Source organism: Sphingomonas sp. FW306-05-A, from assembly GCF_058782275.1.
On record NZ_JBYSXN010000002.1, the window covers coordinates 283,058 to 340,728 of the forward strand.

The following is a 57,671-nucleotide window of genomic DNA, read 5'->3' on the forward strand; positions in this document are numbered from 1 at the left end:
GGGGCTGTGGCGCACAGCGCCGGTATCGAACGGCACGTTCGCTTAGAACAGCTCGCCTTGCGGGCCGGCTGGTGGCTGGAACAGGTCGCATCGCAGCCCCAGCACCCGCCGGCCACTCGGGAAACCGTGGCGGGACTTGGCGATCCGGAACCGGGTGCGGAGCAAGTCCGCCCAGGGTCCCTCCCCGCGCATACGGGAAAAGAAGTTCGGATCATTGTCGCGGCCGCCGCGCAGCGACTGGATGATCGCCATCACCTTGGCCGCACGGTCAGGAAAATGGGTGTCGAGCCACGCGCGAAACAGCGGTGCGACCTCCAGCGGCAGCCGAACGGGGATGTAGGACACGTTCGATGCACCAGCTTCGGCGGCCCGCGCCACGATCGCCTCGATCTCGTCGTCCGTGATCGCGGGGATCACCGGGGCCATGTTGACGTAGGCGGGGATGCCCGCATCGGCCAGTTGCCTGACGGCCTGCAATCGTTTCAGCGGATGCGGCGCGCGCGGTTCGATCGTCATCGCGATCTGCGGAACCAGCGACGTCACCGACACCGCAACCGCCACCAGCCCCTTCTCCGCCATCGGTGCAAGCAGATCGATGTCCCGCACCACGCGATCCGACTTGGTCGTGATCGTCACCGGATGATTGGTCTTTGCCAGCACTTCCAGAATGGCGCGCGTGACCCGGTAGTCGCGTTCGATCGGCTGATACGGGTCGGTGTTCGCCCCGAGCGCGATCGGTTTGGGGTCATAACCTTTCCGCCGGAGCTCGCCTTCGAGGATCTGCGCGGCGTCACGCTTCACGAACAGCTTGGTTTCGAAATCCAATCCGGGGGACAGGTCGTGATACGCATGCGTCGGTCGCGCAAAACAATAGATGCACCCGTGTTCGCACCCGACGAACGGGTTTATGCTGCGATCGAACGGGACGTCGGGCGAGCTGTTGTAGCTCAGGATCGTCCTCGACCGGATATCCTGCACTGACGTCCTGATCGCGGAGGCAGGACCATCGATCGCGTCGCGCGCGTCGAGCCAATCGCCGTCGGCAACCGTATTCGGAAGCCCGAAGCGCGTACTGAACCCATTTCTGGTCGCGCCGCGCATGGCGCGCTTTATAGAGTCGATCGCCATGACCGGTCACTATCACGACGAGAACAAAGTGTGAACCTCTAGCGAGACGCCAGGTTGCCCCGGTTCACCCATACTGCAACCTGATCGCCCGCGCCGACGCGCACGAAGCAATTGCCGCCTTTCGCACGGTAGGTCCGGCACAGGGCGAGCGCCTCGGTCTTCGCAAAGGCACCGATCGACAAACGATAGAAATTTGCCCCGCGGGTTGCGACACCCATCCCCTGCGGAACATGCTTCGACAACGCAGCGAACCTTTGCTCCGCACGGATCCACGCGTCGCGCGCTATTGCGGGCGTATCGTAGGCACCGAGCTGGACGTAGTAATTGCCCTTTGCCGTCCCGTATTGGCGGTGGATGGCAGCAACCGGCTGGATCGTCGCGTGGCGGGACGCGAGCGTGACGGGAAGCGGCTGCACGACTTCCTTGCGCTGCCCAAAGACAACAGCGCCGATCGTCGGGCCGACCACAGGCTGCACATCGGAGACCGCAACGGCTACGCGCTGCTCGGCCACAGTCTGCGACGCATTGCCTGACTCGGGCAGGTCGACACTGGCGCCCCCGGCAACGGCAACCCTGGTCGCGCGGTCGTCACTCAGCGCAAGCGCCCGCGGTTGGCCCGCATCGACCACGGGAACGACCCCCAGCAGCGCCGCGATCTGGTCCGACGCAGACGTCGGGCGCGCGAACGTCGACCACTGCAGCAAGCGCCGCGCGGCATCCACCGGGGCAAGGTCGAATTCGACAACGCTTTGTGCATCGCGCCAGCGCCCAGCGAGCGCGAGGCTCAGCGCGAAATTCTGCCGGATCCTCGCGTCCGCACCGGCAGCGCGGGCCGCCGGATCGAGCAACGCGACCGCTGCCACCGGATCCCCGGCCAGCGCAATGCCAAGGCCGCGATCGCCGACGGGGATCGTGGCGGCATGCGCGTCCAGCGTCTCGCGCGCACCGGCCCAGTCGCCGGTGCCGATCTGCATCAGCGCGAACTGCAACGCGGCCTCGCCGTTCGCCGGGTCGAGCGAGAGCGCATCGCCGAACGCGTCCCGTGCCGAGGCGAACCGCCCCGCCCTGAGGTAGCTCTGACCAAGCGTCATGCGATAGCCCATCGCCGCAGGCTGCAATGCCACCGCCGCTTCGGCATGGGTGATCGCTGCGGGCAAGTTCTTCTTGTTGAGCGCGGCGCGCGCCTTTGCGATCTCCTTGCGCGCGATTCGTTCGGCGCGCGATTGCGCACGCGAGATCGCCTCTGTGTTCGACGTGGTCGCCACCGCAGCGGCCGATCCGCCGAGAAGGAGGACGGACAGACCCAGGGTCATGGGGTAGTAAATGGTTGCCGAACGATGCTTCATGACGTTCTCAACCCTTGGCTGCGGTCGGCTACGGGGGAACCAGCGCGCCGATTTCGGGCACGAGCGCCCCGTTACCTCCGCCTGTTCGGCAGAGGAGTGCCAGTGCTCGATCAACAAACGGTTAACGGGTGCGCCGCCGATCGCCCCGCGGTGGGTTCAGCGCGTCCGATCGCGGCGGCGGCGATACGTCAGACCGTGACCCACTCCGCGCGCGGGATGCCTTGCGCGTAGAGCAAGGCGGTCAGATCGCCGTGGTCGATCCGCGCGCCTGCCGCCGCAGCGACGATCGGTTTGGCCTTGTACGCAACGCCCAGCCCCGCCGCCTCGATCATCCGTAGGTCGTTCGCGCCGTCGCCGATCGCCAGCGTGACTTCGGGCGGCAAGCCGAGATCGGCCGCCGCCGCGCGCAGCGTCTCGAGCTTGGTATGTGCGCCGACGATCGGGCGTTCGACGCGCCCGGTGAGCGCACCTTCGGCGATCTCCAGCCGGTTGGCGATCGCATAGTGGAAACCGATCCGCTCGGCGACCGGCTCGGCGAAGCGCGTGAACCCGCCCGACACGAGGATCGCGGTCGCTCCGCGCGATCGCATCGTGCGGACCAGCGTCGCTGCGCCCGGCGTATCGACGACACGGTCGGCGAGGCATTGCGCGATCACGCGCTCGTCCAGGCCCGCCAGCAACGCAACGCGCGCATCCAGCGCCGCCTCGAAATCGAGTTCGCCGCGCATCGCGGCTTCGGTGATCTCGGCGATCTGTGGCTTGATCCCGGCGTAATCGGCGAGCTCGTCGATGCATTCGACGGTGATCATGGTCGAATCCATGTCCGCGATCAGCAACCGCTTCTCGCGCCCCTCGGCCTGTTGCACGACGACATCGACGCCTGCGAACGCATCCTCCAGTGCCGCCCGCGCGGCATCGGGTGCGGACGCGAACATCACGTCCGCGGCGACCCCCTCGTCGATCCAGCCGTCGGCGACCGCGGAACAGCCCGCGGCGTCGAGCCGGTCCCGCGCGGTCGAAATATCCCCCGCGGCGAGCCGCCCGGATGCTATCAGCGTGGCAATGAACACAAACAATCTCCCGATGCTGGCGCTCATCGCAGGGCCGACCGCCAGCGGCAAGTCCGCGCTCGCGATGGCGGTGGCGGAGCGGCACGACGGAATCGTCATCAACGCCGATTCGGCACAGGTTTACCGCGATCTCCGCGTGCTGACCGCACGCCCCTCCCCCGCCGACGAGGCGCGGGTGCCGCATCGGCTGTTCGGCTATATTGATGGCGCGGAAAGCTGCTCCGCCGCGCGCTGGGCGCAGGATGCGACGCGGGAGATCGCGGCGAGCCACGCGGCGGGGAAGCTGCCGGTGCTGGTCGGCGGGACCGGGCTGTATCTGCGCACCTTGCTCGACGGGATCGCGCCGGTGCCTGAGATCGATCCCGCGATCCGCGCCGAGGTGCGGGCGCTGCCGGTGGCGGCGGCGCATGCGGCGTTGGGCGCGCTCGATCCGGCGGCGGCGGGGCGGCTGGCGGCGGCGGATACGACGCGGGTGGCGCGGGCGCTGGAGGTGGTGCGATCGACCGGGCGGCCGCTGGCGGCGTGGCAGGCGGAGCGGACCGGGGGAATCGCAGCGAAGGTTGCACAGGCGGCGGTCGTGCTGCTGCCGGACAGGGAGTGGCTTTTACAAAGATGCGATGCGCGCGCGACTGCGATGTTTGAGGAGGGCGCGGTCGAGGAGGTGCGGACGCTGCTCGCCCGCGACGACCTGCCCGCCGATGCGACGATCCGCCGGGCGATCGGCGTGCCCGAAGTGGCGGCGTTGCTGGCGGGTAAAATCACGCGGCAACAGGCACTGGACGCCTTGCGGCTGGCGACGCGGCAATATGCGAAGCGGCAATTTACCTGGTTCCGCAACCAGCCTCCGCCAAGCTGGACGCGAATTGTCGAGTCACAAAAGATTGACGTAGGACCTATAATCGACAGATTATTGCTACGATAATGGTTGACGCGCATGTTTTATGCCTTTAGCCGCCCCTTTCCCATTGCTGCCGTGCAGCATCCCCAAGGAGAACGACCGTGACCGAGAAGAGTGGAGCCGACATCCTGATCGAGGCGCTGTGCGATCTCGGCGTGGAGGTCGTGTTCGGCTACCCCGGTGGTGCGGTGTTGCCGATCTACGACGCGCTGTTCCGCTCAGGCCGGATCAAGCACATTCTGGTGCGCCACGAACAGGCTGCGACGCATGCCGCGGAGGGCTATGCCCGCTCGACCGGCAAGCCCGGCGTGGTGCTCGTTACCTCGGGCCCCGGCGCGACCAATGCGATCACCGGGATCACCGATGCGCTGATGGATTCGATCCCGATGGTGGTGATCACCGGACAGGTGCCGACCGCGCTGATCGGGACCGATGCGTTCCAGGAGGCCGACACCGTTGGAATCACGCGGCATTGTTCGAAGCATAACTATCTGGTGAAGGACCCCGCCAAGCTCGGCGCGACGATTCACGAGGCCTTTTATATCGCGACCTCGGGGCGTCCCGGCCCGGTGGTGGTCGACATTCCCAAGGACGTGCAGGTCGCCACCGCGCGTTACGCCAAGCCCGGTCCGATCCGCCACAAGACCTATCGCCCGCAGGTGAAGGCCGACCAGCCGAGCATCGAAGCGGCGATGGACATGCTTGCCGCGGCCGAACGTCCGGTGCTCTATACCGGTGGCGGGATCATCAACGCGGGTCCGGCGGCAAGCCAGTTGCTGTGCGAACTCGCGCGGATCAGCGGTGCGCCGGTGACGTCGACGCTGATGGGTCTGGGCGCTTATCCGGCGACCGGCTCGCAGTGGCTCGGGATGCTGGGGATGCACGGCACCTACGAAGCCAATATGGCGATGAACAAGGCCGACCTGGTTGTGTGCCTCGGAGCGCGGTTTGATGACCGGGTTACAGGCCGTTTGGACGCGTTCAGTCCCCATTCGCGTAAGATTCACGTCGATATTGACCGGTCTTCGATCAATAAAAACGTGCGCGTGGATTTGCCGATCGTCGCCGACGTCGGCCATGCGCTCGAGGACATGGTCCGCGTGTTCAAGGCACGGCGTCATCCCAAGCCCGATCTGACCGAATGGTGGCAGATGATCGAGGAATGGCGCGACAAGCAGAGCCTCGCCTTCACCGATCTGGAAAGCGACATCATGCCGCAGCGCGCGATCCGTGCGCTCTGGCAGGCGACGCACAAGCGCAATCCGATCATCACGACCGAAGTCGGCCAGCATCAGATGTGGGCGGCGCAGCACTTCGGGTTCGAGGCACCCAACAAGTGGCTGACCTCGGGCGGTCTCGGCACGATGGGCTATGGCCTGCCCGCAGCGATCGGCGCGCAGATCGGCAATCCCAAGGCGCTGGTGATCGACATCGCGGGCGAAGCGTCGATCCAGATGAACATCCAGGAGCTGGGGACCGCCGCGCAATATCGCCTGCCGGTCAAGATCTTCATCCTCAACAACGAATATATGGGGATGGTCCGCCAGTGGCAGGAGCTGACCTATTCGAGCCGCTATTCGGAAAGCTACAGCGATGCGCTGCCCGATTTCGTGAAACTCGGCGAAGCCTATGGCTGGAAGGGGATCCGGATCGAGACGATGGGCGAACTCGACGACGGGATCGCGGCGATGCTCGATTATGACGGGCCGGTGATCGTCGATTGCCGGGTGGCCAAGCTGGCGAACTGCTTCCCGATGATTCCGAGCGGGGCCGCGCATACCGAGATGCTGTTGCAGGCGAGCGAAGTCTCGGGCGAGATGGACGACGAAGCGAAGGCGCTGGTGTGATGGATAGTCTTCTGCCTCCCCTCCCGCTTGCGGGAGGGGACCGAGGGGTGGGCGCGCGCTTTCTGCGAACGTACCGTTTGCGGAGGTCGGGAGCCCACCCCCAGCCCCTCCCGCAAGCGGGAGGGGAGAAATAATGCACATCACCCAGCAAAAAGAGTCCCGCCACACGCTCGCCGTGATGGTCGACAACGAGCCCGGCATCCTCGCGCGGATCGCGGGGCTGTTCACCGCGCGCGGTTATAATATCGAGAGCCTGACCGTGTCCGACGTCACCGCGGACAAGGCGGTCAGCCGGATCACGATCGTCACCTCGGCGAGCGATGCGACGATGGAGCAGATCCTCGCGCAGCTCGACCGGCTGATCCCGGTGCATTCGGTGACCGACCTCACCGCGCTCGGGCCGCACGTCGAACGCGAACTAGCGTTGCTCAAGGTCTCGGGCGTGGGGGATCACCGGATCGAGGCGCTCCGCCTCGCCGACGTCTACCGCGCGCGCGTGGTCGATGCGACAACCACCAGCTTCGTGTTCGAAGTGACCGGCGGGCGCGAGAAGATCGACACGTTCGTGACGCTGATGCGCGAAGTCGGGCTGTGCGAAGTCGCGCGGACCGGGATCGTCGCAATGGCCCGCGGCGCCAAGCCGGTTTAAGCTTTACCCATAGGGCCGTCATCCCGCGCAAGCGGGGATCCATTATCACGAGCGTCAGCGGCGAAGGTTTCCCGCCGGCGCGACACTGACCAAAAAGGGAAATACCATGCGCGTTTATTATGATGCCGATGCCGACCTGAACCTGATCACGTCCAAGAAGATCGCGATCGTCGGCTATGGCAGCCAGGGCCACGCGCATGCGCAGAATTTGCGCGATTCGGGTGTCACCGACATCGCGATCGCGCTCCGCGCTGGCTCCGCCACCGCCAAGAAGGCGACCGAGGCGGGCTTCAATGTGATGACCAACGCCGAAGCCGCTGCCTGGGCCGACATCACGATGATCCTCGCGCCCGACGAGCATCAGGCCGCGATCTATGCCGACGATCTCCACGCGAACCTGAAGCAGGGCGCGACGATCGCGTTCGCCCACGGCCTCAACGTGCATTTCGGGCTGATCGAGCCGCGCGCCGATCTCGACGTCATCATGATCGCGCCCAAGGGCCCGGGCCACACCGTCCGCAGCGAATACGTCAAGGGCGGCGGCGTGCCGTGCCTGATCGCGATCCACCAGGACAAGAGCGGCAACGCGCATGACATCGGGCTCGCCTATGCCAGCGGCGTCGGCGGCGGGCGTTCGGGGATCATCGAGACCAACTTCAAGGAAGAGTGCGAGACCGATCTGTTCGGCGAGCAGGCCGTGCTGTGCGGCGGGATCACGCATCTGATCCAGGCCGGGTTCGAGACGCTGGTCGAGGCGGGCTACGCGCCCGAGATGGCGTATTTCGAGTGCCTTCACGAGACCAAGCTGATCGTCGACCTGCTGTATGAGGGCGGGATCGCCAACATGCGCTATTCGATCAGCAACACCGCGGAATATGGCGACATCACCACGGGTCCGCGGATCATCACCGACGAGACCAAGGCCGAGATGAAGCGCGTGCTCGCGGACATCCAGGGCGGGCGGTTCGTGAAGAACTTCGTGCTCGACAACCGCGCCGGGCAGCCCGAGCTGAAGGCGGCGCGCAAGGCGGCTGCTGCGCATCCGATCGAGAAGGTTGGTGCGGAATTGCGCGCGATGATGCCTTGGATTGGCGCGAACAAGCTGGTGGATAAGGACAAGAACTGAGGATTGGGTGGGGGGCTCTGCGAGGCTCCCCCCACCCCAACCCCTCCCCTGAAGGGGAGGGGCTAAGAAGAAGAAGAAGAAGAAGCGCGCCCTAAAAGCCCCTCCCCTTCAGGGGAGACGACGGATCATCAAAAGCCCCTCCCCTTCAGGGGAGGGGTTGGGGTGGGGAAGTCCAGCAGCACCAACCCAACGACAGCACATCCCCCCACGAAACCGTATGTTGCCAAATCGTTGCTTGTCGCTCCCGCGCGATTTGCCGCAAAGCGATGCTCCAACAGGAGTATCCCCATGCAGCGTACCCCCCTCTTCCTCGCCGCCATCGCAGCGATCGCCGCAGCCCCGCTCGTCGCACAGATGCCGACCACGCCCCCCGGCACGCGCAGCGTCGCCAAGGTCGCCGCCGGCACGTACAAGGTCGACACCGGCCACACGCAGGTCGTCTTCTCGCTCAACCACCTCGGCTTCAGCGAATATACCGGCCAGTTCACCCAGCCGACCGGATCGATGACGATCGACCCCAAGAACCCCGCCGCGGCGAAGGTCGAGATCGCCTTCCCGATCGCCAAGGTGTCGACCACGGTCGCGGCACTCGACGAGCATCTCCAGAAGCCCGAGTTCTTCGACGCCGCTAAATTCCCCGAGGCGCGCTTCGTCTCGACCAAGGTTGCGGTCAACGGCATGAACGCGACGATCACGGGCAATCTGACGCTGCACGGCGTGACCAAGCCGGTCGTGCTCAACGCGAAGTTCATCGGTGCCGGTCCGTCGCTGTTCGGCGCGCACAAGACCAACGTCGGCTTTGCGGCAACCACGTCGATCAAGCGCAGCGATTTCGGCGTGAACGGCTACCTGCCGCTCGTCGGTGACAAGGTCGACCTGACGATCAACGCCGCGTTCGAAGCGGAGTAAGCCGTTCCCCTCGCCGGGCCCGGGCATCCCCCCGGGCTCGGCTAGACCGGCACGTGCCGTCAGGCGTTCTCGAGCGCGCGGAAATACGCTGCGGTCTGCGGCGAAACCCCGAGCAGGATCCGTCGCAATCGCCGGTCGAAATCATCCGCGGTTTCCCGGCGCGCGCGGTGGACCATCGTCCAATCGCCGAACTCGCGTTCGGGAACGTCGCGGTCGACCAGGATTTCGAGGTCGCGATGCCGTGCATCGTCGCGCAGGCTGATGAGCAGATCCTCGACGCTTTCGTCGGGCCCCTCGATCACCTGAAGGAACGCGGCTTCCTCGGTGTACAACAGGCCGGTGATGCCATCGAGACCGTTACGCGCCGCGGCCACCCGCAGGATTGCATCGCAATCGTCCGCTGCGCGACCACTCAACGCCGCCGAGACACTGGTGTAGATGATCTGACGCATTGCCTGCTGCCTACCATAGCGCATGCACGCCGACATTGATGTGGATTAGGGATGTGCATCAGGATCGCTTCGCGCTGGACAGGCGGGCCATCCCCGCGCTATCGAAAGCGCGATATGGCGATCGTGCACGGTCTTCCCCTGCTTCGACTTACGCGCCCTTAGGCGCGGACTTCTCGCGTGCGCGCTGCGCACGACGCGCCTGAGGGCCTGATCTAATCCCGTCCCCCTTGTTCGACGAGACTCATCATGCTGCGCGATCCTTCGACCAAATACCGACCTTTCCCGCAAATCGCCTTGCCCGACCGGCAATGGCCGTCGCGGATCATCGACACCGCGCCGCGCTGGCTGTCGACCGATCTGCGCGACGGCAATCAGGCGCTGATCGACCCGATGGACGCCGAGAAGAAGACCCGGCTGTTCGACCTGATCGTCAAGGTGGGGATCAAGGAAATCGAAGTCGGCTTCCCCGCCGCGGGCGCGACCGAGTTCGACTTCATTTCCGGGCTGGTCCAGTCGGGCCGGGTCCCCGACGACACGCTGATTCAGGTGCTGACGCAGTCGCGGCGCGACCTGATCGAGCGGAGTTTCGAATCGCTGCGCGGGGCGCCGCGGGCGATCGTCCATCTGTACAATGCGGTGAGCCCGGCGTGGCGCAAGATCGTGTTCGGGATGACGCGCGAGGAGGTCAAGAAGATCGCGATCGACGGCGCGATGATCCTGCGCGATCAGGCCGCGGCGCAGCCCGACACCGACTGGTTCTTTGAATATAGCCCCGAGACCTTCTCGACCGCGGAGCTCGATTTCTCGCTGGAAGTTTGCGAGGCGGTGATGGACGTGCTGCGGCCTACGCCCGACCACAAACTGATCCTCAACCTGCCCGCGACGGTCGAATGCGCGACGCCCAACGTCTATGCCGACCAGATCGAATGGTTCGGGCGCAATATCCGGAATCGGGACTGCGTCGCGTTGAGCCTGCACCCGCATAACGACCGCGGCACCGGCGTCGCCGCCGCCGAGCTCGGGCTGATGGCGGGCGCGGACCGGGTCGAGGGGTGCCTGCTGGGGAATGGCGAGCGCACCGGCAATTGCGACCTCGTGACGGTTGCGCTCAACATGTACACGCAAGGTGTCGATCCGAAGCTCGACTTCTCGGACATCGACGCGATCGTGAGCACGGTGAATTATTGCACGCAATTGCCGGTGCATCCGCGCACGCCTTATGCCGGCGATCTGGTGTTTACGGCGTTCTCGGGCAGCCATCAGGACGCGATCAAGAAGGGCTTCGCGGCGCAGGACGCGAAGAACGATCCGCTGTGGGAAGTGCCGTATCTGCCGATCGATCCGGCTGATCTGGGACGCAGCTACGAGGCGGTGATCCGCGTCAATTCGCAGAGCGGCAAGGGCGGCGTTGCCTGGGTGATCGAGCAGGACAAGGGGTTGAAGCTCCCCAAGCGGTTGCAGGCGGACTTCAGCCGCCACGTTCAGCGGCTTGCGGACGAGACCAGCCGCGAATTGAACGCGAGCGACATCTGGGGGCAGTTCGAGGCGACCTATCTGGCGCGCGATGCGGACCGGTTCCGGCTGGTCGATTATCAGGAAAGCGGGAGCGTCGGGGACCGGTTGTTCGTCGGGCATGTCGCGGTGGACGGGACCGAGCAGTCGATCTCGGGGCGTGGCAACGGGTTGATCTCAGGCGTGATCGCCGCGCTGGAGGGCTCGACCGGGCCGACGCTCGACGTGGTGGATTATAACGAGCACGCGATCGGTCATGGGGCGAATGCGCAAGCGGCGGCCTATGTCGAGTGCCGTACGGCGGATGGACGGACGGTGTTTGGTGTCGGGATCGATGCCGACGTCGCCACCGCAAGCGTGCGCGCGGTGTTGAGCGCGGCGAACCGGGCTTAGCTGTCTCGCGCACCTTCCTGGCGCACTTCTTCCCCGGCGGAGGCCGGGGCCCAGGAGTGATGGCGGTGGTAACTGGCGATGGCGCTTCGTTACCGCCGACATCGCTCCTGGGCCCCGGCCTTCGCCGGGGAAGCAGAAGCAGAAGCGAAAGCGGGAGCGGTGGTGGCTGCTCCTGCTACCGTTCGCGTTCGATCTCGCAGCCGACCGCGGCGTCGGGATAAATATCCGGCTTGCTCGTCCGCACCGTCACCCGCTCGACACGAGGATCGGTAAAGCAGAGCGCCGCGATCGCCTCGCACAATGTTTCCTGTAAATCGAAATGCCGATCCGCGACCAGCGCGCGGATCCCGCTGCGGACGAAATCATAATTCAGCACCTGGTCGATCCGGTCGTCGGCGGGAGGCGCGGGATAGGCGACCTGCATCCGCACCGACACGATCACGCGTTGCGGCGCGGCGCGTTCGTCGGGGTGGATGCCCAACCCCATCGTCAGCTCCAGCCCCTCGAGGACCGTCGTGAACCGTACCGGCGAGATCATACCCGACCTTCGAACATCACATCGCGCGCAAGCGGCAAAAAATGCTGGCCGCAATCGACGAAAAGATTTTGCCCCGAGATGCCCTGCGCGTCGAGCAGGAAGGCGACGGCGCGCGCGACGTCCTCGGGATCGACCGGGCGGCGCAGCACGTTGCGCGATGCGACTGCAGCAAATTCGGCCTCGGTCTGGTCCGCGCTGGGAAGCGTGAGACCCGGCGACACTGCGTTGACCCGGATCCGTGGACCGAGCGCCTGCGCGAGCATCGTGGTCGCGCCGGTCAGCGCAACCTTGGCGCAGCTATAGGCGAAGAAATCGGGGTTCAGATTGGCGACCTTCTGGTCGAGCACATCGACCACCGCGCCGTCAGCCAGATCGTCCTGCGCCGCAAGCGCGCAGGCAAGGAGCACCGGAGCATCGAGATTGACCCGGGCATGACGCTGCAAAGATTCCGCGGAAACCATTGGCGGCGTGTCATAATCGAACAACGATGCGCTGTTGACGACCGCCATCAACGGCGCCCCGAACCCCGCGCGCGCTGCGTCCAGCAGCGCATCCGGCGTCGCCGGATCGGCGAGATCCCCGGTCAGCACGATCGATCCCGGCAGCGCCCGCGACAGCGTCTCCGCTTCCTCCGCGGAATGGTGGTGATGGATCGCGACCCGCCAGCCCTGCCCCGCCAGATGTCGCGCAATCGTCGCCCCCAGCCGGCGCGCCGCACCCGTGACCAGAACCGTCCGTTCCGCCTGCATCAGCACCCCATCAGCGCGAGGATTTCCTTCCGGCTGCGTTCGTCGTCGCGAAATACCCCCATCATCCGGCTGGTTACCATCGATACGCCCGGCGTCCGCACGCCACGCGCGGTCATGCACGCGTGGCTCGCTTCGATCACCACCGCGACGCCCAGAGGCTTCAGATTATCCCAGATGCAATTGGCGACTTCGGCGGTCAGCCGTTCCTGCACCTGCAAGCGACGCGAATAGGCATGCAGCACGCGCGCCAGCTTGGAGATGCCGACGACCCAGTCGGACGGCAGATAAGCGATGTGCGCCTTGCCGATGATCGGCGCCATGTGATGTTCGCAATGCGACTGGAACGGAATGTCCTTGAGCAGCACGATCTCGTCATAGCCGCCGACTTCCTCGAACACGCGCTTCAGATGAATCGCGGGATCGTCCTGATATCCGCTGCAATATTCCTTCCACGCGCGCGCGACTCGCTGCGGCGTCTCGATCAGTCCTTCGCGTGTCGGGTCGTCGCCGGTCCAGCGGATCAGCGTGCGAACCGCCTCGGCGACGTCGTCCGGCACGAAAAGCTTTGCGGGTGCTGCGACCAGATCGCCTTCACTCAACAGTGCCCCGTCGTCATCCATCATCGCTCTTTCGGTTACCGGAACGGCTTTGACGCTACGGCAATCGTCGCGTCATGCCTCGTGCTGTTCAAGGAGCCGAATTGGTCCTGCTTTGCAACTGTATCCTTTCGGTAACGCTGCGGCACAGCTTCCGTAACTACGTATCATTATGCGATTGACGCAGGATTCAACCGCACGCTAATTCACAAACCCTAAATTCGAAAACGCGGAACCGGCGTCAAGACTGGCAACTGCGGCAGCGAGAGGATGACAGATGAGGAAGTCGGACCTGCTTGGTGCGTCGGCAATCGCATTGCTGTGCGCGGTTCCCGCCTTTGCGCAGGATGCCCCCCCTACTACCCAGGCACAGGGTGCCCCCGCGGCGACCTCCGCCGCCCCGCAGGTCGATCGCAGTGCGACCGATACCGATGACATCATCGTCACCGCCACCAAGCGCGAGCAGACGTTGCAGGACGTCCCCGTCTCGGTCGCCGTCACCAGCGACGACACGATCAAGAAGGCCAAGATCCACGACCTGATCGATCTCCAGGCGAGCGTCCCCTCGCTCAAGGTCACCCAGTTCCAGAGCGCGGGGCAGACCAACTTCACGATCCGCGGCTTCGGCAACGGCAATGGCAACATCGGGATCGAGAGTTCGGTCGGCGTCTTCATCGACGGTGTCTATCGCTCGCGCTCGGCATCCTCGATCTCGGATCTTCCCGAACTCGAGCGCATCGAAGTCCTGCGCGGGCCGCAATCGACGCTGTTCGGCAAGAACGTCGCAGCGGGTGCGATCTCGATCGTCACCAAGCGTCCGCAATTCACTTGGGGCGGCACGGCCGAGGCGACCGCGGGCAACCTCGGCAATATCGAGGCACGCGCGTCGATCACCGGGCCGATCAGCGAGACGATCGCCTTCCGCCTGTTCGGCAGCGTCAACCAGCGCGAGGGTTTCTACACCAACCGCCTGACCGGCGGGAAGGTCAACGGGCGCGACCGCCAGTCACTGCGCGCCGACGTGCTGTTCGAGCCATCGTCCAACTTCTCGGTCCGGATCATCGGCGACCTCAACAACATCAACGAAGTCTGCTGTGGCGCGGTGACGATCACCAACGGCCCGCTAACCCAGCTGATCGGCTTGCCACGGTCGATCGGCGGAGTCGGCGGGCTCGTCGGCAACGCCGCGACCCCGTTCAACCGCGAAGTCGTCTATAACACCGCGCCGAACAACCGCCTCAACGGCAAGGGCATATCCGGCCAGATCGACTGGAACCTCAGCTTTGCCAAGCTGACCTCGATCACCGCCTATCGCCGCCAGACCAACCGCACTGATCTCGACGTGGATTTCACCGGCGGCGATATCTCCAACCAGACCACCGACGACACGATCAAGACCTTCACGCAGGAAATCCGGCTCGCGTCGGATTATGCGGGGCCGTTCAACTGGCTGCTCGGTGGCTTCTATTCGGACGAGCGGATCAAGACCGGGCGCAACATCCTGTACGGTGCGGACGGTCGTCGCTTCGCCAACGCCGCCGCGCTTGCTGCAACGGGCGGGGCACTGACCGGCACGTCGCCCATTACCCAACTCGAATCGCTCCAGCGCGGCGCGGGCAACACCAGCGTGATCCCGGGCCAGACCTATTTCGCGCAAGGGACCGGGATTCTCGACAATTACCGGCTCAACGACATCTCCTACTCGATCTTCGGGCAGGCGGATTACAAGCTGTTTGAGCGCCTCACGCTGACCGTCGGCGGGGCGTATCTCAACGACAAGAAGTCGGCCTTCTCGAACGTCGTGCTGACCGATCGCTTCTCGCAGTTGAACTTGCGGAACGTCCCCGAGCTTGGTCTTCTGCCGTTGCAGTTGCTCAACCCGCTCGCCCCTGCCGGAGCGCGCATCCCGACCAACCTGTTTGCCGGGCTCAACGCGCTCCAGTTCTTCTATCCCGACACCGCCAACCACGGTCCGGTCAACTTCCCCAACGCGAGCGAAGACGGCATCCTGAAGGGCGACAAGTTCACCTATCTGGCGCGCGCCAAGTTCGATTTTTCGCGCAACGTCAACGTCTACGGAAGCTATTCGACCGGCTGGAAGGCGGGCGCGTACAATCTGTCGTCGGACAGCCGCCCCGCCAACAACGGCGTCGGTCGCACCGCCGCGCCGGAAAACGTCGAGGTTTGGGAAATCGGCGGCAAGGCGCGGTTCAACGGTGGCTATTTCAACGTCGCGCTGTTCGACGAGAAGATCAAAGGCTTCCAGTCGAACGGCTTCACCGGCACCGGCTTCGCGCTGGTCAACGCCGGCAGCCAGTCGGTTCGCGGCGTAGAAGTCGAAGCGTCGTACAAGCCGTTCCGCGCCTTGCTGCTCAACGCATCGGGCACCTATCTCGATGCCAAATACGACAGCTTCACCCGTGCACCGTGCTTCGCGTTCGATCCGCGCTGCCAGGTTCCGGCGGGGTCGCCCGCGGGCACCCTCCCGCCGCAGTTCCGCGACCTGACCGGCGCGCGCCCGGGCGGCGTCCCCGAATTCTCGGGCAACGTCAACGCCACCTATACGCAGCAAATTACCGATCGGATCAGCGGCTTCGTTCGTGGCGAATTCGTCTACAGCAGCAAGACCGCGCTGACCGACACGGTCCCCGCCTCGGTCGCCAGCAGCGAGGTCAAGACCGTCAACGCGAGCATCGGGCTCGACCTGCCCGACGCGTTCCAGATCCAGGGCTGGGTGCGCAACCTCGGCAACGACAATTACTTCCTGTCGGCGTTCAACACCGTGATCCAGTCGGGCAGCTACAGCGCGTACATCAACGAACCGCGCACCTACGGCATCACGCTTCGTAAGGGGTTCTGATCCGGGCAAGGGGTTCTGATCCGGTCGCGATACGACGAACGGCCCGTCCCTCGCGAAGAGGGGCGGGCCGTTTGCGTCGGGCGGTGCAACGATCCGGCGGCTCGCGCGCTGTTGCATCATCGTAACGGAGATATGCGATGGCAGAATTGAAAAAGGGTGACGAGGTCACCTGGAATTCCCCGGGCGGCACCGCGCACGGCGTGGTCGAGAAGAAGCAGACCAGCCCGACCCAGATCAAGGGTCACAAGGTCGACGCCTCGCCCGAGGAACCGCAATTCATCGTAAAGAGTGACAACGGCGGCAAGGCAGCGCACAAGAGCGCAGCGCTCGACAAGGCGTGAAACCGATGTCGGTTGTAACGACACACCAGGAAGGACCAACAAAATGGCCAAGACTCCAACCGCAAAGAGCGACGCCCCCAAGACCGGCGGCATCTTCGCGCCTATCCAGCCTTCGCCCGAGCTCGGCGCGATCGTCGGCAACGACAAGCTTCCGCGCAGCGAAGTGATCAGCAAGGTCTGGGAATATATCAAGAAGAACGACCTGCAGAACCCCGAGAACAAGCGTGAGATCGTCGCCGACGAAGCGCTCAAGAAGGTGTTCGGCAAGGACCGCGTGACGATGTTCGAAATGAACAAGCATCTCGCGGGCCACATGAAGGCGTAAGTCCGCCTCAGCTGGTTCCGGAACGGCCGCGACACCCCCCGGTGCCGCGGCCGTTTCCATATGCGCGGTCCGCCGCGTGACGGTTGCGGTTTGCCTCGATCGGGAAAGGCGCTACCAAACCCCATGCGCAGCGACGATGCGGACACCCTGAAATATCGGCTGCGCCGACAAAGCCGTACGCCTGCGTGGCTGTCGCTGTCATGGCGCGCGCTGCTCGCGCTGGCGTTGCTTGGCGTGGCGCTTGCGGTGCACTGGTTCGACCGGGACGGGCTGCGGCAGAATTCGGGCGAGCCCGTCACCTTCGCTGACATCCTGTATTTCACGATGATCACGGTGACGACCGTCGGCTATGGCGATATCGTGCCGGTGACGCAGCAGGCGCGGATGTTCGATACGTTCGTGGTGACGCCGATCCGGCTGTTCGTGTGGCTGATCTTCCTCGGGACCGCATATGATTTCCTGCTGAAGCGGGTTTGGGAGAAATGGCGAATGAGTGTGATCCAGCGCCGTCTTACCGATCATGTCATCGTGACCGGCTACGGCACCAGCGGCGCCGAGGCAGTGCGCGAGCTTGTCCGGCGCGGCGCCGACCCCGAGACGATCGTGGTGATCGACGATTCCGCCACTGCGCTGCAGCGGGCGGAGGATTGCGGCACGACCGTGATGGAGGGCAATGCCACGCGCAACGCCGCGCTCGAGGCGGCACGGATCGAGAATGCGCGTGCGGTGATCGTATCGGCCGGGCGGGACGATACGTCGATCCTGATCGTGCTGACCGCGCGCCGCCTCGCGCCCGACGTGCCGATCAGCGTCGTGATCCGGTCGCAGGACAATGAGGCGATCGCGCAGCAGGCCGGTGCGAATACGGTGATCAATCCGGCAAGCTTCGCCGGGCTGTTGCTCGCAGGATCGACGCATGGCGCGCATACCGCGGACTATATGGCGGACCTCGCCGCCGCGGGGGGCCGGGTCGCTTTACGCGAGCGTGCCGTCACGGCGGAGGAAGTGGGCAAGCCGCTGTCGGGGATCACGACCGGGCTGGGGCACCGAATCTACCGCGGGCAGAAGATCTTCTGTTTCTGGGAACCCGAAGCGGCGCGGCTCGAGGCGGGTGACCAGATCGTCGAAGTGGTTCCGCGCGGCGAGGGTTAGCGCCGTCGATGGGTTTATCTGCGCGGGCGGGATACTGCGGCGACGATGTCCTGTTCGGTCGCGACATGTTCCTCGATGATGCAGCGGAGCATTAGCCCGCTGATCCCGCGTTCGGACACCACGCTCGCCTGTGCCACGTTGAGCCCGTCCGACGACTGCCGCCGCGCGCCCTCCCCGACGAGCGCATGCGGGTGTCGCGCGTGATAGGCGTAGCTGCCGGTCGTCGCGACGACGCGGTTCCGGTCGTCCACGATCGAGGCGATGCCGTTGCCGGTGGTCTTGTCGACCACCCGCATGATCGCGTCCGCCTGCCCCTCGAAATCGAACTCAAGATAGCAGACGCCGATCGTCGCGCCTTCCATCCGCACCGGCGCGACATAGACCAGCACCTTGCGGTCATCCGACCACGGGTTCTGCCAGACTGCGTCAGTCATCCACGTGATCTCGGGGGGTGCCGCCATCGCGCGCTGGAACTGGCTATAGTCCTTGAAGTTGGTGCCTCGTACCGCGGCATTCTCATGCGCGCACGCCGCGACCTCGCCATCGGCGTTCACGACGAACGCGTTGAGAAAATAGGGCGAGCAGCCGAGCAACGACCGTAGCCGATCCAGCGCACGTGCTTCGATCCGCGGCGATGCGCGATCGACCATCAACGCTTCGGCGATCGAATAATCGGTGGCCAGCATCCGCACGTCGATCGACCGGTCGTACAAGGTGCGCGCAAGCGTATCCGCGATCGACTGCGCAAGATCGGCAAGCCGCCCGCTCTCGATGTCGCGCGCGAGTTCGTCCGCGATCGCGGTGCCCTGCTGGAGGTAGCCGAGCACCTCGTCACGGAAGCTGGATGCCGACGTGCCCGCCATCCCCGCAAGCGTCTTCACTTCCTGCGCCACCACGGTGAACCCGCGACCCGCATCCCCCGCGCGCGCCGCCTCGATCGTGGCGTTGAGCGCGAGCAGATTGGTGCGGCCGGCGATCAGTTCGGCCTGGCGGACATGCGCCGTGACCTGGTCGCTCAACGTCGTCAGCAGGGAGCGTATGCGGCGGGGCATCGGTACTTTCTTCCACGTTTCGATCGGCTTATCGGCAGATCGTTAACATGGGATTGCGGGTCTTGCGGACCCGATCACCGATCGTGAGCGCCTTTACCGATACCGCCCCATCGTCACCTTCAGCACCTGCGGGCGGTCATGCAGATTGAGCCCATAGTCTGTCTGATCGCCGTTCCAGACGCGGCTCCTGACCCACTGCCCCTTGTCGAACCGGCCTTCCTCGACGCTGACGACGATGCCGTTCGGCGGCGATCCTGCCGCGCCCGAAAAGATCAGCCGGACGTGATCGCCCACGACGAGGAATTCGTTCGCCGACAGTTGCGCGATCGCCGCGCCGCCGATCGGCTGGTCCGCCCAGGGTGCTGGCGTGGACTTGAGCCACGTCCAGTCCTTCTCGCCGAACTGCCACTCGCCCCATTTCGCGGTGATCGTCCAGCCGCCCATCGTGGTCGACTGCGTGGCACCATCATCGGGTTTGGCGAACCCGAAGGTGGGCTTCTCCGACGCGATCCGCGCCCAGTCGCGCATGATCGATCCAAACGCCGCATAGGGCAAGGCAAACGCGTCGAGCGTCGCTGCATCCATGTTCGCGGCACCGAGCGGGTAGTTGAGATAGCCCGTCTCATCCATTCCGAACGGCGCGAACCCGACCGCACCACGGCCGAGTGCTGCATAGACGTAGCGCGCGAAATCGCTGCCGTTGCCGATTTCGGGGACCATCAGCGGATTGTCGGCCCGCGCGAACTTGTCGAGATACTGGATGACGTTCGCGCTCTTGCGATCGTAGATATCGGGCGCCTGCAGATCGAGCGCTGGAGCCGCCGCCTTCCAGATGTCGAGCACGTCCTGCTGCGGCCCGCCCGAGGCCACGCCGGTCGGATCGGGCACGTTGGACGGCCCGGCGAGCGCCGCATTGGCGTACATCGGCAACGGCTTGATCGCCTTGCCCGCCGCCGCGATCGCATTGACATAGGATGCGACGTACCAGCTGTTGAACGCGCGATCAGCCTGCGCGCCGAACGCCGTGGCCCAGGTGCCGCGCTTGCCCATGCGTTTGGCCAGCGCCGCGGGGATCGGCTGGGCGAACAGCTTGTCCCCTTGCGCGCTGTAATCCCGCGGCACGCGGTAGCTGCCCGTCTCATTCTCGACCTGCACCATGATGACGGTGTTCTGCGGATCATGGTCGCGCAGATATTCGATCAGCTTGACGAAGGCGCGCTTGTCCGCCTCGAGCGTCTTGGTCGACAGCGGGGTCAGGACGTCGTGGTCCTTCCCGGCGCGGTCCTTCATCCGCGGGAAACGGCGGTTGTCGAGCTTGACCCACGCCGGCGTATACGCAGGCGACGTGTTCTTCCACGTCCCGAACCACAACAGCACGACACGCTTGTCATGCGCGCGTGCCTGATCGAGCAATGCCTGGACGAACGACAGGTCAAACTGCCCTTCGGTGGGTTCGACCTGCTGCCACGCCACCGGGACCTCGACCGTATTCGCATGGATCCGGTCGAGCACCGCCCAGGTCTTGGCGAGCGGTTCGGGATAGTTGGTCGAATTGTTGACTTGCCCGCTCAGCATCAGGAACGGCGCGCCATCGACGATCAGCGCATGCCGCCCGCCCTTGCCGACGAAATGCGGGATCTGCGTCGCGTCCGGTGCAGCAAGCGCCGGGACCGTGACGGCACCCTGCCCCGCCATCAGTGCAGCCGCGAGCACGGTCCTGATCTTCATGATCGGCAATCCTTCAAAACCACGGCCCCTCGGGCCTATCAATAGACGACGCGCGCCGAGATGCTGAACCGGCGATCGGAGATGGTCGCTGTACGCGGACGCGTCTCGATTCCGAAATAGGATTGTTTCAGCGCGTTCCCGAGATTGCGCCCGTCCACCCCGAGCGAGAAGTTCGGCGTGACCGCAAGGTTCACCGATGCATCGATCTGGCCATAGGGGCGGTCGAAGATCGGCAGATTGCCCGTGCCGACCCCGGCGGTCGTCTCGACGAACTTGCTCCGCCAGTTATAGGCGACGCGGGCCGAGACCTTGCCCTTCTCGTAGATGCCGACGAGATTGTAGCTGTACTTGGACAATAGCTCGAGCGGGACCTGTGTCACGGGGCCCGACGTCGCCGGGCTCGGTGCCTTGGAATCGACAAAGGTGAAGTTCGCCTGCACCCCGAACCCGCTAAGCTGCCCCGGCAGGAAATCGAAGAACTGCTGATACGACACCTCGGCCCCCTTCACCTTGGCGTCCGCCGCATTGGTGTAGGACGTCACCTGATAGGTGTAGCTGCTGTTGTCGGGGAAGGTGATGTCGCGCGGGGTCACCGCGGTCTGGATGTAGCCGTTGATCTGCTTGTAGAATCCGGCGACAGAGATGAACCCGGTCCGCGCGAAATACCATTCGAGCGAGGCATCGAAATTGCGCGACGTCATCGGCTTGAGGAACGGGTTGCCGCCGCTTGCGGTGTGGACCTCATTCTGCTGCGCCGGACCCGGCTGAGTCAGCGTCAGGCTCGGGTTGAGCTGCGCGAAGGTCGGGCGTGCGAGGTTGGCGGACGCCGCCAGCCGCAACTGCAATTTCGGCGTGAAATGGTAGCGCAGGTTCACGCTGGGGAGGAACTTGGTGTAGGAATTGGACACCGCGATCTGCTGGAACGCAGGCGCGCCGGTCGAGACAGATCCATCCGGCTGCACGATCTGCGGCACCTGCTGATAGAAGCCCGACACCGACAGGTCGGTCTTGACCAGACGCCCGCCGATGTTCCCGTCGAGCGGGATCGACAGTGGTGCCGCATCGAAGAAGGCGGCGACATAGCCCGCATAGATCTTCTGCTTCTGCGCATTCGACCCGCTCGGCAGATACGCTGGCGCACCGTCGATGCCGAAGGACGTCAGCGTATCGTTGTAATTGCCGATCGTATCGAGCGGGAAGGTCACCACGCTGCCGAAGACGTTCGCGTCACCGCGCAGGATGTCGCTCAGGTCGTAATTCTCGAGCCCGCCGCGTCCGTTGATACTGGAATAGCGATAGCCCGTGTCGCGCGTGGCGTTGCGCCGGTCCGAATAACGGAAACCGGCGCGCAGCGACTGGAGGATCGATCCGGTGAAGCTGTACTTCGCATCCAGCCGGCCAGTCCGCTCCGAGCCACGCGAACGCGCGAAATCATCGAGGAAGCCGTTGTTCGAAAACAGCGACGTGTCGGTCGTCGCGGTCGCGGGGATCGTGCTGAACGACGCGATCTTGCCGGATACGTCCTGCTGGAACGTCGTGCTCGGCCCGTTGGTCAGCACGATGAAGTTCGAGGTGTTGGTCGACGAGCTGATATATTGCCCATCCGCGGTGACCTCGAGCTGCGGCGTCGGGTTCCAGCGCGCCGATAGCGAGTAATCGGTCGTCGTCGAATCGCGCGTCGTCTGGCTGGCATAGGAGCCGAGCGGGACGTTCTGGAACGTGCCGCTCTGGAAGTCGCCATTGTCGGCAAAGCTGAACGGCGCACCCGGCAGCGGCGCGATCGCCGCATCGCCGGTCGAGGCGAAGAAGGCATTGCCGCGGATGTTGAACTTATACTGGTTGCGGAACACTTCGCCGGTCAGCAGCAGCGTGTCGGTCGGCTTCCACTGCACCGCCACGTCGACGCCGAAGCGTTCGCGGTCGCCGTAATTCTTGTTGAGACCGCCACCGTGCGGGATGTTAGTGACTTGTCCCGACCGCCCGAGCGTCGCCGCCGTCGCGGCGTCCGCCGGATTGACAAAGCTGCCGTCGGCGTTGCGGCTCTGGTCGAGCGTGTAATAGGGTTCGGTGGTGATTTGGTCGTCGCGGAAATATGCCTTCTGATAAGCGACGTCGGCGAGCAGGCCGAATTCGCCGATCCCGGTCTTCCAGCGATCGCTCAGCAACAGCGACGCGGACGGGCCGCTCTTGCCGACGAGGTCGTAATAATTGTTGGTGACGTTCGCGGCGAGCTTCGCGCCCGGGAAATCGAACGGCTTGCGCGTGCGGAAGTTGATGACGCCGCTCAACTGGCCTTCGATCTGGTCCGCCGAGGGGTTCTTGTAGACGTCGATCCCGGCGAGCAGTTCTGCGGGCACGTCCTCCAGGCTGAGCTGGTCGACCCCGCCCGCGGTGAAGATGTCGCGTCCGTTCAGTTCGGTGCGCACTTGCGTCAGACCACGGATCGCGACCGAGCTTCCCTCGCCGTAATTGCGCTGGATCTGGATGCCCGCGACGCGCTGGAGCGCCTCGGCGACGTTGCGATCGGGCAGCTTGCCGATGTCGTCGGCGACGATCGAATCGACGATCTGCGAGGAGTTCTGCTTGATCGACTGCGCCGAGCGCAGACTGGCGCGCGTGCCCGTGACGACGATGTCACTCGGCGGGACGGCAGCAGTGTCCCCCGCCGCCGCCGGTGTGGCGCCATCCGATGCTGGATCAGCGGCGGGGGTTGCGGGTTGCGCTTCGGGGGTCGGCGCGGGCGCGACCTGCGCGACCGCAGCAGTCGACCAAATCAGGCAGAGGGGCAGCGGTGCCGAGACGAGCCAATTGATCGAACGCATACCCAACCCCTAACGCTTTTGTCTTACTATTGATTTTGCGGATACAATCCTGTTTCCATGAGTGCAATATAAATCATTGCTAGATGTTGCTCGCTACTCGATCAATGCGACCCCGTAGCCCGGCAGCGTGAGCTTGCCCGCGGTGACCGGGGTACCCAGCGCGTCCTTGCGTCCGCTCGAGACCGCGATGCTCGCCGGAGCATCGGTGGTGTTGACGTACAGCGTCCGTCCCTCGACCGTCCGCGCGGACACGCCCTTCGGCGTCACGGGCCCCTGCTCGATAGCAAGGTCGCGGTAGAGCGATCGGATCAGCGGCCCGATGAATTCGGGCTGCGCGGCGGTGGCGAGATAGATCGCTCGCCCCTTACCGAACCGATTGACCGTGATCGCCGCGCTTTTTGCCGGGGTGTTCTCGAACGTCGCCATCGGCTTGGCCGCGCCGAGCTCTAGGATTTCGTAATAGCCGTCGGATCCGGTCCGGGTCTGGCCCGCGAATCCCATCTTCAATGGCTGTGGCGAACGATAGAAGGCGCTGGTGCGCAGGCCGAACACGTCGCTCAACCGACCCGGCAGCGGGGTGTCGAACCATTTCCCCGTCTCGTCCGCCTTGGCGGAATAGCCCGTCATGATGACCGTGCCGCCATTGGCCACGTAACGGCGGATCGCGTCGGCGCTCTCTTGTCCATGATGTACGCGCTCGACAGGACGACGAGCTTGTACGCGTCGATCTTGTCATGCCCGACGTCGAGCACCGCCGCGTCGACATTGTCCTCGTACAGCGGCTGGAACGCGGCCTTGACCTGATCCGCGTAATTTCCCTGGAAATACTGCTTCATCGTGTTGGGGCCGGGCGGCGGGCTGGTCAGCCACATGCTCGCGAACGAATAGCCGAGCGCGACGTCGGGCTTGCGGTACCGCGGGAAGCCCATCGTCTGGAGCGTCTTGAACTCGGAAGCGATCTTGCCGAATTCGGCGACCTTCCACGACGGGCGGTCGTCATGGTCAACCAACCCGAACAGCGACTGTTCCTCACCGCCGAGATGCGAATTAAAGGTCCAGGCAAGGAACGACTGCGCATAATTGAGCAGCCCGAAATAGGCCCACATCCGCGACCGCCCCGGCGCACCGTAATCGCCGCCGCCGCCCGCAGTGAATTCGTTGAACCAGACGGGCGTGTCGTGCCCGGCCTTGATCATCATCACCTCGAACGCGGCGCTCAGGGGATCGCCGGGGTAGAAGCCCTCTGCGCCGTAGGACGAGATCTTGTCCCACGACCGCAGCCAGTCGAACCCCTTGGCGGGCGCGTTGGGCCACAGGTTGGAGACGGCGGGCAGATTGGGCGCGTATTGCTTGCGGACATCGTCGAGATCGGTCAGCGCGGCGATCGTCGTGTCGGACCAGAAGCGCCGCAGATCGAGGTTGCGCTCGTTCGGGCCGGGGCCGTTGCCATAAGGCAAGTCGATTTCGTCCCAGCCGTTGAGATGCCGCGACCAGCGTTGCGTCGCCCATGCGGTGTTGAGCGCGGCGATCGTGCCGTATTTTTTCTGGAGCCAGCCGACGAAGCGACCGCGGTCGGCGTCCGAATAGGACATGGGCGAGCTGCCGACTTCATTGTCATAGCCGATCGCCGCGACCGCGGGGTTCTTGCCATAGCGCTGGAGCATCGCGACCGCGAGTTTGCGGACGAGGCGGCGGTAGTCGGGATCGCCGATATTGTCCTGATAGCGCGTCGATGCGTGGAGCCGGACGCCGTCCTGATTGACGATGTCCGCGCCGGGATAATGTTTATGCAGCCAGATCGGCGCGGGGAGCCCGGGAATGTCGACGATCACCTTGATCCCCGCGGCATGCATTTGCGCGAGTACGGCGTCGAACCATTCGAAAGTATAGACGCCCTCCTTTGGCTCGAACGCATCCCACGACAGGTCGCCCATCCGGACCATCGTAAAATGTGCGGCCTTCATGACCGCAATGTCCTGCCGGATCTGCGTAGGCGTGCGATCGACCGGCTGATAGTTCGCGCCGACGAACAAATTGCCGCGCCCCGGCCAGTCGGGATGGCCGGCCGCGCTCTGCGCCTGCGCGGCTTCGGGGGCAGCAAACGGGGCGACCGTAGCGCACATGGCGAGCGCAAGCGCGCTGCCGATCCGGGCGAGGCGGTATCGTGGACTTGGCATCGGTCGGGTCTTTCGGGGAAACGGGATGGGCGACGCGGTCAGCGTCAAATAAAACGGATGGCGAAGGCGCTGGCGTGCCGCGTCGGCAAGCGATCCGGCACGTCGATCAGCAGCGCCTGGTCGGTCTGGCGGAAGCGGAGCACACCGGGGTGGCCGAGCAATCGCACGTCAAGGACGCGGCGCTTCTCGTACGGATTGGACGCGGCCAGCGCGGTCACGACGGTCTGCCCGCGGGGTTCGCCCAACGCGATCGCGTACAGCGTGTCATCCTTGGTCGTGAAGCGGATGTCGCGTGCGGTGTAGACCGCCTTTTCCTTAAACATGCCCGCGGCCGCTTCGGTCGGGCCCTCGCCGAAGATCTTCCACGGGCGCGTGCCGTGGATCGCTTCGGCGTTGACCTTCATCCACGGTGCCAATTCCGCCAGCAACGTCTCGGACTCGGGGGGCAGGCTGCCGTCCGCGTGGAGCACGACGTTGAGCAGCATGTTGCCGTTCTTGCTGACGATGTCGGCCAGCATCGCGACGACCTCGGTGCAGCTCTTGTACTCATAGGTCGCATTGTCGAACCAGTCGCCGTTCGACGTGTCGGTCTGCCACGGCAGCGGGTTGATGCCCTTGAGCACCCCGCGCTCGACATCCTGCACCGCCCATGCCGGATCGAACGCGCCCGAGCCCGAATCCTTGCAATTGTAGACGGCCTGCAACCCGCCGCCGCGCGCGATGTTGCGGTTAAAGAAATGCGCGAGCAGCGCACGCCCGGTCTCGCCGAAGGGAAGCCCGCCGTCCGAGTAGAGCAGATCGGGCTGATGCTGGTCGAGCAAGTCGCTGATCCGGTCGAACCACCTTTTGTGATGCACCGGGTTCTTGGTGTACCAGGATTCGGGCGTGTTGACGAAGGGCTCGTCGCGATTGTCGTAATAGAGATCGGCGAAGCGCGGATCCGCGCCGTCGTATTGGACGCCGAGCTTGGGCCAGAACTGGTCGTACAGATGGTTGGGGTACTACCAGGTATAACTCGCGCCAAGATGCTCCGACACGCCGAAGCGCAGGCCGCGCCGGGTGGCGGCGGCCTTCCACGCGCCGACGATATCGCGCTTTGGCCCCATCGCGGCCGCATTCCACCGCTGGTGCCGCGAGTTCCACAGGTCGAAATTGTCGTGATGGACGCCCATCGAGACGAAATACTTCGCCCCGGCTGCGGCGTATTTCGCCATTAGCGCCTCGGGATCGAACCGCTCGGCGCGCCACAGCGGGATAAGTTCCTTATATCCCACTTCCGACGGATGGCCGTAGGTCTGGAGGTGATGCTGATAGTGCGGATGCCCCGGCACGTACATGAAGCGCGCATACCAGTCGCCCTGGCGCGGCACCGCCTGCGGCCCCCAATGCGCCCAGATGCCGAACTTGGCGTCGCGGAACCACGCAGGCGTCTGGTAAGCCTTGAGCGACGCCTCGGTGGAATCGAATGGCCCCGTTACGAGCGGGGTTTTGGCCGAGGGCGCGGCATGCTTGCGGGGGGTGCCCAGCGCCTGGGCGGGTGAAGCCCCTGCCAACATCGTCGTCAACGACGCCTGCAGGAACGCCCGCTTGCTGATTGGTTCCAAGACCCTCCCCCCCCTTGTCGCCGGACACGACTTGTTACCTACAGTAGCGTTTCAGCTCATATTTGCAAATCTGTTTTCAGGAGCAGAAGTTTACGGTAGCGTGGTCGAGGAACCTGATGTTGATTTTGCAAGCCGATGCGCCACAAGTTGTGCTGTGGAGGAGACATTGGAAGAAGACTGCATGGCTGCGACAAATACGCGACGAGGCATCACGAACTGCATCTCGCAGCCGACGTAAACCTGGCGATGGCAGTATTGCTGGTGCCCCCGAGTGGATTCGAACCACCGGCCTGCGGTTTAGGAAACCGTCGCTCTATCCACCTGAGCTACGGGGGCGCGGAGCGGACCGTAATGGGTCGGCTGGAGCGGGTCAATCGACGCGCCGCGCATCGCGCGCAAGATCGTCAGTTGACGGTTTCCGGCGGAAGGAACGGCATCGGCAAGGGGGCGATCGGAACGCCTTCGTCGACCAGTGCCCGGGCTTCGGCGATCGTCGTCTCTCCGTGGATCGGGGCCTGCTCGACGCTGCCGTCATGCATCGCCCGCGCTTCGTCGGCGAAAGCGCGGCCGACCCATTTGGACTGGCTGAGCATCTTCGCCTGCGCCTGCGCCAGCACTTGCAAGGCGGCCTTCACCTCGGCTGGTGCGGGGACCTTCCCCGGCGGTGGCGTTGCGTCGCCTGCGGAGGGTGCAATGGCAGGCACGGAGGCCCCAGTGCCGCGATTCCCCTTGATCCCGACATTGGGTGCCATCACGGCCTTGCCGACTTGCGTGTCTCCGCACAACGGACAGGACAGCAAGCCGCGTGCACGCTGGTCGTCATAGGCCGCGCTGGAGCCGAACCACGCCTCGAACACATGCTCCGACGAACACCGCAAGTCGAACACGATCATCCGGTCGGATTTCCGGTCTCGACCGCGGGGATGGCGCGACGATGCGCCAGCACTGGGATCCGTGCGCGGACATCGGCGATCCGCGCGGGGTCGATCTCGGCGAACCCCACGCTCGCGGCTTCACCCATGTCGAGGATGATCTCACCCCATGGATCGATCACCAGCGAGTGACCATAGGTCGCGCGGCCATCCTCATGCTCACCCGTCTGCGCTGCCGCCACGACATAGGCCGCGGCCTCGATCGCGCGCGCGCGGAGCAACACATGCCAGTGCGCGGCCCCCGTCGGACGCGTGAACGCCGCCGGAACCGCAAGAACCGTCGCGCCCGCGTCGCTCAAGGCGCGGTACAAATCAGGAAAGCGCAGGTCGTAGCAAATCGACGGCCCGAGCTTGCCGACCGGCGTATCGACGACGACCGCTCCCTGCCCCGGCGCATAGGCCGCGGACTCGCGCCAGCGTTCGCCCGTTGGCAAGTCCACATCGAACAGATGCAGCTTGTCGTAGCGCGCCCGCACCACGCCGGTGTCGTCGATCACGAACGCACGATTGGCCAGCCGACCGTCCTCGCCCCGGACCGCAAGCGACCCGAGATGGACCCAGATCCGGTGCGCCGCCGCCGCTTCGCGAACCGCGGCGAGGACGACGTCATCGTCCTCGCTCCGCAACACGGCGGAGGCACGCTCGCGGTCCTGGTCGACCAGCCCCGACATTTCGGGCGTGAACAGCATCGCCGCCCCGCCCTGTGCCGCCTGCTCCACCGCATCGATCAATATGGCCGCGTTGCGGGCCGGGTCGATCCCGCTGGTCAGCTGGGCGAGCGCAATCTTCACAGGCCGAGCAGCGCGTCCAGCTTGCCATCCCGCTCGAGCGCGGCGAGATCGTCCGATCCGCCGACATGCTTTCCGTCGATGAACACCTGCGGCACGGTGGTACGACCCGGCGCGCGCTCGAGCATTTCGGCACGCTTCGGGCCACCCATCGTGATGTCATATTCCTCGGGAGTGACACCCTTGGACGCGAGCAACTTCATCGCACGCGAGCAATAGGGACAGAACGCTTTGGTATAGATTTCAATTTTTGCCATGATGCAGAAATGTGGGGTGCCCCCCGTAATGTCAATCGTTCGGGGTCAATCGTCCGGGGTCAATCGTTCGGGATCATTCGGTCTCGCCCAGCACGCGCGCCCAGCACAGGATCGTCACGCTCCGCGCACCGCTTGCAAGCAGGATACGCGTGCATCCGCCCGTGGTCGCACCGCTGGTATGGATATCGTCGATCAAAACCACCGCCTTGTCGCGCAACAGGCCACCGGGATCGACCGCCCGAAACACCCCCGCAACCGTCCGCGCCCGCGCATGCGGTCCCATCCCGCGCAGCGGCGGCGTCGCGCGCGTGCGCCGCAACAACAGCGGATCGGTCGGGACGCCGCTCGCACGCGAGACCGCCGCGGCAATCAGCGCAGCCTGGTTGAAGCCGCGCGACCACAGCCGCCAGCGATGCAGCGGAACCGGCACGATCAGTTCCGCCTCCGCAGGCATCAACCGCGCCAGTTGCTGCGCGATCGTATCCGCGAACGCAATGCGCCCGCCGTACTTCAGCCGCAACGCGACCGTTCGCGCGACATCGCCGTAGGCGACCGCAGCGCGGATACCGGCATGAACCGGCGGATCCTGCGCGCATCGATCGCACACCGATCCAGCACCATGGTCGAACGCGAATGGCTGATGACACGCCGCGCACCACGGCGGCGTCAGGAACCGCAGATCACCCCAGCACGTCGCACAGAAGCGGTGATCCGCCCCGGTCACCGCCCCACATCCCGGACACCGCGGCGGCAACGCAAAATCGGCGACGAGCCGCAGCGGGATCAGCCAGGGTGCCACGTCTCCCCTTGTCGCGCGCACCGCCACGCGGCACAAGGCGCACCGTGAGTGCCCCCGAAATCTTCGATCGCGTAGCCCGACGTCTCCACCGCGACCGCGCCGCGCCGGAGTATGCGTCGTACGACTTCCTCCGCGCGGTGATGATCGACGGGCTGGCCGACCGGCTCGCCACGGTGAAGCGCGACTTTGCCGACATGCTCGATCTCGGCTGTTTCGACGCGGCCTTTCCGGCCCCGCCGGGCGTGCGTGTTACGCGGTGCGATGCCGGGGCGGCCTTCGCGCTTAGCGCAGGCGGCGTGCAGGCGGATGAGGACATGCTCCCGTTCGCGTCGGAATCGTTCGACCTGATCGTATCGGCGGGCGTGCTCGACACGGTCAACGATTTGCCCGGCGCGCTCGCGATGGCACGACGGATGCTGCGGCCCGACGGGCTGTTCCTTGCCGCCTTCTGTGGAGCGGGGACGCTGTCGACGCTGCGTGCAACGTTGCGCGAGGTCGAACGCGAGCGTCCCGCCGCGCGAATCCATCCGCAAGTGGACGTGCGCTCGGCGGGCGACCTGCTGATGCGCGCAGGCTTCGCGTTGCCCGTTGCGGATATCGAGCCGCTGACAGTGCGCTATTCCAATGTCGGCGGATTGCTGCGCGACTTGCGCGGGATGGCGGCGACCAACATCCTGCGCGACCGCGTGCCGCTGCGCCGCGATACGCTGGCGAGCGCCGCTGAAGCCTTCGCCGCGCGCGCTGATCCCGACGGCAAGACCGCGGAACAGTTCGACATCATCTACCTGACCGGCTGGGCCCCCGCACCGAGCCAGCCACAACCCGCGCGCCGCGGCAGCGGGACGCAGTCGCTCAAGACCGCGCTCGCGCGCTTTCCGGAACCCAAGTCGGAATAGGATGGCGCCCCGAACGGGGGCGTGACGGCCGCAATCTTGCGACGGTCAGAGGATCATGCCGTCGCCCGAACTCTTGGCGAGCGTCCGCCCGATTGCGTCGAACAGCGAATCCATCGCCACCGGCTTGAACAGGATATCGTCCGCGCCGTCCGCGATGCAGCGTTCACGCAGGTCGACCGCGGTGTCGGCGGTGACGACGATGACCGGCAGCTTGGCCTTGGCGTCGGTCCGCCCCCGGATCCGGCGCAGCGCCTCGAACCCGTCCATGCCGGGCATCCGCAAATCGAGCAGGATCATCGCGTAATCATTCGCGTCGATCAGTTCGAGACCGATCTCGGCACTTTCGGCCCCCGTCATCGTCGCACCGGCGACGTCGAGCATATCCTTGACCACGCGACGGTTCATCGGGTCGTCTTCGATGAAGAGAATATTCACCGGCTCACCCCAACACTGAACATAAAGGCGATCCATCCGACTGCATCGGCCCTCTATCGGATTACGCAGCCTGCGAAACAACCCCGGAGATCGGGGATTTTTGCGTACCTGGATCGCGGAACAGCCGGTCCGACAGGATATTTCCGGCGATCGGTTTGGCGATGACTTGATCAATGCCCAGAGCGGCAAAGTGAGCAAGATCAGCGTCTTTCGGAGTCGACCACAATAAGAAGGACGGCACGTCGCACTGTCCGATCCGCTCCATTGCGGCGTCCGAATCGACCTCGGCACGGATCGTCGCCTCGTCGACGAGGATTCGGCTGATGCCGCCGCGCGCCAGACGATCGAGCGCTTCGTCGACCGATGCGGCGAACACCACCGTCCCGGCCCGCGCCTCCAGCAAGGCGCGCAGCATGCTGCGGGAGATCGGGTTGCGGTCGACGATCAGCAGCGCATCCTGCGGTTGATCCGCCGCCGTTTGGATCGATGCCGGGTCCGCTGCATGGACGAGCGGAATGCGGACGGTGAAGGTCGATCCTTCGCCCGGAACGCTCGCCACCGATATGTCGCCGTCCATTGCGCGCGCGAGGTTCCGACAGATCGAGAGGCCAAGGCCAGTCCCGCCGAACTTGCGCGCGGTTCCGGCATCGGCCTGGCGGAAGGATTCGAAGATCAGGTCGATCTTGTCCGCCGGAATGCCGATCCCGCTGTCCTCGACCGAGATCGCGAGCGACCCGCCTTCGTCGACCGCGCGCAGAGTCACCGTGCCCCGCTCGGTAAACTTGAGCGCATTCGACAGGAGGTTGAACGCGATTTGCCGCAAGCGCGCCGAATCACCGACGATGAACGCGGGGCATTGCGCAAGATCGAGCACGAACGAGACCCCGCGCGCGCGCGACTGGTCTTCCCAGAGGCGCGATACGTCCTGCAACGTCGCGCGGAGGTCGAACGGCACCGCCTCGATCGTCAGATTGCCCGTCTCCATCTTGGCTACGTCGAGGATATCGTCGACCAGCGCGCGCATCGTGATCCCCGCGCCATGCACGACGGTGATCCGGTCGCGCACCGCTGGATCGATCCCGCCGTCCGCGAGCATCACCTGCGTCATGCCGAGAATCCCGTTGAGCGGGGTGCGGATCTCGTGGCTGGTGGTCGCGAGGAACTCGGTCTTGGCGGCAAGCGCCTTGCCCAATGCGGCGTTGGTTTCCGCAAGATCGACGTTTGCCCGGCGCACCTCGTTGCGGCTGCGGCGGATCGTGACGAGGCCGAAGACGAGCATCCCCACGATGATCCCGCCCGCGATGGCAAGCCCGCCGAAGATCGTCTGCTGCGTGCGCGCGCGAAGCGCGGCGTCGTCGATGTCGCGCTGCAGTTGAACCTGCTTTAACTGCGCGATCCGTGTTTCCTGGTTGGCGAAATCGAACCTTGCCGCCGCCAGTGCGCTGTTTGCGGAGGCAGACAGCTTGGATGTCTCGTCATCCAGCCGTTTCAGTGCCTCGAGATGGATTAGCGCCTGATGTTCGTCATTGAGTTGATGGTAGATCCGGTAGGCCGTCTGGTGCGCGTCGCGCATATCGAGCGTGGTGGTTGTCACGTCGACGCCGTCGAAGCTCTGCTGGATCAGCCGCTCGGCCTGGCGATATTGGCGATGCTGAACTGCGGATTGGGCGGATAGCTCCAGAAAGTGACGACGTGCCTGCGCAGCGTCCTCGCCGCGCGAGACGCGCAGCCCTTCCGCAATCGTGCGGTCTGCCAGCGCCAGCTTGCCCGCTTCCAACTGTCCTCGCGCGATATTGCGCAGCGTGCGTGCCTCCAGCATCGGGCTTTTCATCTCCCGCGCCAGTTTGAGCGCCTTGTCGTACATGACCTGCGCTTCCGCAAGTCTGCCAAGCTGGTTCAGATCGATCCCGAGGCTTCCATAGATCGAAAACAGGAGCCCTGGATCACCCTTATAAACCGCAAGCGCCTCTCCATTATATCGGATGGCGTTCTTGTAATCTTCGGCCTCCTGGTAAAGGATACTGATGTTGATGAGAGATATCGCCTGACTTCGGGTTTCACCGATGTCCCTGAAGATATTGTGTGCAAGCTGATATGCCTTCAAAGCGTCCGCGAAGCTGGCGGTTGCCTGCAAAAGCCCCCCTTTTGACAGCAGAAGGTCGCCATTCAGCTTGGTCGTGATCCCTGACTGCTTTGCAAGACTGATAGCACGGTCAAGTTCGGGTGCCGCCTGGGCCGTGTCGCTCAAACGCAGATACGCTTCGGCAGTAAGCCATTTGGCAGTCGCAAGCTGCACCAAGCCTTCACGGCCTTTGCGCTTGGCCGCCACGCGCTGCGCGCCAACGGCAGATACCAACGCCTTGGAAGGATCGACCTGCATCATCGCCTTCGTGTTCGCGATGAGGGAATCGAAATCGCCAGCGGGCTGCGTCGGTGCAGCGATCGCCGCATAAGCGTTGAGAATGCAGAACAGCCCCATCACCATGAGGGCGATGCTCGCCTTGATCTGTGAGTGCGTCGCTTTCAAGCCCAACGGATCAGTCCGATCATATCGCCGGAGTCACGCACGCTTCCAGAAACTCGCCGGCTGCGCAAACGTACCACGACAGGACTCCCGCCACGAATCGGCCGAATAGTCGCGAAGAAACTGCCGGAACAGGTCGAGGGAGACCGGCCTGCTGATCAGATAGCCCTGCACCATATCGCACCCCATGACCGACAGCAGGGCCAAGGCAGCCGGAGACTCCACACCCTCGGCCGTCACCTCCATGTCGAGCGCATGCGCAAGGTCGATCGTTGACCGCACGATCAGGGGATCCCGATTACTGCTCGTCAGATTGAGGATGAACAGCTTGTCGATCTTGAGTTCTTTTGCCGGCAGCTGCTTGAGGTAGGCCAAAGACGAGAGTCCGGCGCCATAGTCGTCGATCGCAATGTCGATGCCGGCTGCCGCGAAGGTATTGAGATTGGCAATCGCGCTCAACGGGTCTTCGATCACTGCCGTCTCGGTAATCTCGAAACCAATCCGGGCGTCGCACAGGTCCATTCGCTCGCAAACGGCGGCTACGAACGCGTCGTCGGACAACAACTGGCCGGAGATATTGATGAAAAACCGCAGGTCATGGCCATCGCCATGGACCAGTGCCTGGTCCTCGATTACCCGATCGAGCGTCCATAAGGTCAGGGCGGCAATTTGCCCGCAGTCCTCGGCGACCGTGATGAAGTCCCCCGGGCCGATAAGCCCGCGAATGGGATGGTTCCACCGGACCAACGCCTCGCAACTGCCGATCTCCTGGCGCCGGACATGAACCTTGGGCTGGTATTGCAGGAACATCTCGCCGTTCGCGATCGCCGTCGGCAGATCCTGCATGAGTGCCAATCGGTCGAATGCCGGTGCGTCGAGAGAAAGGTCGCGGACCGCAAGCCCTCCGGCGGAGCGTGCCTCATCGAGCGCACTCTCCGCCTCCTCGATCAGGCGAACCTCTTCCACTTCACCGTGTGGCGTCGCGGCAACCCCGACAGCAATGCACGGCCGGCAAGCCCGTTCATCAACCGCGAGAGATCCCCGACAGACGCGCAACACGGTCGCCGCTGAAACAGCCACATCCGCGAGCGCCGCCTCTGCAAAGGAAAATGCAATCGTCCCGCGCCCTGCCGACGCCGCGTCGACATATCCCAGACCGACAATCCGCTCCGACAGCAACTGCAGCAGTTCGTTCATACGCCGAACGCCTATCTGGCGGCGCAGAACCGTGAAGTTCGATATCTCGCAAATGCCGACCGCCTGCCATTCAACGTGCTGGCCTGCGGAACTGTCCCGCTTCAAGACACGCGCTTGCTGCATCGCGGGGCTGGGACGTGCGCCTTCGCTGCGCTCAGCCGACGCGTTTCCCTGAGAGTGGCTCACACGTTCCGGCATTCGCTCACGCTAATCTCGAAGGTTGAACGAACGGTTAAGCGCGTTCCGAGGCCGGCTCTTTTCCAGCGAAAACCAGATTGCCACAACCTTAAGATTCTATTAACAAAAATTCGTGCCCAACTGGGCACCTAATTGGAGAAGAGCAATGGTTAAGTTCATCCTCGCGCTCGTCTGGGGCGAGAGCACCCGTCCCTGGTAAGCTAATTCCTCGGCTTGGCGGAACAGTGCACGGAGTACATTCGCTGCCTGTTAATCGCCAAGCCGTTTCAACCGCCGACGTTTTTGGCCCGGCGGGGTGTAAAACATACGAATTACTGCATTGAATTAGCGCACTATATGTAAAGCCCTCCCGTTCCCGGGCTACCGGACTGTAATCGCGCGACAAAAGCATTTTCATAATCACGCCAGCGCCTCTGCCAAACGCGCCATAAACGCTGCGCCGCGCTCCATTTGCGACAGCGCGATGAATTCATCCGCCTGATGCGCCTGTTCGATCGATCCGGGCCCGCAGATGATCGTCGAGAACCCCGCCCCCTGGAATTGTCCCGCCTCCGCGGCATAGGCCGCTGCACGCGTCGGTCCATTGTCCCCCGCCAGCCGCCGCGCGAGCGTTTCTGCAGCACCATTCGGCTCCGGCGCGAAGGACGGCGTGGCCGACCGCCGAATCACCGCCACGCCCGCATCGGGGAATCGTTCCCGCGCGGTGCGATGAGCTGTTTTGCAGGCGTCCAGAAATGGGACAACGATGGTGTCGGGATCCTGCCCTGGCGGCGTTCGCAAATCGAAGGTGAAGATGCATTCGCGCGCCAGGATGTTGACCGCGGTGCCGCCTTGCATCAGCCCGATCGTCAGCGTCGCATGCGGCGGATGATAGGGCGACGTCGAGTCGCCGTGCCGCTCCAGTTCCAGCGCGATCTGCCGCAGCCGTTCCATCAGTCCGACCGCGATCATGTTCGCCGACAGGCCGAGATGCGTCAGGCTCGAATGCGCCTCATGCCCCGTCACCGTCACGCGCCAGGTGGAGATACCCTTGTGCCCGCTGACCACTTCCATGCTGGTCGGCTCGCCTACGATCACCGCAAGCGGCGCGGGCAGGTCAGAGACCAGTTCGCGGATCATCGACGGCGCGCCGAGGCAGCCGACTTCCTCATCATAGGAAAACGCGAGATGGATCGGCCGCGCCGACTCCCCGCGCGCAAATCCCGGCACCGTCGCCAACGCGAGCGCCAGAAACCCCTTCATGTCGCACGTGCCACGCCCGAACAGTCTGTCCCCGCGCCGGGTCAGTACGAAAGGATCGCTGCTCCACGCCTGCCCGTCGACCGGCACGACATCGGTATGCCCCGACAGCACCACCCCGCCGGCAACCGCCGGCCCGACCGTCGCGTACAGGTTCGCCTTTGTCCCTTCCGGATTGGCGACCCGCCGGCTGGCGACGCCGTGCTCCGACAGGAACGCTTCGACATATTCGATCAGCCGCAGGTTCGAATCCCGCGAGGTCGTATCGAAGCCGATCAGCGCCTCGAGATGGGTCAGCGCAGCGGCGTAGAGCTGGTCGGCAGTGTCCATACCCTTGGTTCTAGGCACGTATTAACCACTTTGCCAATCACCCTGTCGGGGTTGGCGCAGGTTCTTCCCAGCCACCGCCGATCGCCTTGAACAGCGCGGCGGTATCCTGTCGCAATTGCGCGTTGCTCGCGGCGAGCTGTTCGCGCGCGGTCAGCACGCTGACTTGCGCATCAAGCAAGGACGTCTGCGTCACGAAGCCGGTGCGATATTGCGCCTCGACCGAGCGCGCGGTCGACTGCGCGTCCGCGACCGCGCGTTGCAGTGCGGCGTTGCGCGCACGCTCGGCATCGATCCGCGCGAGCGGGTCCTCGACGTCGCGCAGCGCGCCGAGCACGGTGGTGCGATATTGCAGATAGGCCTGTTCGCGGTCTTCCTTGCGGATCCCGATCGTCGCCTTGCGGCGTCCCCAGTCGAGCAGCGGGAATTGCACCGCGCTGGTCCCGGTCAGCTGAACGCTGTTCCCCGCGACGAGCGTGGCGAGCGAGGTCGACAGCAATTGCGCGATCCCGGTCAGGTTGAACTTGGGATACAGGTCCGCGACCGCAACGCCGATGTCGGCGGTCGATGCCGCAAGCTGCCGCTCTGCCGCACGCACATCGGGGCGCCGCCGCAGCAGATCCGACGGAAGCCCCGCCGGCACCACCGGAAGCGCGACCAGCGGAACGCCGGGCCGCGTCAATTCACCATCCAGCGTCTCGGGCTCGACCCCGAGCAGAATCCCCAGCGCATGGATCCGCACCCGCACGTCCGCCCGGATCGGCTCTAGCCGCGCCTGCGTGCTGGTGATCGATCCACGTTGCCGCGTGACGTCGATCGACGGCACCAGCCCGACCCGCGCGATATTGCCCGCGATATCGAGCGAGCGCTCTTGCGACACCAGCTCGCTCTGGATCACCGCGATCTGTTCCTGGTCGAGCCGCAACGCGAAATACGCCTGCGCGACTTCAGCCGCGAGCGTCACCGCGGCATCGCGCCTGGTCCATTCCGCCGCCTCGACCCGCGCGCCCGCCGCCTCGACACCCCGCCTGCCGCCGCCGAACAGGTCGAGTTCCCAGCTCGCATCGAACCCGGCCGAGAAGGTCGTGATCCCGCTTCCCGGAAGCGCGAAGCCCGAGCTGCTGCCAGCACCACTCCCGGTGCCCGTGCCGCCGCCGTTCCCGCCGGAGAAGGCTTGCGCGATCGAGGCGAGTCCGGCGTTCTTGCTGAATTCGATATGGCTGACGTTGCCCGCCGCATCGAGCGTCGGCTTGCCGACCGCGCGCGCGGACACTTCCTGCAACCGCGCCTGCCGCACGCGCGACGCCGCGATCGCGATGTCGGGGCTGTCCTTCAGCGCGCGATCGACCAGCGAATCAAGCTGCGGATCGCCGAACGCCGCCCACCAGCGTGCCGGATCGACCTGTGCGCCAGGCGCCGGGGCAAGCTGGCGTTCGGCGAAGGCGGGCGGGACGGCGAGCTTGGGCGCGGTATAGTTCGGCCCGACGGTACAGCCCGCAAGCAGGGTACTGCCCAGCAGCGCGAGAGAAAAAAGCGAGCGGGTCAATGGGCCATGCCTCCACCACCGCCACCGGACTTGCCGGAGCGCATCAGGAATACGAGCGGTGCCACGACGAGCACCACGATCATCAGCGAACGAAACACGTCGAGGAACGCGAGCATCGACGCTTGGCGCTGCACCGTCTGGTACAGCACCGCCAGAGAGGTCGTCCCCGGATCCCCCTGCCCGCCGAACGCGCCCTGCGCTTTCGACAGCCAGTCGGTATAATTGGGATCGAGCGGATTGAGCTTCTGGACGAGTTCGGACTGGTGCCGTTGCTGCCCCGACGCAAGCAACGTCTGTGCGGTCGAGATACCGATCGACCCGCCGAGGTTACGCGCGATGTTGAGCAGGCTCGATGCCTGCGCGGTCTTATTCTGCGGCAGCCCGACATAGGCGACCGCGTTGATCGGCACGAACAGGAACGGCAGCGCCATCGCCTGGAACAGACGCGCGATCGCGGCATCGTGGAAGGTGATGTCCGCGTTCAAATGCGTCATGTTCCACAAGGCGAACGCCTGGACCAGCAACGCCGGGAACAGCATCAGCCGTACGTCGACCACGCCCGACAGCCTTCCTGCGAACGGAACCGCGACGAGCGTCGCGATCCCGCCGAAGGTCAGCGCCAGCCCTGCCTGGAACGACGTATACCCCAGCACCTGCTGCAACATCTGCGGGATCAACTGGGTCGTCCCGAACAGGATCATCCCAGTGATCCCCATGATCAGCAGCGTCAGCGAGAAGTTGCGGCTCTTGAGCAGCTTGAGGTCGATCACTGGCTCGTCGTGGTTGGTTTCCCAGAAGCCGAGCGCGACCAGCGACACGAACGAAATGCTCGCGGTCGCGATGATCAGCGTGCTGGCGAACCAGTCCTCGCGTTCGCCGCGATCGAGCGTCAGTTCGAAGAAGCCGAGCCCCAGCACGATCAGGATGATCCCGACATAATCGACCCGGATCCCGCGCGCGAGCAGCTTGCGCCGGTCTTCCTTGATCGCGTCGGGTTCGTCGACGAAGATGTTGACGAGGAACACCGAGGCGATCCCGATCGGCACGTTGATCAGGAAGACCCAGTGCCAGCTCGAATTCTCGGTGATGTATCCGCCGAGCGTCGGCCCGAGCACGGGGCCGACGACGACGACGATCGCAAAGGCGGCGAACGCCATCCCGCGTTGCTTTGGGGGAAAGGTATCCGCCAGGATCGATTGCTCGACCGGCGCAAGGCCACCACCGCCAATGCCCTGCAGCACGCGCGCGATGACCAGCGTCGTCAGGTTGGGCGCGAGCCCGCACAGCAGCGAGGCGAGCGTGAACAGCGCGATCGACAGCAGAAAGTAGCGTTTCCGCCCGATCACGTCGGACAGCCAGCCGCTGATCGGGATGACGATCGCGTTGGCGACGAGGTAGCTGGTCAGCACCCACGTCGCCTGGTCGTTGGAGACCGACAGCCCCCCCGCGATATGATCAAGCGCAACGTTGGCGATCGAGGTGTCGAGCACCTCCATGAACGTCGGGATACTGATGATCCCGACGATCAGCCACGGGCTGTAACTGCCCGCGCCCGATCGCGACGGATCCCATCCATCCTGCCTTGCGGCGGTTGCCACCTCAGCGGACCTTGACCGTCGGGATCACCGACATGCCGGGGCCGAGCGGATATTTGCGCGGATCGGGACCGTTCTTGGCGTCGAACTCGATCCGCACCGGAACGCGCTGGACGACCTTGACGTAATTGCCCGTGGCGTTCTGCGGCGGGAGCAGCGCGAACGCCTGGCCCGCGCCGCGCTGGACCGAGTCCACGCGGCCGACGAACTTGACGTCGGGATAGGCGTCGACCTTGATCTCAACGCGCTGGCCGATCTTCATGTCGCGCAACTGCGTTTCCTTGAAGTTCGCGGTCACCCAGACATGATCGGGGACGATCGCCATCAACTGCGTGCCCGGGCCGACATAGGAGCCGACGTTGACCGAGCGGTTGACCACCTGCCCCGACACTGGCGCGACCAACCGGTTGTCGCCGAGCGTGATGTTCGCCTGCTCGACCGAAGCCTTGCGCGCATCGATCACCGCGCGCGACGCGTTCACCTGCTTGCGCGCGACGAGGATGTTGGCGTCCGCACTGTCGATCTGCTGACGCGCGGCGGCGGCATCCGCCGCGGTCGAGCGCGCGGTCGCGCGGGCGGCGTCGAGCTGCTGCCCCGCCACCGCCGACGGATCGATCCGCAACAACGCTTCGTAGCGCGCGAGATCCTGCTGCGCCTTCGCCGCCGTCGCGAGCGGTGCGCGGGCGGAGGCGACCGCCTGGTCACGATTGGCCTGCGCCGCGGCGACTTGCGCGCGGCTTTGCTCGAACTGCGCTTCGGCTTGCTTCACGTTGGCCTGTGCTTCGGCAACCTGCGCGCCGGTGCTCGACGCCTCGATCACCGCGAGCAACCGCCCTGCCTCGACATGGCGGTTGTCGATGTCGGCGACCGCCTTGAGCGTCCCCGCGACCTTGGGCGCGAGCCGCACGATATGCGCGTCGACGAACGCGTCATCGGTCGATTCATACTGGCGCGCGTCGAGATAATAGAGCGTCCCACCGATCGCGACTGCCGCGACCACCGCGATCAGGATGATCCAGAACAGCGGCTTCTTGAAGATCGACGGCTTCTTGGGCGCGTCGTTCTTCTCGTCGCCATCCTGGCTTTCGTTCTGCTTGTCCGCCTCCTGGGCGTCGTCCTGCTTGGCGGCGTTTTGGTCGTCGCTCATGGAAGCTCCTGTCGTTCGGCAATCATGCGGTCGAGAATGGCGTCGGTATTCGCCGCGATCCGGGCGGCGAGCGCGGTCAGCGCATCGGCATCGAGGCTCGGGCGGCGCAGCAATTTGAGCGCGGTCGCGCGCGAGGCGCGCAGCATGACGATCTGGCCCATCAGCGTGAGAACCGCGACCTCGCAGGCGAACGGATCCTGCCGCCCCGTCGCGATGCGCACGAGTTCGACGATCGTTTCGAGCAGCTTGCCCATCAGCCCGCCATAGATGCGGTCGAACGCCTCGGTCGGCTCCATCTGCTCGCGCACGATGAACAGGGAGAACGCGCTGTTCTTGGTGCCCATCGTCTCGATGAAGCGCGCGAGGATGTGCTGGATCGCAGTCCGCGCGGCACTGGCAGTCATGCCCGGCGACAGCGCGCCGAGCTCCAGCGCGGGGGCCATATGCTCGCCGATCTGCGCCGCGATATGGTCGGCAGCGGCAAGGTACAACCCTTCCTTGCCGCCGTAATGATAGGTGATCGACGACATCGCCGTCCCCGCCGCCTTGGCGATCCCACGCGTACTCGCGCCCTCGAGGCCCTTGGCCCCAAATTCGGCGATGGCAATGTCGAGGAGTCGTTGCTGCAACACGGGAGCGCCTCTAGTTCGATCGAACGAACAGGGCAAGTTGCGATACAGCAATGCGCGAGAAACATTTGGTTACGGGTTGGGTTCCCGGGTTTACCGGTGCGCCTTCCCTCTACCAGCGCTTCCCCGGCGAAGGCCGGGGCCCAGTCGCAATGTCCAAGGTAACGAAGCGCAGCCTATCACCTTCATCCGGTCCGCTCCTGGGCCCCGGCCTTCGCCGAGGAAGCGGCAACAGGCGAAATCAGGCCGCTTCCTTCCGCGCCACACCCTTGCGCGCAGGCACCGGATTGGAAAACTCCATCCCGTCATCAACCGACCCGTATTTCAACGCGAGCAGATCGCGTGCGTAATTCTGGTGGACGCGCCACGGGGCCTTGCTCCCCTGCTTGGGAAACTTCGCCATCGCGCGCGTGACATAGCCCGAGGTGAAATCGAGGAACGGCGCAGGAGCCAGATCCGCTCCGCCGACCCGCGGGGTCGCCTGCCGCAACCCGCGCTTCTTCATCGTGTTGAGCAAGCGGCAGACATAACCACAGGTCAGGTCCGCCTTGAGCGTCCAGGAGGCGTTGGTGTAGCCGAACGACGACGCCATGTTGGGCACGTCGCTGTACATCATCCCCTTGTAGTTGAACGTCTCGGTCAGATCGACCGGCACCCCGTCGACGCTGAACGCGACGTCGCTCAGCAACTGCAGCTCGAGCCCGGTCGCGGTGACCACCACGTCCGCCGGAAGCTCGGTGCCCGACTCCAGCAGCAACCCGTTGCGGCTAAAGCGCACGATCCGATCGGTCACGACCGATGCGCGGTCCTGCTTGATCGCTTCGAACAGGTCGGCATCGGGTACGAGACACAACCTTTGGTCCCACGGATTGTAACTCGGCGTGAAATGCGTCGCGACGTCATAGTCGGGCCCGAGCTGATCGCGCACCAGCCCGATCAGCCGTTCCTTGGTCTGCGCCGGCCGTTTGCGCGCAAGATTGAAGAACAGCATCCCCATCAACACGTTGCGCCACCGCACCAGCCGATAGGCGAGCTTTGGGGGCAATTTGCGCCGCAGCCAGTTGGCCGCCGCATCCTCCGCCGGACGCGACACGACATAGGTGGGGGACCGCTGGAGCATCGTCACGTGCGACGCACTGTCCGCCATCGCCGGCACCAGCGTCACCGCGGTCGCGCCACTGCCGATGACGACGACTTCCTTCCCCGCATAGTCGAGGTCACCGGGCCAGAATTGCGGATGGACGATTCGCCCCGCAAACGCCTCGGTCCCCGGCCATTCGGGCGTGTGCCCTTGGGCGTAATTATAATAGCCGCTGCACATGAACAGGAACGCGCAGGTAAACACGACCGGCCCGTCCGGCCCATCCGCCTCGACTCGCCAGCACGCATCCGGCGTGGACCAAGCCGCGCGCTTGACGTGGTGGCCGAAGCGGATGTGCCGATCGATCCCGAAATCGCGCGCGGTCTCGGTCACGTAGTTGAGGATCGATGGCCCGTCCGCGATCGCCTTGGCCTCGGTCCACGGCCGGAACGAATAGCCCAGCGTGTACATGTCGGAGTCGGACCGTATCCCGGGATAGCGGAACAGGTCCCACGTCCCGCCAAGCTGCGCGCGTCCCTCAAGGATGACATAGCTGCGATCGGACGATTGTGTCTGAAGGTGATATCCCGCGCCGATTCCGGATATCCCGGCACCAACCACGACCACGTCGAAATGCTCTGCCGTGCGCTGTGTCATCATCGCTCTCCGAGGGTCATGATTATGTCATATCAGACCCTCGGGGAAGCATTAGGTTGCGATCAGAAATCCTTTCTGTAGCGCACCGTGACGTTCGACCCTCCAAACGACCCGGCCTGCGACAGAACGCTCAGCGTCTTGGTCAGCGAAACCTCCAGCTGCGTTGCGGTGAACCCGCGCGCATCGGTGATCACTTCGACATAAATGTCGTCGGTCAGATACTTGCCTGCCGCAAGCGACGTCCCCTGCCCGGTCGCCTCATTCGCGCCAAGCACGCGCAACCGGTCGATTCCGGTCGCCGAGCGCAGCTTGCCGAGCGGGTTGAGACCACCCCCCGACCCGCGCAGCGAGTTGAGCGCCGAAGCGAGCTGGACCGCCTGGATCGCCGAAAGGTTGGTCACCGAGCTGCCGAACAACAGGCGGCTGAGCACTTCGTCCTGCGGCAGTGCCGGGGTCGAGGTGAACGCGATCTGCGGACGCTGCCCCGTGCCCGTCACGTTGATTGTGACTTCGACGTCGCTCGTCGTGGTGGTCGCACTGATGTCGATCACCGGATCGGTCAGCGCCCCACCGTCGAAGCGAATGTCGCCCTTGGTGACTTCGAACCGCTTGCCCGCGAACGAATAGGTACCGCGCACCAGTTGCAGGCGCCCGAGGATCTGCGGTGCTGCCGACGTACCGGCGACCCGCATGTCCATCTCCCATTCGGACTCGAGCCCCATGCCCGACACGAACAACTGGTTGTCCGCCCGGATCCGGATATCGAGCTTGAACAAGCCAACCGGCGCTTCCGCCTTGGGCGCGGCAGCATTCTTGACCAGATCACTCTTACGGCGGACCCCCGTCAGTTCGGCGACTTCCGCCTGCCCCTGACGAATGATCTCATAGCGTGCATTGGGGATCGTCAGGTCGCCCTTGATCAATCCGCCATTCGCCTTCGAGTTGGTGATCGCGATCGTGCCCGTCGCGGTCGCACCCAGCGCATCGCTCCGCGCCAGCCGCGCGTTGTTTAGCGTCGCCTGGATATCGATCGGGAAACCCGAAGCCGCCGCGAACCCGACCGAGCCACGTGCCTGGACCGTGCCCTCGCCCGCGCGCGCCGACAACTGCGTGATTTCGAGCCGATCGTTGGTGAACCGCCCCGCGATCTTCATCTGGCTGAGACGCGTGCCATAGACTTCATTGTCATAGGTCAGCGAGTCCGCACGGATGACACCGTTCAACTGCGGCGCATCGACCCGGCCGTTGAAGTCCGCAGCGATGGCGATTGCCCCCGACAATTGCTGACGGCTGAGCCCGGCGAGCGAGAACAGCACGCCCGAAGGACCGTTGTAGCGAATGCCCCCCGAAAGCGGCGCCGCCATCAGTCGCGAGACCCAGCTGTCGCCGCCACCGAGCGGCCGCAACGTAGCGACCATCCGGCCCACCGTCGTGCCACCGCGCTGGACGAGCGCACGTGCTTCGCCGCCCGCGTCGGTCAGGCCGATCTGGCCAATCACGTCGACCGGCTCGGACACGCTGGCGAGGCTCGAACGCGTGAAGTTGGCGATGCGGAACTGGCCAGCGATCTTGGGGACCGAAGCGCCGCGCGGCTGCGCATAGTCCATCGACCCCGTCACCGCACCACCGAGCCCGAGATCCGGAACGAAGGCGTTCGCTACCGACAGGTCGAGCTTGTCGAGCCGAAGCTGTGCGGACAGCCCCGAGCCATAGACCGCGGCGACGCGCGCCGACCCATTGTCGAAGTCGATCCGCGTTGGCTGAAGCCGGTAGTTCGATCCGTCGATATCGATCCGCGCCGGGTTGGCGGTGCGGAAGCCGATGCCATTGGCTTGGCCCTGGAGCGCCGCAAGCCACTGCTTGGGGCTGAGCCGCGCGTTGGCGGCAAGGCGGAACGGCACGCCGTTCGAACCCGCAGCGACAAGCTGCGCGGTGCCCGAACCACCGGCGTAGTTCACCTTGGCGCGTGCGGTCGAAATGACCGTCGGGCCGTAGCGCAGATCGGCAACCTGTGCGTCTGCGACGACTTGCGGCGTCGGGGTAAGGATCGCGCGGGCGTTGACGATCGCGCGACCGATCGTGAAGTCCACCAGACCCGGAATCTTTGCGTTGCTCGCGCGCGCCGCGACGTCGACCTTCTGATACTGGCCCTGCGCGCCGAGCAATGCTGCCCCGCTGATGCCCGAACCCGCGAAAGTGATCCGCCCACCGAACGGCCCTGCCGCAAGCTGCTGGACACGACCCTTGAAGTCGATGCCCGCAAAGCGCGCATTACGAATGTCGACGGTCAGCGGTGCCGCGGGCACCACGTTGAGATCGGCGCTGAACGGACCGTAGTTGGTGCCACCCTTGGCAACGACGAGATAGCTCGACCCCGTCCCGCGGACACGGGCCTCCAGATTGACGAGCCCGATCCCGACGCCCGGACGTGGTGCGCGCAGCAGCACGACCGGCTTGGTCGCGGTGCCCGTAACGCGCGCGAACAGCGGGCCATATTGCGTCGAATAGGCATCCGCATCGACCGCGAGCGGCCCACGCGGATCATAGCGCCCCTGCCCGCGCGTCACGCGGAACTGGGGTGCGTTCATTCGCAGGTTGCGGAAGGTGATGATCCCGTTCGGATCATACCCGACATCCGCCGTCACCGCAGCGTTGCCGCCGAGGAAATTGCGCGCGCCTTCGTTGAAGATCTGCGACGTGCGTGCCGCGACGTGCGCGGTGATCCCAAACCCGCCGGGCATGGTGACGAGCTTGGCGTCGGTCTTGAGGCTGACGATCCCGAAACTCTCGACGCGGTAATCGTTGACCCGCCCGTTGAGCGCGGCGCGATACGTGCCCTTGGCGAGATCGGCGACGACCAATGCGGTCGCATCGATCTTGCGCGAGCGGATCCGCAGATTGTCCGACAGCACCTTGCCGTTGGCGATCGCGAAGCTGCCGTTGATCGCAACCGCATCGAGCAAGCCGCCCGCCGCGGCGTTAAGGCCGGTAACCCGCGCGGCACGCGCCGCGACCGGGATCACGATATGGTCCGCGTTCACGCGCGCCAGACCCGAGGCGTACAATTGCTGCACGGCAGTCTCGCCGAAACCGAGCACGCCCGCGCTGATGACGTAATTGACCGTCGGGGTCGCGAACTTGCCGTCGAGCACGACGCGCGCATTGACGTCACGTCCGTTGAGGTTGGGAAGGATCGCACCGGGCTTGAGCAATTTCGCCTCGACTGCGAACTGACCGAAGGCGCTTTGCGCGAGATCGATCAGACCTTTGGCGTTGACCGCCATCGCGTCCGACTTGAGCGCGACGACGGTGTCGACCTTGCGCTCGTTGAGCCGCGCATCGATCGATACGTCGAGTGCCGGCGCGGTGATCCGCGCGATCGGGTTGGTCGGGGTCGCCTCGTCCTTGGGTGCGCCACCGGGATAGAGTCCGGGCTTGGTCGTCCCGCGCACCTGGAAGAAGCCGTTGCGGGCGGACAGGTTGAGGTCAGCGAACTGTGCGCCGCCAAGTGTTCCGGTCGCCTTGCCGGTCCACGCGCTCCATGCGCCCTTACCGGCAATGGTGAAGTCGAGCGGTGCCTTGAGCCCGCTCATCTCCGCGACGACGCCGCGTGCGGGCGCGGTGATCCGCGCGTCGATCCCGAACCGGTTGGCATCAGGCACTGCGTCGAGCTTGAGGCGCAACGTGTCGCCGCCCGCGATGCCGGGGCCGGTCAGCGCATCGACGTTCGCGGTGATCTGCGCGCGCTTGTCCGCAATGTGCGTCGCGCCGTCGATCTTGATGATGTGGGCCGAGCCCATCACGGCCTTGCCCAGCACCATGCGATCGACCGTCAGGCGACCGATGTCGATGTCGAGATCGGGCAGGATCGGCGCATTGGGGTCGGTCGGCGTCGGCTTGAACACGGGCGAGCGCGTCATCGTGATGAGGTTCGCCTGCGCCGACAGCACGTTGACATGGTTCTTGACGTAATCGAACGGCCGCCAGTCGACCGCGATCCGCGGCGACGACAGGAACACGCCCTGCGGATCGCTCACCCGCAGGTCGTTGAGCACCATCTTGCCGTAGATCGATCCCTCGATCCGACCGACGCGGATGTTGAGCCCACCTGCGGTTTTATAATCCCCGATGAAATTGGCGATCACGCGCCGGCCGGGCGCGGTATCCAGCCCGAAGACGATCCCCATCGCCAACAGGCCCAGCACGCCGAGCGTTACTGCAATCCACTTGATGATCCGCTGCCACAACGGGCGCCGTGCAACGACGACGGTCTCTTCATCCGCCATCAGAAGGCTTGTCCGATCGAGATATAGAGCGCGACCTTGCCGTCGCCCGGGCGTGGATTGAGCGGGGTTGCGACGTCAACGCGCATCGGCCCGAAGTTGGTATAGAAGCGGCCGCCGATGCCCGCGCCGAAGCGCAGGTCCGATCCCTTGGGCAACACGCTGCTATAGGCGTTACCGGCGTCGATGAACGGCACGATCCCGTAATTGCCGAAGCGATAGCGTGCCTCGAGCGCGAACTCGTTGATGCTGCGTCCGCCGACCGGGTTGCCGTCGGGGTCGAGCGGCCCGAGCCGCTGATAGCCATAGCCGCGCACCGATCCGCCGCCGCCGCCATAATAGCGCCGCGACGGCGCCAGGTCGTCGCGGTCGATCCCTGGGATCGATCCTGCGCGCACACGGCCCGCGATCACGATGCTCTGCCCGACCGGATAATAAGCGCTCGCCTCGATCAGCGTCCGCGCATACGGCCGCACCGCGCCACGCACCGAGCTTTCGGGACTGACGCTAAGCTTGAGGCGATAGCCCTTGGTCGGGTTGAGCAAACTGTCCGACCGATCGAACTGGACCTGCCCCGGCAGCGCCGCAATGAAGTAGGTCCCGCGAACGCGCTCGCCGCGGTTGAAGTCGTAAACGCTCTCGTTCGTGCCGACGAGTTCGAAACCGTAAGCATAGGTGAATCTCTTCTGCCAAAGCGGCGTCGAATCGTACGAGATCCGGCCCGAAAGCGTGGCGGTGAAGGCGTCGAACGCGTCGTAATTGGAGTGGTTGACGCCAGCCGTCAACGTCACCGTGCGGTCGCGACGCCCGGCATTTGAGCGACGGAACGTCCCGCTCACGCCCTGTTCCTGCGTCCCCACGACCGCAGTCCCGATCAGCGCGCCTTCGGGCGGGAAGACGTTGCGATGCGTGAACGCGCCCTCGACCCGCACGCCCTGACCCGTGCTGTACCCGCCGCTGACCGACAGCGAACGCGGCTTGCCGCGCTCCTGCTCGACCAGCAGATTGACTTGCTCGGTTCCGTCCGGGTTGATGTTCCCGGTCGGCTTGGGTTCGACCGAAACGGTCGAGAACAACCCCGTCGCGACCATCGCCGCGCGCAGATCGTCGACCTTGCGATTGTCGTACAGTTCCCCCGGCTTGAACCGTTGCAACACCCGGACATGATCCGCCCCAAAAGCGAGCCGCCCCTCGGTCGTGGTCGTCCCGAACGACGACCGCGCCCCGACTTCAACCGGCAGCGTATAGTCGCCCGTGCCCGCCAGATCGTCGAGCAGGATGTCGCGTTCGCCGACCTTCGCGAAGGGATAGCCCTGCTGCGGCAAAGTCAGCGCGACGTTCGCCTCCGCGCCCTGCACGCGCAAAGCGTCGATCGGCTCGCCGACCTTGAGCGGCAGCGCGTCGCGGATCAGCGTCGGCGGGATCGTCGGATCCGCCTTCACCACAATCGTGCCGAGCTTGTATTGCTTGCCCGGCGTCGCCGACACGATCGCCTTGACGCGCGTCTTGTCGTTGGGAACCGTTTCGATCGTCGAAACCGCGGTGCCATCGTAATAGCCCAGGCTCTTCATCAGCCGGATCGCGAGCTGCTCGTCCTCACGCCCGCGCGCAGCGATGACGGTGCCGTTGGGGGCCTTGCCCTTGCCGCCCTTGAGCGCGGACAAGCCATTGAATTGCGCGGTCAGCTTGAGTGGGTCGAGACCACGGATCACCGTTTCATAGCGGATCTCGGGGGCCTTCTCGTCCTTGACCGCAACGTCGACCAGCGGCGTGGTATCGTAACTAGCGAGCGGCTGAAGCGGCTGCGCGATATCGGCGGGAATGTCGGGCGCAGGCGTCGTCGTGACCGGAGCCCCTTGCACTGGGGCCCCCGCGACCGGCGTCGCGGGCTGCGGCGCGACAGGGGTGCCCGATGGCGTGACCGGAACCGGGATCATCGGCTCAAGCGGCGCGTTGATGTCGTTACTGAGCGCAGGGAGCGCCTTGTCGAACTCGGGATCGGATACGATCGGCGGCTCGGACGCCTGTCCGGCACTTTGCCCCACGCCAGTCGGTACCTGTGTCGCAGGGGATGGCGCCTGTTGCAGGCTTGCTACCGCGATGGCGAGAAGCCCGCTCGAATACGCCAATGAAATCAAGACTTAAACTTCCCCACTTCGCACGAAGTCCGGTTTTGTGGTCCTTCGCTCAGCGTCCCTAACGCGCGAAACGAAAATGGTTTCCGCGCAATTACACATCCTGCCGACAGTTGCGACGAACCGTTAGGCACGCTCCGCATCGAACGGTGCTGCCGAGCTTTCCAGCCGGTCGAGCATCGCCCGAAAGCTCTTGATCTCGGCCGCGCTGAACCCGGCGAAAACACGCGCTTCCAGTTCGAGCGCCTTGGGCGCGACGCTTTCGTACAGCGTCCATCCCGCATCGGTCAGCGTCAACAGGTGCGATCGCTGGTCGTTCGCATTGGGCTTGCGCTCGACCAGCCCGCGCTCGACCAGCGTGGCGGCGGCGCGACTGACCGTCACCTTGTCCATCCGCGTCGCCAATCCCAGCGCCTGCTGCGTCGCACCCTCGCTCTCGGCGATGATCGCGACCAGCCGCCATTCGGGGATCTTGAGCCCGAACAATGCCTGATACGTGCTCGCCACCGCCGCCGAAACGCGGTTCGACACGATCGACAGGCGATACGGCAGGAACTGGTCGAGCTTGAGCGTCGTCATGGAACAAGGGGATAAGGGATGGACCGTGGTTGGCAAGGCCGCTATATCGTTACATCTGAAACCATCTCGGAGCCGATGCGATGACTGCCACCGAAAACCCGATGGGCCTGAACGGGTTCGAATTCGTCGAATTCACCTCGCCCAACCCCGAGGCGATGGCCGACCTGTTCGTCAAGATGGGCTTCACCCATGTCGGCAACCACAAGTCGAAGAACGTCCGCCGCTACGCGCAGGGCGACATCAACTTCCTGCTCAACATGGATGATGCGGGCCAGGTCGCGGGCTTCCGCGATACGCACGGCCCCTCGGCCAATGCGATGGCGTTCCGCGTTGCCGACGGCGAGGACGCGCTGAAGATGGCGGTCGAGCGCGGCGCGGTTGCCGTGAAGGGCGCCGTCGGCCCGGATGAGCTCGACCTCCCCGCGATCGAGGGCATCGGCGGCGCAAACCTGTATCTGGTCGATGAAAAGTCGCGGATCTACGAGACCGACTTCACCCCGGTCGAGGGCGCGGGCGTGGACGACAACAGCGTCGGGCTCCACACGCTCGATCACCTCACGCACAATCTCCAGCGCGGTCGGATGGCCTATTGGGCGGATTATTACGAGCGGATCTTCAACTTCCGCCAGATCCGCTATTTCGACATCGAGGGTCAGGCGACGGGCCTGTTCTCCAAGGCGATGACCGCGCCCGACGACAAGATCCGCATTCCCTTGAACGAAAGCCAGGACGAGCATTCGCAGATCGAGGAGTTCATCAAGGACTATAAGGGCGAAGGCATCCAGCATCTGGCACTCGCGACCGACGACATCTTCAAGACGGTCGATACGCTGCGTGCGAACGGCGTGCGGTTCCAGACGACGCCGCAGACCTATTTCGACCTGATCGACAAGCGCCTACCCGGGCACAACCACGACGTCGAGGAAATGCGCAAGCGCGACATCCTGATCGACGGCGCGCCGGAGACGGGTGGCGGGCTGCTGTTGCAGATCTTCACCGAGAATATGGTCGGGCCGATCTTCTTCGAGATCATCCAGCGCAAGGGCAATGACGGCTTTGGCGAGGGGAATTTCAAGGCGTTGTTCGAAAGCATCGAGCTGGACCAGATCCGGCGGGGCGTGGTGCCGGGGGCGGTTGAGGCTTGAGGCTTTTGGGGTGGGGCAGTAACGAGCACCGCCCCCAAAGGCTGGAGAGCGCAATGACCGACCCCATGACCGGCTTCAACAACCACTTCGCCACCGAAGCCATCCCCGGCGCGCTCCCCATCGGCCGCAACTCCCCCCAAAAACCAGCGTTCGGCCTCTACGCCGAGCAACTCAGCGGCAGCGCCTTCACCGCGCCGCGCCACGAGAACAAGCGCTCATGGCTCTACCGCCTGCGCCCCTCCGCCGCGCACCCCGCCTTCACGCGCTACGAGGGAGCCCTCCTCTTCGCCCCCGGCACCGCAGACGAACCGCTCGCCCCCAACCGCCTCCGCTGGGGACCGCTCGAAACGCAAGACGCCGACTGGCTCGATTCCCTCACGACAATGCTCGTCGCAGGCGAAGGCCCCAAGACACAGACCGGCGTCGCGATGCATATCTACCGCGCGACCAGGGACATGGTGAACCGCGCGTTCGTCTCGGCTGACGGCGAACTCCTGATCCTCCCGCAACAAGGCCGCCTCACGCTCTACACCGAGCTCGGAAAAATCGACCTCACCCCCGGCGAAGTCGCGATCATCCCGCGCGGCGTGCGCTTCCGCGTCACCCTCCCCGACGGCAGCGCGCGCGGCTATGTCGCGGAGAACCACGGCGCGCCGTTCCGCCTCCCCGACCTCGGCCCGATCGGCGCGAACGGCCTCGCCAACCCGCGCGACTTCGAGACGCCGGTCGCCTGGTATGAGGACGTCGAGGGCGAATACGAACTCGTCCAGAAATTCCTTGGCAGCCTGTGGACCACCAACCTCGGCCGCTCGCCGCTCGACGTCGTCGCGTGGCACGGCAATTATGCGCCGTGCAAATATGATCTCGCGCGGTTTAACACGATCGGCAGCATCAGCTTCGATCATCCCGATCCGTCGATCTTCACCGTCCTCACCTCGCCCAGCGACGTGCCCGGCACCGCCAATGTCGATTTCGTGATCTTCCCGCCGCGCTGGATGGTGGCAGAGGACACGTTCCGCCCGCCGTGGTTCCACCGCAACACGATGAGCGAGTGCATGGGCCTCCTCAAAGGCGAATATGACGCCAAAGCGGACGGCTTCGTCCCCGGCGCGCTGTCGCTCCACAATCAGATGAGTGGCCACGGCCCCGATGTCGCGACCTGGGACGCCGCCAGCAACGCGCCCCTCGCCCCGCGCAAGATCGACGGCACGATGGCGTTCATGATCGAAAGCCGCTGGGTCTTCACGCCAACCCGATTCGCTGCAGAAACGAGTGCGCTCGACGAAGATTACGATGCGGCCTGGTCTGGTTTTCCCAAAGCGCAACTTCCGAAGGCTTAACTCTTATCAGCATGAATTCGCGGAACTGGCATCCGACGCAAGAGTCTTGTCTGTCTATGCCTACGCCCCAGACCCCCCTGTTCCCCTGGAAACACCGTGCGCAGCACGACTTCCAAGCTCTGCTCGACGCGCATGTCGCGGAGGCCCACTTTCCCTGCGTCGGTGCCAAGGCCGCGCTTGCCAAGGGAACATTGTCCGTCCTCGCTTGCGACCGGCTCGACAGCGCCTGGGACGATTTGCGCATCCACGACGGGCTGATGCATTTCGCCGCCGCCTATCGCAAGGATCCGGGGCTGTTTCGCAGCTTCGCGGTGATCTTCGACGGCCCGGACGATTTGACCGAGCAACAGTTCGAGGCCGCACTGTGGCAACGCGTGCAGTCGATTTCGGACAAGGACGTCTGGCGCGGGCAAGGCTATGACACGACCGTCAGCACCGATCCCGACAGCCCACATTTCTCGCTGAGCTTCGGCGGCGAAGCGTTCTTTATCGTCGGCCTCCACCCCAATGCCAGCCGCCCCGCGCGCCGCTTCGCGCGCCCGACCATGGTGTTCAACCTGCACGACCAGTTCGAGACGCTGCGCGCGCAGGGCAAATATGAGGGCATGCGCGAGAAGATCCTGACGCGCGACGAGGTCCTCGCGGGATCGCGCAACCCGATGCTCGCGCGCCACGGCGAGATGAGCGAAGCGCGGCAATATAGCGGACGCGTCGTCGACGAGGCCTGGGCCTGCCCGTTCCGTTATTCGGGCGCTCGCGAATGAGCGACGTCGTCGAGATCCCCGAGCGGAGCGGGGATGCGTTCCGGCTGGCAGCGGGACAGACGCTGACCGTGATCGACCCGCGCGGGGTACAGGTCGCGGATCTGCTCGCGTACAATGCAGAGGATCTGGCCGAGGTCATCTCGTCGGGCCGGACGCTCGATTATGCCGAGACGATCTACCTGACGACCGGCAATCTGCTGTATTCGAACCGCTCGCGACCGATGCTGACGATCGTCGAGGATACGGTCGGGCGGCACGATTTCCTGCTGACGCCATGTTCGTACGACACGTTCCACCATTTCTATCCCGACTTGCCGCCGCATCGCGGCTGCTTCGGCAATCTGGCGGCGGCGCTCGAGCCTTATGGCGTAAAGCCCGATATGATCCCGACCGCGTTCAACTGTTTCATGAACGTGACCGTCGATGGCGCGACGGGGAAGCTCGACGTCCTTCCGCCGATCAGCAAGGCGGGCGACCATATCGTCCTGCGCGCGGAGATGGACCTGATCATCGGCCTCACCGCCTGCTCCGCACCGGCGAGCAACGGCGGAAGTTTCAAGCCGATCCATTACCGGGTGGATTGATCCCTCGTAGCGGCTCCCCCTTACCGCTTCCCCCTACTCCTACTACGCTTCCCCGGCGAAGGCCGGGGCCCAGGAGAGGAACAGAAGATTGCAGGCGACTGGAAGCAGTTACCTCGGCAATCGCTACTAGGCCCCGCCCTTCGCCGGGGAAGAGCAGAAGAGAAAGCGACGGTAAAAATCCCTACTTCATCTGCCGCCGCACGCTCGTCATCGTCGCCTTGCCATACGGCGGCTTCAACCCAGCCAGCTTCGCCACATCCAGCTTCGCCTGCTTGAACACCGCCTTGGCGTGGCTGAACGTCTTGAACCCGTCGAACCCGTGGTACGACCCCATCCCCGACGGCCCAACCCCGCCGAACGGCAGATCCTCCATCGAGACATGGAACACCACGTCGTCGATCGTCACCCCGCCCGAAATCGTCCGGTCGAGCACGCGCCGCCGCTCCCCTTCGTCCGGCCCGAAATAATAAAGCCCGAGCGGCCGGTCGCGCCGGTTCACTTCGTCGATCGCGCTGTCGATCCCGCCCGTGTAGCTGCGCACCGGCAGGATCGGGCCGAAGATCTCCTCCTGCATCACGATCATATCGTCGGTCGCATTCCGCACGATATGCAGCGGCATCTTGCGCGCATTCGACCCCGCGAAATCCTCGCCCCCCGGATTGACCACCTCGACCGTCGCGCCCTTGGCGCGCGCATCGTCGATCCAGTCGGCGAGCCGCTTGTGGTGCCGGTCGTTGATGATCGCGGTGTAATCCGGGTTCGCCAGCAGCGTCGGATACATCGCCGACACCGCCGCCTTCAGCCCGTCGACCACCGCCTGCTCCTGCGCCTCAGGCACCAGCATGTAATCGGGCGCTAGGCAGATCTGCCCCGCGTTGAGCATCTTGCCGATCGCCACGCGCTCGGTCGCGCGTGCGATGTCGGCGTCCTTGCCGATCAGCACCGGCGACTTGCCACCCAGTTCCAGCGTCACCGGCGTCAGATTGTCCGCCGCGGCATGGAGGATGTGCCGCCCGATCCCCGTAGCGCCGGTAAAGATCAGATGGTCGAACGCCAGTTCCGAAAACGCCTTCCCCACCTCCGGCCCGCCACTGAAGAACGCGAGTTCGTCGTGCGCGAAGTATTGCGCGCTCACCGTCTCGAACAGCGCGGCAGTGCGCGGGGTGAACTCGCTCGTCTTGACCATCGCGCGGTTGCCCGCCGCGAAGATCCCCGCGATCGGCCCCATCACCAGATTGACCGGGAAATTCCACGGCGCGATCACGCCGACCACGCCCTTCGGCTGATACTCGACCCACGCCCGCGCCCCGAGCAGCCCGAGCGGAAACTGCACGGCGCGCTTGTCGCGCTTCGCCCAGCCGTCGAGCGAACGCAAAGCGTGGCGGATCGGCGCGATCGACGACGCGACATCGGTCAGCATCGACTGCTCGCGGCTGCGGTGTCCGAAATCCTCGCTCAGCGCGTCACAAAAGGCATCGGCATTGTCGGCGATCATCGCCGCGGCGCGCTTCAACCGGTCTTTGCGGACCGTCAGCGAAACGGGCAATTCGCTATTGAACGCGAGCCGTTGTGCCGTGAGCGTCTGGTCGAGTGTCATCCCCGTCTTCCCTTTACGTACAGCCGATCAGCCCCGCCACCGGGATGACCACGCTATCCTGTCCCGTCCGGTCGAGCTGGAGGATGCCCTCCGGCACCGCCCCGCCGTCGGTGATCGAGCTCCGCGTCTCGATCCCCAGCGTCAGCTTGATCGTCGCGCCCCCACCCGCATAGGTCGTGGTTTCGGGGAAGCCGAGGGTGATCGCGCCCAGCTGCCCGGTGCGGTCCAGATCGGTGATCTTCCCCGCGATCGACAGCCGCAACCGCGCCGGATCGGTGCCCCCGCCCCCCGTGGCCATCGCGACCAGCGCACGCGTCCCGCTCGCGGTCCACAGATACGCTGCGCACCCCTTGCGCGGCAGCTCCTGCCGCGGGATCGACCCGATCGGCAGGCCGTCGACCGATGGCACGACGGGCGCAGGCGGTGGGGCCTCTTTCGGTGCGGCCTGCTGGGTCGCGGCGAGCATCAGAGCAGCAAGGATCGGAAGCGCATTCATGACGCCATCCCTACCAGCATCAGCCACGCCGGGTAAGCCGCGATCGCGAGCAGCGCGCCGAATGGCATCCGGTCGGCGAGCGTCGTCGCCCGCCCGCGAAGCGCCCCGACCACCGCAATCCCGAGCCCGACGAGCGCCGCGAACAGCACCACCGTCGGCAGCATCCGCCACCCCAGCCACAATCCGATCGCCCCAAGCAGCTTGGGATCGCCCCCGCCCAACCCGACCCGCCCACGCCAAAGCTTGTACCCCGCACCCACCGCCCACAAAGCGACGAACCCGACACCCCCGCCGATCAGCCGGTCGGTCAGCGGAGGCGGCACCCCGAGCACCCCCGTCACCAATCCCCCCACCGCCAGCGTCACCGTCAACACGTCGGGCAGCCAGAACGCCACCACGTCGAGCGCACCGAGCGTCAGCAGCAGCCACCCGAACACCGCCCCCGCAATCCCGACCGGCCCCGGCACCGCCAGCCCAGCCGCGACGCCGATCAGCAACGCCATCGCCTCGATCTGCCAATGCCGCGGATCGATCGCCGCGCCGCAGCGACGGCACCGCCCCCGCGCCCCCAGCGCGCTCACCAGCGGCATCAGATCGCGCGGGGCGAGCACGACCCCACATCCGTCGCACGCCGATCGCCCGTGCAGCACCGATCGCCCCTCGGGCCAGCGCACCACGATCGTCGCGATAAAGCTCCCGAAGATCGCGCCGAGCCCGCCCAGCAGGACCGGCCAGATCCACTCATCCATGCGCATTGCCTCGGTTTCCGGTGGTCATTCCGGACCGTGCTATAGTTTGTAAATCGGCAATGTCGGCCCTAGATCGACAGCGCTCGGTCCCAATCCCCCACCCGTTCGGGCTGAGCGAAGTCGAAGCCCCTGTCGCACCTCAGGCCTCGGTCTGCTTGGCGAGGAGCCCTTCGACTGCGCTCAGGGCGAACGGGTTTGGGTTGGTCACGCCGCAACATATCGAAGATCGCTTCCATCAGAGGTTCCCCATTATGGCCACCCGTCCAACCGCCGACCCAGTGGTCATCGTCTCCTACGCGCGCACCCCGATGGGGTCGTTCCAGGGCGCACTCGCAGGCGCGACCGCGACCGAGCTCGGCGCGACCGCCGTCGGTGGCGCGGTCGAGCGTGCGGGGCTCGCGGGATCGGCGATCGAGCGGATCTACATGGGGTGCGTCCTCCCCGCCGGGCTCGGCCAGGCCCCCGCGCGCCAGGCCGC

General features: G+C 65.0%; 47 protein-coding genes, 1 tRNA gene and 1 pseudogene (1 of these 49 cut by a window edge). 16 read left to right on the forward strand and 33 right to left on the reverse strand.

Annotated features, from left to right (window positions below; all coding sequences use genetic code 11):
* Window positions 1–42: 42 nt before the first annotated feature.
* From AC3WJR_RS10235 to serB, 3 genes are all read right to left on the reverse strand, one after another.
* The gene (locus AC3WJR_RS10235; protein ID WP_492724723.1) at window positions 43–1,101 is read right to left on the reverse strand and encodes a PA0069 family radical SAM protein; all 1,059 of its coding nucleotides are present in this window, start codon (window positions 1,099–1,101) and stop codon (window positions 43–45) included.
* A 65-nt stretch (window positions 1,102–1,166) separates the two neighbouring features.
* On the reverse strand, window positions 1,167–2,441 hold the full coding sequence (locus AC3WJR_RS10240; protein WP_492724725.1) for an SPOR domain-containing protein: 1,275 nt from the start codon (window positions 2,439–2,441) through the stop codon (window positions 1,167–1,169).
* 221 nt (window positions 2,442–2,662) lie between these two features.
* Complete coding sequence (gene serB / locus AC3WJR_RS10245; RefSeq protein WP_492724727.1) at window positions 2,663–3,544, reverse strand: phosphoserine phosphatase SerB; 882 nt, start codon at window positions 3,542–3,544, stop codon at window positions 2,663–2,665.
* Here serB and miaA point away from each other — a divergent pair.
* The 5 genes from miaA (at window position 3,537) to AC3WJR_RS10270 (ending at window position 8,973) form a co-directional block, all read left to right on the forward strand.
* Entirely contained in the window at window positions 3,537–4,466 is a 930-nt protein-coding gene (gene miaA / locus AC3WJR_RS10250; RefSeq protein WP_492724729.1) for a tRNA (adenosine(37)-N6)-dimethylallyltransferase MiaA, read from the forward strand. The two genes, serB and miaA, sit on opposite strands and share 8 nt — an antisense overlap.
* A gap of 77 nt (window positions 4,467–4,543) precedes the next feature.
* Window positions 4,544–6,289, forward strand: coding sequence for an acetolactate synthase 3 large subunit (locus AC3WJR_RS10255; protein WP_492724731.1), 1,746 nt, complete (start codon window positions 4,544–4,546; stop codon window positions 6,287–6,289).
* Between the two features lie 133 nt (window positions 6,290–6,422).
* On the forward strand, window positions 6,423–6,938 hold the full coding sequence (ilvN, locus tag AC3WJR_RS10260) for an acetolactate synthase small subunit (RefSeq protein WP_492724733.1): 516 nt from the start codon (window positions 6,423–6,425) through the stop codon (window positions 6,936–6,938).
* Between the two features lie 106 nt (window positions 6,939–7,044).
* Window positions 7,045–8,064 (forward strand): ketol-acid reductoisomerase, encoded by a 1,020-nt coding sequence (ilvC, locus tag AC3WJR_RS10265; RefSeq protein WP_492724735.1) that lies wholly within the window; start codon window positions 7,045–7,047, stop codon window positions 8,062–8,064.
* Between the two features lie 288 nt (window positions 8,065–8,352).
* Window positions 8,353–8,973 carry a YceI family protein gene (locus AC3WJR_RS10270; protein ID WP_354282143.1) on the forward strand — a complete coding sequence of 207 codons (621 nt, stop codon included), beginning with the start codon at window positions 8,353–8,355 and terminating at the stop codon, window positions 8,971–8,973.
* Between the two features lie 59 nt (window positions 8,974–9,032).
* Here the strand turns inward: AC3WJR_RS10270 and AC3WJR_RS10275 are convergent, their stop codons facing one another.
* Window positions 9,033–9,425 (reverse strand): BLUF domain-containing protein, encoded by a 393-nt coding sequence (locus tag AC3WJR_RS10275; RefSeq protein WP_492724737.1) that lies wholly within the window; start codon window positions 9,423–9,425, stop codon window positions 9,033–9,035.
* A gap of 246 nt (window positions 9,426–9,671) precedes the next feature.
* Between AC3WJR_RS10275 and leuA the strand changes: the two genes are divergently transcribed.
* Window positions 9,672–11,330, forward strand: coding sequence for a 2-isopropylmalate synthase (leuA, locus tag AC3WJR_RS10280; protein WP_492724739.1), 1,659 nt, complete (start codon window positions 9,672–9,674; stop codon window positions 11,328–11,330).
* A gap of 175 nt (window positions 11,331–11,505) precedes the next feature.
* Here the strand turns inward: leuA and AC3WJR_RS10285 are convergent, their stop codons facing one another.
* The 3 genes from AC3WJR_RS10285 to folE are packed head-to-tail and all read right to left on the reverse strand — an operon-like array spanning window position 11,506 to window position 13,237.
* A complete protein-coding gene (locus AC3WJR_RS10285) occupies window positions 11,506–11,868 on the reverse strand; it encodes a dihydroneopterin aldolase (RefSeq protein WP_492724741.1) in 363 nt (120 codons plus the stop codon).
* Window positions 11,865–12,617 (reverse strand): SDR family oxidoreductase, encoded by a 753-nt coding sequence (locus AC3WJR_RS10290; RefSeq protein WP_492724743.1) that lies wholly within the window; start codon window positions 12,615–12,617, stop codon window positions 11,865–11,867. Before AC3WJR_RS10290 ends, AC3WJR_RS10285 begins: the two co-directional genes overlap by 4 nt.
* Complete coding sequence (gene folE, locus AC3WJR_RS10295) at window positions 12,617–13,237, reverse strand: GTP cyclohydrolase I FolE (protein WP_354282138.1); 621 nt, start codon at window positions 13,235–13,237, stop codon at window positions 12,617–12,619. Before folE ends, AC3WJR_RS10290 begins: the two co-directional genes overlap by 1 nt.
* Before the next feature lie 253 nt (window positions 13,238–13,490).
* Between folE and AC3WJR_RS10300 the strand changes: the two genes are divergently transcribed.
* The 4 genes from AC3WJR_RS10300 to AC3WJR_RS10315 all read left to right on the forward strand — a co-directional run bounded on the left by AC3WJR_RS10300 (window position 13,491) and on the right by AC3WJR_RS10315 (window position 17,891).
* The gene (locus tag AC3WJR_RS10300; protein WP_492724745.1) at window positions 13,491–16,073 is read left to right on the forward strand and encodes a TonB-dependent receptor; all 2,583 of its coding nucleotides are present in this window, start codon (window positions 13,491–13,493) and stop codon (window positions 16,071–16,073) included.
* Between the two features lie 137 nt (window positions 16,074–16,210).
* Entirely contained in the window at window positions 16,211–16,414 is a 204-nt protein-coding gene (locus tag AC3WJR_RS10305) for a hypervirulence associated TUDOR domain-containing protein (protein ID WP_354282136.1), read from the forward strand.
* Window positions 16,415–16,457: 43 nt separating this feature from the next.
* Window positions 16,458–16,739 carry an SWIB/MDM2 domain-containing protein gene (locus AC3WJR_RS10310; protein WP_354282135.1) on the forward strand — a complete coding sequence of 94 codons (282 nt, stop codon included), beginning with the start codon at window positions 16,458–16,460 and terminating at the stop codon, window positions 16,737–16,739.
* A gap of 123 nt (window positions 16,740–16,862) precedes the next feature.
* Window positions 16,863–17,891, forward strand: coding sequence for a potassium channel family protein (locus tag AC3WJR_RS10315; protein WP_492724748.1), 1,029 nt, complete (start codon window positions 16,863–16,865; stop codon window positions 17,889–17,891).
* A 14-nt stretch (window positions 17,892–17,905) separates the two neighbouring features.
* Here the strand turns inward: AC3WJR_RS10315 and AC3WJR_RS10320 are convergent, their stop codons facing one another.
* The 11 genes and pseudogenes from AC3WJR_RS10320 to AC3WJR_RS10370 form a co-directional block, all read right to left on the reverse strand.
* The gene (locus AC3WJR_RS10320) at window positions 17,906–18,943 is read right to left on the reverse strand and encodes a cache domain-containing protein (protein ID WP_492724750.1); all 1,038 of its coding nucleotides are present in this window, start codon (window positions 18,941–18,943) and stop codon (window positions 17,906–17,908) included.
* A gap of 93 nt (window positions 18,944–19,036) precedes the next feature.
* Window positions 19,037–20,671: a DUF5597 domain-containing protein gene (locus AC3WJR_RS10325; RefSeq protein ID WP_492724752.1), complete on the reverse strand. Its 1,635-nt coding sequence runs from the start codon at window positions 20,669–20,671 to the stop codon at window positions 19,037–19,039.
* A 38-nt stretch (window positions 20,672–20,709) separates the two neighbouring features.
* Window positions 20,710–23,493, reverse strand: a complete 2,784-nt coding sequence (locus tag AC3WJR_RS10330; RefSeq protein ID WP_492724754.1) for a TonB-dependent receptor — start codon at window positions 23,491–23,493, stop codon at window positions 20,710–20,712.
* Between the two features lie 93 nt (window positions 23,494–23,586).
* On the reverse strand, window positions 23,587–24,144 hold the full coding sequence (locus tag AC3WJR_RS10335; RefSeq protein ID WP_492724756.1) for a beta-galactosidase trimerization domain-containing protein: 558 nt from the start codon (window positions 24,142–24,144) through the stop codon (window positions 23,587–23,589).
* Complete coding sequence (locus tag AC3WJR_RS10340; RefSeq protein WP_492724758.1) at window positions 24,117–25,670, reverse strand: beta-galactosidase; 1,554 nt, start codon at window positions 25,668–25,670, stop codon at window positions 24,117–24,119. Before AC3WJR_RS10340 ends, AC3WJR_RS10335 begins: the two co-directional genes overlap by 28 nt.
* Window positions 25,671–25,714: 44 nt before the next feature.
* Window positions 25,715–27,226: pseudogene (locus tag AC3WJR_RS10345) on the reverse strand (alpha-L-fucosidase).
* Window positions 27,227–27,533: 307 nt separating this feature from the next.
* Window positions 27,534–27,610, reverse strand: a tRNA-Arg gene (locus tag AC3WJR_RS10350).
* A gap of 68 nt (window positions 27,611–27,678) precedes the next feature.
* Window positions 27,679–28,167, reverse strand: a complete 489-nt coding sequence (locus AC3WJR_RS10355; protein ID WP_492724760.1) for a DUF1178 family protein — start codon at window positions 28,165–28,167, stop codon at window positions 27,679–27,681.
* Complete coding sequence (locus AC3WJR_RS10360; protein WP_492724762.1) at window positions 28,164–28,997, reverse strand: carbon-nitrogen hydrolase family protein; 834 nt, start codon at window positions 28,995–28,997, stop codon at window positions 28,164–28,166. Before AC3WJR_RS10360 ends, AC3WJR_RS10355 begins: the two co-directional genes overlap by 4 nt.
* Window positions 28,994–29,251 (reverse strand): glutaredoxin 3, encoded by a 258-nt coding sequence (gene grxC, locus AC3WJR_RS10365; RefSeq protein ID WP_492724764.1) that lies wholly within the window; start codon window positions 29,249–29,251, stop codon window positions 28,994–28,996. Before grxC ends, AC3WJR_RS10360 begins: the two co-directional genes overlap by 4 nt.
* Before the next feature lie 73 nt (window positions 29,252–29,324).
* On the reverse strand, window positions 29,325–30,050 hold the full coding sequence (locus tag AC3WJR_RS10370) for a ComF family protein (protein ID WP_492724766.1): 726 nt from the start codon (window positions 30,048–30,050) through the stop codon (window positions 29,325–29,327).
* A gap of 8 nt (window positions 30,051–30,058) precedes the next feature.
* Between AC3WJR_RS10370 and AC3WJR_RS10375 the strand changes: the two genes are divergently transcribed.
* Complete coding sequence (locus AC3WJR_RS10375; protein ID WP_492726108.1) at window positions 30,059–30,946, forward strand: methyltransferase domain-containing protein; 888 nt, start codon at window positions 30,059–30,061, stop codon at window positions 30,944–30,946.
* 45 nt (window positions 30,947–30,991) lie between these two features.
* Here AC3WJR_RS10375 and AC3WJR_RS10380 read toward each other — a convergent pair whose 3' ends face one another.
* The 12 genes from AC3WJR_RS10380 to AC3WJR_RS10435 form a co-directional block, all read right to left on the reverse strand.
* Window positions 30,992–31,381 (reverse strand): response regulator, encoded by a 390-nt coding sequence (locus AC3WJR_RS10380; RefSeq protein WP_354282122.1) that lies wholly within the window; start codon window positions 31,379–31,381, stop codon window positions 30,992–30,994.
* Window positions 31,382–31,442: 61 nt separating this feature from the next.
* Window positions 31,443–33,908 (reverse strand): sensor histidine kinase, encoded by a 2,466-nt coding sequence (locus AC3WJR_RS10385; RefSeq protein WP_492724768.1) that lies wholly within the window; start codon window positions 33,906–33,908, stop codon window positions 31,443–31,445.
* A 33-nt stretch (window positions 33,909–33,941) separates the two neighbouring features.
* The gene (locus tag AC3WJR_RS10390) at window positions 33,942–35,207 is read right to left on the reverse strand and encodes an EAL domain-containing protein (protein ID WP_492724770.1); all 1,266 of its coding nucleotides are present in this window, start codon (window positions 35,205–35,207) and stop codon (window positions 33,942–33,944) included.
* Window positions 35,208–35,699: 492 nt separating this feature from the next.
* On the reverse strand, window positions 35,700–36,869 hold the full coding sequence (argE, locus tag AC3WJR_RS10395) for an acetylornithine deacetylase (RefSeq protein ID WP_492724772.1): 1,170 nt from the start codon (window positions 36,867–36,869) through the stop codon (window positions 35,700–35,702).
* Window positions 36,870–36,906: 37 nt separating this feature from the next.
* Entirely contained in the window at window positions 36,907–38,412 is a 1,506-nt protein-coding gene (locus AC3WJR_RS10400; protein ID WP_492724774.1) for an efflux transporter outer membrane subunit, read from the reverse strand.
* Window positions 38,409–40,010, reverse strand: coding sequence for a DHA2 family efflux MFS transporter permease subunit (locus AC3WJR_RS10405; RefSeq protein WP_492724776.1), 1,602 nt, complete (start codon window positions 40,008–40,010; stop codon window positions 38,409–38,411). Before AC3WJR_RS10405 ends, AC3WJR_RS10400 begins: the two co-directional genes overlap by 4 nt.
* Window position 40,011: 1 nt before the next feature.
* Window positions 40,012–41,154, reverse strand: coding sequence for an HlyD family secretion protein (locus AC3WJR_RS10410; RefSeq protein WP_492724778.1), 1,143 nt, complete (start codon window positions 41,152–41,154; stop codon window positions 40,012–40,014).
* The gene (locus AC3WJR_RS10415) at window positions 41,151–41,786 is read right to left on the reverse strand and encodes a CerR family C-terminal domain-containing protein (RefSeq protein WP_492724780.1); all 636 of its coding nucleotides are present in this window, start codon (window positions 41,784–41,786) and stop codon (window positions 41,151–41,153) included. The genes AC3WJR_RS10410 and AC3WJR_RS10415 overlap by 4 nt, the downstream gene beginning before the upstream one ends.
* A gap of 238 nt (window positions 41,787–42,024) precedes the next feature.
* Window positions 42,025–43,521, reverse strand: coding sequence for a flavin-containing monooxygenase (locus AC3WJR_RS10420; RefSeq protein ID WP_492724782.1), 1,497 nt, complete (start codon window positions 43,519–43,521; stop codon window positions 42,025–42,027).
* A 62-nt stretch (window positions 43,522–43,583) separates the two neighbouring features.
* Window positions 43,584–47,807 (reverse strand): translocation/assembly module TamB domain-containing protein, encoded by a 4,224-nt coding sequence (locus tag AC3WJR_RS10425; RefSeq protein WP_492724784.1) that lies wholly within the window; start codon window positions 47,805–47,807, stop codon window positions 43,584–43,586.
* Window positions 47,807–49,933 carry an autotransporter assembly complex protein TamA gene (locus tag AC3WJR_RS10430; RefSeq protein ID WP_492726110.1) on the reverse strand — a complete coding sequence of 709 codons (2,127 nt, stop codon included), beginning with the start codon at window positions 49,931–49,933 and terminating at the stop codon, window positions 47,807–47,809. The genes AC3WJR_RS10425 and AC3WJR_RS10430 overlap by 1 nt, the downstream gene beginning before the upstream one ends.
* A 132-nt stretch (window positions 49,934–50,065) precedes the next feature.
* The gene (locus AC3WJR_RS10435; RefSeq protein ID WP_354282112.1) at window positions 50,066–50,518 is read right to left on the reverse strand and encodes a MarR family winged helix-turn-helix transcriptional regulator; all 453 of its coding nucleotides are present in this window, start codon (window positions 50,516–50,518) and stop codon (window positions 50,066–50,068) included.
* Window positions 50,519–50,598: 80 nt separating this feature from the next.
* On the opposite strand from AC3WJR_RS10435, the gene hppD reads away from it, so the two are divergent.
* Genes hppD through AC3WJR_RS10455 form a run of 4 tightly spaced genes read left to right on the forward strand, consistent with a single transcriptional unit; the run spans window position 50,599 to window position 54,351 of the window.
* Window positions 50,599–51,663: a 4-hydroxyphenylpyruvate dioxygenase gene (gene hppD, locus AC3WJR_RS10440; protein ID WP_492724786.1), complete on the forward strand. Its 1,065-nt coding sequence runs from the start codon at window positions 50,599–50,601 to the stop codon at window positions 51,661–51,663.
* Window positions 51,664–51,716: 53 nt separating this feature from the next.
* On the forward strand, window positions 51,717–53,003 hold the full coding sequence (gene hmgA, locus AC3WJR_RS10445; protein ID WP_492724788.1) for a homogentisate 1,2-dioxygenase: 1,287 nt from the start codon (window positions 51,717–51,719) through the stop codon (window positions 53,001–53,003).
* A gap of 56 nt (window positions 53,004–53,059) precedes the next feature.
* Entirely contained in the window at window positions 53,060–53,767 is a 708-nt protein-coding gene (gene gntA, locus AC3WJR_RS10450; protein WP_492724790.1) for a guanitoxin biosynthesis heme-dependent pre-guanitoxin N-hydroxylase GntA, read from the forward strand.
* The gene (locus AC3WJR_RS10455; RefSeq protein WP_492724792.1) at window positions 53,764–54,351 is read left to right on the forward strand and encodes a DUF1989 domain-containing protein; all 588 of its coding nucleotides are present in this window, start codon (window positions 53,764–53,766) and stop codon (window positions 54,349–54,351) included. The genes gntA and AC3WJR_RS10455 overlap by 4 nt, the downstream gene beginning before the upstream one ends.
* A gap of 181 nt (window positions 54,352–54,532) precedes the next feature.
* Here the strand turns inward: AC3WJR_RS10455 and AC3WJR_RS10460 are convergent, their stop codons facing one another.
* The 3 genes from AC3WJR_RS10460 to AC3WJR_RS10470 are packed head-to-tail and all read right to left on the reverse strand — an operon-like array spanning window position 54,533 to window position 57,193.
* On the reverse strand, window positions 54,533–55,948 hold the full coding sequence (locus AC3WJR_RS10460; protein WP_492724794.1) for a coniferyl aldehyde dehydrogenase: 1,416 nt from the start codon (window positions 55,946–55,948) through the stop codon (window positions 54,533–54,535).
* 13 nt (window positions 55,949–55,961) lie between these two features.
* The gene (locus AC3WJR_RS10465; RefSeq protein WP_492724796.1) at window positions 55,962–56,444 is read right to left on the reverse strand and encodes a hypothetical protein; all 483 of its coding nucleotides are present in this window, start codon (window positions 56,442–56,444) and stop codon (window positions 55,962–55,964) included.
* Window positions 56,441–57,193 carry a prepilin peptidase gene (locus AC3WJR_RS10470; protein WP_492724798.1) on the reverse strand — a complete coding sequence of 251 codons (753 nt, stop codon included), beginning with the start codon at window positions 57,191–57,193 and terminating at the stop codon, window positions 56,441–56,443. The genes AC3WJR_RS10465 and AC3WJR_RS10470 overlap by 4 nt, the downstream gene beginning before the upstream one ends.
* A gap of 251 nt (window positions 57,194–57,444) precedes the next feature.
* Between AC3WJR_RS10470 and AC3WJR_RS10475 the strand changes: the two genes are divergently transcribed.
* Window positions 57,445–57,671: the beginning of an acetyl-CoA C-acyltransferase gene (locus AC3WJR_RS10475; protein WP_492724800.1), read on the forward strand. Its footprint extends 973 nt past the window's final position; 227 of the gene's 1,200 nt are visible here — the first part of the coding sequence; it begins with the start codon at window positions 57,445–57,447; its stop codon lies off the right edge, out of view.

Bases quoted from the DNA above. Each gene is read 5' to 3' on its own strand.
- AC3WJR_RS10420 (WP_492724782.1), bottom strand. From the start codon at position 43,521: ATGACACAGCGCACGGCAGAGCATTTCGACGTGGTCGTGGTTGGTGCC.
- folE (WP_354282138.1), bottom strand. From the start codon at position 13,237: ATGGATGACGACGGGGCACTGTTGAGTGAAGGCGATCTGGTCGCAGCA.
- AC3WJR_RS10310 (WP_354282135.1), top strand. From the start codon at position 16,458: ATGGCCAAGACTCCAACCGCAAAGAGCGACGCCCCCAAGACCGGCGGC.
- ilvC (WP_492724735.1), top strand. From the start codon at position 7,045: ATGCGCGTTTATTATGATGCCGATGCCGACCTGAACCTGATCACGTCC.
- AC3WJR_RS10275 (WP_492724737.1), bottom strand. From the start codon at position 9,425: ATGCGTCAGATCATCTACACCAGTGTCTCGGCGGCGTTGAGTGGTCGC.
- AC3WJR_RS10270 (WP_354282143.1), top strand. From the start codon at position 8,353: ATGCAGCGTACCCCCCTCTTCCTCGCCGCCATCGCAGCGATCGCCGCA.
- hmgA (WP_492724788.1), top strand. From the start codon at position 51,717: ATGACCGACCCCATGACCGGCTTCAACAACCACTTCGCCACCGAAGCC.
- AC3WJR_RS10235 (WP_492724723.1), bottom strand. From the start codon at position 1,101: ATGCGCGGCGCGACCAGAAATGGGTTCAGTACGCGCTTCGGGCTTCCG.
- ilvN (WP_492724733.1), top strand. From the start codon at position 6,423: ATGCACATCACCCAGCAAAAAGAGTCCCGCCACACGCTCGCCGTGATG.
- AC3WJR_RS10315 (WP_492724748.1), top strand. From the start codon at position 16,863: ATGCGCAGCGACGATGCGGACACCCTGAAATATCGGCTGCGCCGACAA.
- AC3WJR_RS10290 (WP_492724743.1), bottom strand. From the start codon at position 12,617: ATGCAGGCGGAACGGACGGTTCTGGTCACGGGTGCGGCGCGCCGGCTG.
- miaA (WP_492724729.1), top strand. From the start codon at position 3,537: ATGAACACAAACAATCTCCCGATGCTGGCGCTCATCGCAGGGCCGACC.
- AC3WJR_RS10325 (WP_492724752.1), bottom strand. From the start codon at position 20,671: ATGAAGATCAGGACCGTGCTCGCGGCTGCACTGATGGCGGGGCAGGGT.
- AC3WJR_RS10435 (WP_354282112.1), bottom strand. From the start codon at position 50,518: ATGACGACGCTCAAGCTCGACCAGTTCCTGCCGTATCGCCTGTCGATC.
- grxC (WP_492724764.1), bottom strand. From the start codon at position 29,251: ATGGCAAAAATTGAAATCTATACCAAAGCGTTCTGTCCCTATTGCTCG.
- AC3WJR_RS10470 (WP_492724798.1), bottom strand. From the start codon at position 57,193: ATGGATGAGTGGATCTGGCCGGTCCTGCTGGGCGGGCTCGGCGCGATC.
- AC3WJR_RS10425 (WP_492724784.1), bottom strand. From the start codon at position 47,807: ATGGCGGATGAAGAGACCGTCGTCGTTGCACGGCGCCCGTTGTGGCAG.
- AC3WJR_RS10285 (WP_492724741.1), bottom strand. From the start codon at position 11,868: ATGATCTCGCCGGTACGGTTCACGACGGTCCTCGAGGGGCTGGAGCTG.
- AC3WJR_RS10455 (WP_492724792.1), top strand. From the start codon at position 53,764: ATGAGCGACGTCGTCGAGATCCCCGAGCGGAGCGGGGATGCGTTCCGG.
- AC3WJR_RS10460 (WP_492724794.1), bottom strand. From the start codon at position 55,948: ATGACACTCGACCAGACGCTCACGGCACAACGGCTCGCGTTCAATAGC.
- AC3WJR_RS10240 (WP_492724725.1), bottom strand. From the start codon at position 2,441: ATGACCCTGGGTCTGTCCGTCCTCCTTCTCGGCGGATCGGCCGCTGCG.
- AC3WJR_RS10330 (WP_492724754.1), bottom strand. From the start codon at position 23,493: ATGCGTTCGATCAATTGGCTCGTCTCGGCACCGCTGCCCCTCTGCCTG.
- AC3WJR_RS10300 (WP_492724745.1), top strand. From the start codon at position 13,491: ATGAGGAAGTCGGACCTGCTTGGTGCGTCGGCAATCGCATTGCTGTGC.
- AC3WJR_RS10410 (WP_492724778.1), bottom strand. From the start codon at position 41,154: ATGAGCGACGACCAAAACGCCGCCAAGCAGGACGACGCCCAGGAGGCG.
- gntA (WP_492724790.1), top strand. From the start codon at position 53,060: ATGCCTACGCCCCAGACCCCCCTGTTCCCCTGGAAACACCGTGCGCAG.
- AC3WJR_RS10465 (WP_492724796.1), bottom strand. From the start codon at position 56,444: ATGAATGCGCTTCCGATCCTTGCTGCTCTGATGCTCGCCGCGACCCAG.
- AC3WJR_RS10340 (WP_492724758.1), bottom strand. From the start codon at position 25,670: ATGCCAAGTCCACGATACCGCCTCGCCCGGATCGGCAGCGCGCTTGCG.
- hppD (WP_492724786.1), top strand. From the start codon at position 50,599: ATGACTGCCACCGAAAACCCGATGGGCCTGAACGGGTTCGAATTCGTC.
- AC3WJR_RS10320 (WP_492724750.1), bottom strand. From the start codon at position 18,943: ATGCCCCGCCGCATACGCTCCCTGCTGACGACGTTGAGCGACCAGGTC.
- argE (WP_492724772.1), bottom strand. From the start codon at position 36,869: ATGGACACTGCCGACCAGCTCTACGCCGCTGCGCTGACCCATCTCGAG.
- AC3WJR_RS10355 (WP_492724760.1), bottom strand. From the start codon at position 28,167: ATGATCGTGTTCGACTTGCGGTGTTCGTCGGAGCATGTGTTCGAGGCG.
- leuA (WP_492724739.1), top strand. From the start codon at position 9,672: ATGCTGCGCGATCCTTCGACCAAATACCGACCTTTCCCGCAAATCGCC.
- AC3WJR_RS10305 (WP_354282136.1), top strand. From the start codon at position 16,211: ATGGCAGAATTGAAAAAGGGTGACGAGGTCACCTGGAATTCCCCGGGC.